The organism is Corynebacterium sp. ACRPH (genome assembly GCF_022347285.1).
Taxonomy (GTDB): Bacteria; Actinomycetota; Actinomycetes; order Mycobacteriales; family Mycobacteriaceae; genus Corynebacterium.
The window spans coordinates 56,739-114,409 of record NZ_JAKRND010000008.1 but is presented as its reverse complement, the minus strand read 5'-3'; the positions used below and the strand labels follow the sequence as shown (position 1 = coordinate 114,409).

Genomic DNA, 57,671 nt, shown 5'->3' with positions numbered 1-57,671 from the left:
AGCTCCTTGGCGGCGGGGTCGTCGCCGGCGGGCTTCTCCGGCGCAGGCACGCTGCCGCCGTAGCCGAGCTTCTCCACGATGGCGATGTAGGCGTCCGCGTTGGCGGCCGCGCCCTCCCCCGTTTCTATGTGCGCCTTCTCGGTGGCGTAGTTGACGGTGGCGGTCACGCCCTCCTGCTTGTTCAGCTTCTTTTCGATGCGGTTCGCGCAGGAGGCGCAGGTCATGCCTGTGATGTCTAGATCTATTACAGCCATACCCCCAGTATACCCCTAGGGGGTATCAGTATCCACGTTCGATGTACTCCTCGATACGCGCAGCCTCAGCACCCACCGTGGTGGTATCACCGTGGCCGGGGTACACCTTCAAATCGTGCGGCAGGATAAACACCTTGGACTGCAGAGACTCAATGATCCTCGGGAAGCTCGAGTACTTCCGCCCCGTCGCACCAGGTCCACCATTGAACAGCGTGTCACCGGACAGCAGCGCATGCTGCCCCGGAACCTCCACCACGATGCAACCCGGCGAGTGGCCCGGCGTGTGGTACAGGCGCACACCCCACTCCGCCCAGAACGGATCCTCCACGTCAATCGGGGTAAACGGCGCGTCGCCGTTGGATTCCTCCCACAGCATCCGATCATCCTCGTGCAGGTAGACCTTCACTCCCCACTTCTCCGCCAGCTCCGGAGCCAGCTCGCAGTGGTCGTTGTGCGCGTGGGTTAGCAGGATGGCCTCTACGGTCCGATCCCCCACGTGGTCGATCACCGTCTGCGCGTCGTGCGCCGGATCCACCACAATGCACTTGTCACCGTCGGCTAGTAGATAGACGTTGTTATCCACGTCCCACTCGCCGCCATCCAGGCGGAACTTGCCGGAGGTCTCGAACTGCTCGATCTGCGGGTTTTCCAACTTGTTCTCGCTCATGCTCCCTCTTCTATCTCTCGGGCCAAACTGTCTTCCGGGTCTACGCCCCGGCCTGCTTACTTGAACTCCACCACGGAGCGCAGAACCTCGCCCTGCTTCATCTTCTCGAACGCCTCTTCCACGCCATCGATGCCGATGCGCTCGTCCACAAAGCGATCCAGCGGGAAGCGGCCCTCCTGGTATAGGTCCACATACATCGGGAAGTCGCGCTCCGGCAGGCAGTCGCCGTACCAGGAGGACTTCAGCGCACCACCGTGGCTGAACACGTCCAGGAATGGCAGCTCCAGAGTCATATCTGGGGTCGGCACGCCCACCAGCACCACGCGGCCGGCCAGGTCGCGCACATAGAAGGCTTGCTTATACGTCTGCGGCAGACCCACGGCGTCCACCGCCACATCCACGCCGAATCCACCGTTGATCTCCCGGACCTTCTCCACCAGCTCGTCATCCGAAAGCCCCGAGCTATTGATCGTGTGGGTAGCGCCGAACTCCTCCTTGGCGCGGGCAAGCTTGGCGTCAGAAATATCGATAGCAATGATCTTCGTCGCACCCGCAACGGCCGCACCTGCGATCGCGGCCATGCCCACGCCACCTACACCGATGACGGCGATGGACTCGCCGCGCTTGACCTCACCGGTGTTCACTGCGGCGCCGAGACCGGCCATGACGCCACATCCCAGCAGACCCGCGACCGCAGGGTCGGCCTCGGAGTTCACCTTGGTGCACTGTCCTTCGTGGACCAGCGTCTTTTCAGCGAAAGCGCCGATGCCCAGGGCGGCCTCCAGCTCCGTGCCGTCGGTGAGGGTCATCTTCTTCGAGGCATTGTGAGTATCGAAGCAGTACTTCGGCTCGCCCTTCTTGCAGGCGCGGCACTGGCCACACACGGCACGCCAGTTCAGCACCACATAGTCGCCGACCTCCACGTGGGTCACGCGATCGCCAACCTGCTCGACCACGCCAGCGGCCTCGTGGCCCAGCAGGAACGGGTAGTCGTCCGTAATGCCGCCATCGCGGTAGGCCAGGTCGGTGTGGCATACGCCGCAGGCCTGGATGCGGACGATCACGTCGTTATCGCCCGGTTCAGGGATCACAATGTCGGTCAGCTCGACGGGTTCGTTCTTCGTTCGGGAAATTACAGCCTTCACAGTGGTAGTCATGTCACCCACTGTACGGGCGGTTCAGAAAAGCGGCAGCCAGCGTCGGGCGGCGCCGGACCACAGCGCAGGGCAGCGCTAGGCGTCGCCGGCCCCAGCGCCCCGTTCGGCGCCGTCGGGGGCTTCGCGTAGGATTGGGGCACTAACGGCATTAATGCAGCAACCGAGGCAACAAACTAAGGCAAGAAACCAAGGAGCCACCATGATTCAGCTCGTCGTCGGAGCCGCCGCGGGTTACCTGATGGGCACAAAGGCCGGCCGCCGCCGCTATGAGCAAATCCGCCGCGGCTACCAGTCCGCAGTGAACTCGGACATCACCAAGGCCGTTGTGCGTTCCGGCCGTAAGGCTCTGGCCAACCGCCTGGATCCGGAGCCACGCATGCACGAGGTGCGCGACCTGAACCGTTCCACCCGCGATTCCCTGGGCGAAGGCCAGACCATCGTGGAGGCCGACGACCAGCACCCGAACGACCAGATCGACCAGCCAAAGAATCCCTTCAAAAAGAAGCGCTAGCGCGTAAAGTCGCCGAAGTCCGAGGCCCGCTCGTGCAGCGAGCGGCGGTACTTCTCCAACGCAATCACATCCGCAAACAGCGCGTTATACTCCTCTTTCTGCAGGTCGGGGCGCATGCGCTGCATCCGGGACTTCATGTCCGCAATCTCGCTGCCCACCCAACGCTCCTGCATCCGCGCCATGATCGCATCCGCGTAGTACGGCAGCCTCTCCGGCAGGCAATGCAGATCCTCCACCGCCAGCTCGGAGACCACCGCGGCCCCCATCGGGTCCTTCATCTGCGCCGCGATCTTTTCGATCCATCCGGCCCCGCCGTCGCTATTCGCCGCCCCTCCTAATGACGCCACAGCCTCAGCCATCGCCACGTATGTCGGATGCACAAAGCTCTCCGGGGGCATGAGGTCAAAGATGGTGGAGGCCAGCTGCGGTTCCTGCAAAGCCAGCTTCATGACCTCGCGGGGGCCTTCCAGGTAGTCGTCGTTCGGGTTGGGGCGTTCCATGCCCTTGACCACGTGCAGGTTCGGGCCACCTGCACTGTCCGCGCCACCAGCACCAGCGCCGCCCGCGCCAGCCGAGCCCACACCGGCCCCAGCGCCGCCAGCACCAGCAGGACCAGCGCCGGTCTTCAACTTCAACTTCGGCCGCTGCCCGCCGGACTTCCGCGCCTCCTTGCGCACCTGATCCAGCACGTCGTTCGGGTTATCCCAGCCGACCCAGCCCGCGGCCTGGCGGGCGTACTCATCCCGCAGCGCGTCGTCCTTAATCCCCGCCAGCACCGGCACGATGCGCCGCAGGGCGTGCACGCGCCCGTCAATGCTGGCCGTATCGTAGTCCGCGATGAGAGTGCGGATCACGAACTCGAACATCGGAATCCGGGAGGCCACCAGCTCGCGCACGGCCGCGTCGCCACGCTTGATGCGCACGTCGCACGGGTCCTGCCCGCCCGGCGCGACGGTCACATAACTGCGCCCAGAGAACTGCTGGTCGCCCTCGAAGGCACGCATGGCCGCCTTCTGCCCGGCCTCGTCGCCGTCGAAGGTGTAGATGATCTCACCCCGGAAGAACTGGTCGTCCAGCATGAACCGCCGCAGCGCGGACAGGTGCTCCGCGCCGAAGGCCGTGCCACACGCGGCCACCGCCGTATCCACCCCGGCGGCGTGCATAGCCATCACGTCCGTGTAGCCCTCCACCACCACGGCCTGGTGCTTGGCCACGATGTTCCGCTTCGCCTGGTCAATGCCGAACAGCACCTTCGACTTCTTGTACAGCATCGTCTCCGGCGTATTCAGGTACTTGCCCAGCTTGTCGTCGTCGAAGAGCTTGCGGGCGCCGAAACCGATCACATCTCCACTGACGGAACGGATCGGCCACAGCAGGCGGCGGTGGAACCGATCGATCGGACCGCGCTTACCCATGCGCCCCAGGCCCGCCGCCTCAATTTCCTTGAACGTAAAGCCCTTCTGCTGCAGGTGCTTAGTCAGCCGATCCCACCCGGCCGGCGCATACCCGCAGCCGAACTGTTCGGCGTGTTCCATGGTGAAGCCGCGCTCGATGAGGAAGTTGCGGGCAACGTCCGCGCCTTCGGCGTCACCAAGAAATTCCTTACGGTAGAAATCAAAGGCCGCCTTGTTCGCGGCGACCAACCTGCGCCGCGTTCCGGGCTCCTCCCGGTTGCCAGGGCGGCCGCCCTCGTAGTTGATGCGGTAGCCGATGCGCTCGGCGCACGCCTCCACGGCCTCGGGGAAGGACATGTGTTCCATCAGCATGAGGAACTTGAAAACGTCGCCGCCCTGATCCGTGGAAAAGCAGTGGAAGTAGCCATGATTCGGGCGGACATGGAACGAGGGAGTCTTTTCGTCCTTAAAGGGGCTCAGGCCCTTCATGGAATCGACGCCACCCGGTTTGAGCTGCACATACTCCCCCACTACTTCTTCGATGGGGGTCTGCTCTCGAATTGCTTCGATGTCCCGCTCCGGAATCCTGCCCTTAGCCATAGCCACATGCTAGTACAACCCCGGACGGCCCCCTTCTTAGTCCCAGATCGGCCGACCGTCACAACCTAAACAACCTATTTTCTACAAACAACACATCTGGTCAGAACCGGGCGCTAACGTGTTCAAAATAGGATCTACGTCACACTGCACTAACACGAAGGATCACTCCCATGACTGACTCACAGGCTAAATCGCAGGCCGGCTCGCAAACTGTCTCGCAGGCCGCCGGCAACTCCTCCACTCACTACGACGTGCTGATCATCGGCTCCGGGTTCGGCGGCTCCACCACCGCCCTACGTCTGGTGGAAAAGGGCTACAAGGTAGGAATCCTCGAAGCCGGTCGCCGTTTCAAGGACGAAGAGTTCGCCAAGAACTCCTGGCACCTCAAGGACTTCCTGTGGATGCCCCAGATCGGCCTGTACGGCATCCAGCGCATCCACCTGCTCAAGGACGTAATGATCCTCGCTGGCGCGGGCGTGGGCGGCGGCTCACTGAACTACGCGAACACGCTCTACCAGCCTGGCGAGGCGTACTTCAACGACAAACAGTGGAACACCATCACCGACTGGGAAGACGAGCTGACCCCCTACTACCAGCAGGCGCAGAAGATGCTCGGCGTGGTGGAGAACCCCACCATGACCCCCGCCGACGTGTACTCCAAGAAGGTTGCCGAGGAGATGGGCGTGGGCGACACGTTCCGCATGGCGCCCGTCGGAGTCTTCTTTGGAGAAAAGGTCGGGCTCGAAGGTAAGCCGTGTGAGACCGTGAAGGATCCATACTTCGGTGGCGTCGGCCCCGACCGCACCGCCTGCCACGAGTGCGGCGAGTGCATGACCGGCTGTCGCCACGGCGCGAAGAACACCCTGCTGAAGAACTACCTGTACCTGGCCGAGAAGGGCGGGGCGAAAGTCCACGACCGCACCACCGTCACCGACATCACCTTCGATGGCACCACCTGGACCGTACAGGCAAAGCAGACCGGGCCGATCACCAAGCGCAACCCCAAGACCAGCACCTTCACCGCAGATAACCTCGTCGTCGCCGCGGGCACCTGGGGCACTCAGAACCTGCTGCACCGCCAGAAGGCCAACGGCAACCTGCCGAAGCTGTCGGACAAACTGGGGCACCTCACCCGCACGAACTCCGAGGCGCTGCTGGGTGCGAACCGTTCGAACTACTCCCCCGACATGGATTTCTCCGAGGGCGTGGCCATCACCTCCTCCTACTTCCCCGCCCCGGATACCCACATCGAGCCGGTGCGTTACGGCAAGGGATCCAACGCGATGGGCCTACTGCAGACGCTCATGACAGACGGCGATAAGCTACAGCCCCGTTTCCTGGAGTTCATCAAGCAAATCTTCCTGCAATACAAGGCGATCCCTCGCCTGGTGAACCTAAACAAGTGGTCGCAGCGCACCGTCATCAACCTGGTGATGCAGACCCGTGATAACTCCCTGCGCACCTTCCTGCGCAAGATCGGCCCGTTCAACATGCTGAGCTCCGAGCAGGGCACCGGCGAGCCCAACCCCACCTGGATCCCCGAGGGCAACGCGGCCACCCGAATCCTGGCGAAGATGTTGCCGAAGGGCGTGGCCGGCGGCGTGTGGTCGGAGGTCTTCAATATCCCTCTGACCGCGCACTTCCTGGGCGGTTGCGTGATCGGCTCCTCACCTGAGCACGGCGTGGTGGATCCCTACCACCGCGCATGGGGCTACCCGAGCCTGTTCATCACCGATGGTTCCGCCATCACCGCGAACCCGGGCGTGAACCCCTCCCTGTCCATCACCGCGAATGCCGAGCGCGCTGCCGCCATGTGGCCGAACAAGGGCGAGGCCGACCCGCGCCCACCGCAGTCCGAGGGCTACCGCCGCATCAACCCGGTGCAGCCGAACAACCCGATCGTTCCGGACGACGCCCCGGCCGCCCTCCGCCTGCCACTGCGCGTGCTCTAAACTCTTCCCTATGTCTCAGGGAAGTCTGCAGAGTCTCGTGCCCAAGAAATGGGCCAAGTACGCCACGCCGATTGTCGGCGCGGCGGTCGTCGCGGCCGGCTGGTTCGGCCTGCAAGGCGGCGATGGAGCCGACGGAAATGACGGCAACGGCGGTGCGGCTTCCGGTGTTTCTAGCAATGACGCCGACATCTGCGCCGTTGACACCCTCCCGCCGGAGGCCAAGAAGCAGATCGACGACATTTTGCAGGGCGCTCCGCCGGACGACGGAGACGCCGACGGCAAGCACTTCGGCAACTACGAAGGCCTGCTGCCGAAGGAAAAGGGCAGCTACTACCGCGAATACACCGTAAAAACCCCGGGGCTTAACCACCGGGGTGAGCGCCGGATCGTCGTCGGCGGCGGCACTGAAACCGACCCGGACGTGTGGTATTACACGTCCGACCACTTCGAGAGCTTCTGCTCTATCCCAGACGCGGAGGATTAACCGGGGGCTCTCGCTAGTTCGCGCCGCCCTGCTCGCAGCTAGGCCCAGGCGGCGCTGATTCCGCTGGCGCGCTTGTCCAGCCGCTCCAACCGGGATTCCGTCAGCGAGGCCACCTGGTCGATGACTACGCGGCGTGCCTCACGGTCGGAGGCTGCGGCGTCAAACCACGAAGAAAACATTGGGTCCAGCGCGCCCGAGCCGCCGCGCCAGAGGTAGTCCGTGACGCGAAAGATGCGCTCGCGCTGACGCTGCTGGTTGGCCAGATGTTGGGCCTCGTCCATGACATACAGGACCGCAACGGACTTCAGCAGTGTGACCTCCGCCTGCACCGGCTCGGGGATCACCAGGTCGGCGGCGTAGCGGCCCAGCGCCCCCTCGCCGAACTGCTGGCGGGTGCCCGTGACGGCGGCGGTGACGAAGCGGGAAACCAACTCCGAGGTCATTGCCTTTAGCGCGGCGAGATCTTGCATCGAGCCGCGGAAATCCGCCGCCCGGGAGATCAAGGTCATCGCGCGCAGGCGGTCGGCAGCCTCCAGCAGCTCCTCCGGGGTGCCGCCGAAAACGCGGGCGCCCTTCTCCGCCAAGGCAGCCAGCTCCACCAAGTCCCACAGCACGCCGAAGTCGATGCGCCCGGAAAGAATGCCATCCTCCACGTCGTGCACCGAGTACGCGACGTCATCGGACCAGTCCATGATCTGCGCCTCCAGGCACTTCCGCCCCTCCGGCGCGCCCTCGCGGATCCACTTGAGAGTCTCCACGTCCTCGGCGTAGGCGGAGTACTTTGCGCGCTTGTTACCGTGCTCGTCGACCGGCCCCCACGGGTATTTGCAGGCTGCATCCAGGCTGGCGCGAGTGAGGTTCAGGCCGTAGGAGACGGGCGCGGCGCCTGCATTAGTGCCCGCACCGACGGCGCCGTCCCCCAGCACCTTCGGCTCCAGCCGGGCGAGAATGCGCAGCGTCTGCGCGTTGCCCTCGAAGCCGCCACAATCGGCGGCGGCTTCATCCAGCGCGCGCTCGCCGTTGTGCCCATAAGGCGGGTGGCCAATGTCGTGGCTCAGGCCTGCCAGCTCCGTCAGATCCGGGTCCGCGCCCAATGTTTTGCCGATCCCGCGGGCGATCTGCGCGACCTCCAGCGAGTGCGTCAGGCGGGTACGCGGCGTATCTCCCGACCCCGGCCCCACGACCTGCGTCTTATCCGCCAGCCGCCGCAGCGCCGCGGAGTGCAGCACGCGCGCCCGGTCGCGGTCGAAGCTATCGCGCCCGTCCACCACCGCCCCGGGCAGCCCCAGGGTCTTCGGCCGATCCGGCAGCCGCCGCTGCTGGTCGTGATCGCTATAGGGGTAACGCATGTCCTCTTTCCACTTCTCTACCGGCGCTTCTCTACTACCTCGTAGTACAGCATGCCCAACGTCTCGTGCAGGATCGAGTTGGCCTGCGACTTTCGGGTAAACACCGACGGCCCCTGGCGCGTGGGGCTCGCCCACGCATCCAATCCCTGATCGCGCACCATCCGGGTAGCTCGCAGCGAGTGCTCCGGATCCGTCACCACCACAGAAGTCCGCCAACCGTTTTCTCTCGCCACCTGCGCGAACGCCTCGGCGGACTTCAGCGTATCCGCGCCTTCTTCTACCGGCACCACCGCCGATTCCGGAATGTCGAAGTTCTCCACCAGGTAGTTCTTGCCCGCGGCCGCCTCGGTGTACAGGTCGCCCTCCGCCTTGCCGCCCACGGTGACGATCGTCGGCGCCACGCCCTGCTTGTACAGCTCCGCTGCGTGGTTCAGCCGCGAAGCAAACCAGTTCGTCGGATTGCCCGCGTACTGCGCCGCCCCCAACACAAAGATCGTGTCCGCCGGCCGCCTATCGTCCGACCGTGCGAAGTGCCACACCTGGAAAGCCGTCACTCCAAACACACCCGCCGCCACCAAGACGATGGTTAACAGCGCGATGAAGACATACTTCACCGCGCGCCTCACCGGATGTCGTGCATTAGCCATGCGCAAAACCATACGCGGTTTCCCCTGTATTTTTCGTTAAGGTGGGCTGTATGAAACCGACTTTTTCCACCACTCGCTTCCTGGCAATCCTAGCCGCCGGCGCCGTACTCGGATTTGGCTCTTTTCTTATTGACGCCCCCTCGGCCCCAGCCGCCACCGCCACCAGCGAGGTACAGCTGACCTCCCAGCTCGTTGACGAGTCCGGGGTGTTGTCTGAACAGGAAAAAGCGGACATTACGGCGTCATTAAAAGAAGCAACCAAAGAATCCGGCAAGAAGCTCTACATCGTCTTCGTCCCGACCGCACCAGGCGACATTACGACCATGGCCGAGCAGCTGCGGGAACAGGACGGCACCGACAACGTGATCGTGCTGGCAGTGGCCACCGAAACGCGGCAGATTGGCTACGCCGCCGGGGACAAGGTAAAGACGAGCGAGGCGGAGAAGCTGCAGGACGCGGCGCAAGACCACTTCGCCGACGACGACTGGGCCGGGGGCGCACAGGCGGCGGCGGACAAGCTGGCGGGCAAGACCTCCACGGCGTCGAAGGTGTGGATGGGCGCCGGAGCCGTCGGAGTGGTCGGCGCGGGGGCCGGTGCCGTTGTGTGGTCCCGCCGCAATAGGAAGAAGACGCACGCGCAGCAGCTGGAGACCGCCCGCGAAATCGACCCGGGCAACATCGACGACCTGTACGAGCAGCCTACTGAGGTGCTGCGCGAGCTGGCGGATGAGGAACTGCACAGTACCGATGAATCCATCCGTAAGGGCGACGAAGAGCTGGCCGTCGCGCGCGGAGAGTTCGGCGAGGAACGCACCCGCGACCTGGCTAAGGCGCTGCAGCACAGCCGCTCGACGCTGAACAAGGCTTATAGCATGAACGAGCGGCTACGCTCCGGGCTGGTGACAACCGAACCGGAGCAGCGCGACCTACTGATCGAGATCGTATCTACCTGCGGACAGGCAGACGACAACCTGGACGGGCAGGCCGCGCGCTTTGCCGAGCTGCGCCAGAAGCTGATGGATGCGCCCCAGCTGGTGGAGAAGCTCCGCCAGACCAGCATCAGCCTGCACAACCGCATTCCGAATGCGCGGGAGATCCTCAGCGACGCCATCACGCGCGTGGACCCGGCGCTGCTGGAATCCGTGCGCCACAACCCGGACGTGGCCGAGGACGAGCTGGCGGAGGCTGAGAAGGCGCTGGACTCCGCTCGTGGGCTGCTGGACAAGCCGGCCGGGCAGCAGGGCGGGCTGATCGACGCACTTGGTGCCGCGCGCATGGCACTCCAGCAGGCGGATTCGCAGCTGCTGGCCGTGGAGCGTGCGGAAGAGCATCTGCGGTCGGCACAATCCAACTTGCCTGCGCTGATCACCGAAGTGGAAGAGGAAATTTCGGAGGCCGGGCAGCTGGATAAGTCCGGCGCAGACCTGGACCGTGCGGCTTTGTACAAGGCCGTGGAGCAGGCCCGCGAGGCGCTGAAGAAGGCACGGGAGGAAGGTTCTTCGGATCCACTGGGTAGCTACTCCCAGCTGCTGGAGGCCGACGGTGTTCTGGATATTCAGCTGGACGAGGCGCGTGGCAAGGCCAGCGACTTTGCCCGCACCGTGGACATGGTGGACCGGACGGCCATGGATGCCGCCCAGCGGTTGGAGGCCGTGGAGGACCTGATCAGGAACCGCCGGCGGATCATCGGCGTGGATACGCGCACGGCGGCGCAGGCGGCGCGGGCTGCGTTGGATGAGACTGCGCAGCTGCGGACGGAGGATCCGAAGCGAGCGCTGCGGGCGGCCCAGCGAGCTAGCCAGCTGGCGCAGCAGGCCACTTCGCAGGCGCGCAAGGACATTGATGACTTCAACCGACGCAACAGCGGCTACGGCGGGTTCGGCGGTAGCGGCGGCAGCGGCAACTTTGTGACGGGCATGGTGCTGGGTTCGCTGCTGAGCGGCAACGGTGGCTTTGGTGGCGGCTTCGGCGGCGGCTTTGGTGGGGGCTTCGGCGGTGGAGGCGGGGGCTTCGGCGGCAGCGGCTCCTCCAGCTTCTAGCTACTGCTGACTACTAGCTAGCTCCAACTTCTAGCTAGGGCCGGGCCGATCGGCTGGCTGGGGCTCCTCCAGCTTCCAGCCGGGGCTTTTGTGCCCTCGGATTCCGCTAAATGTCGTTAAAGTGGGAATCCGTTGCTGGCACCCATTTCCACATATGTAAAACCGCAGGTCAGCGAGTTGCTGAAAAATTATAAGCCGGATTCAATTTTACAGATTCCCACTTTAACGACATTTACGCCTAGCACCACCCTTCAGATCCACCAGGACAGAGGATCCAAACCTCGGATCGACTCGAGCAGGCGCCCCCACATTCTGGCGCCCCCACATTCTCCGGGCAGCAAAAACGCCCGCCCAGAGGGGCGAGCGCCTTAAGTCAGCAATGCCGGGTCAGCCATCCGGGCCTGCAGTAACGCGCCAGCCAGTCGGGACGGGCCAGCAACTTCAGCCAGGCCGAGCCGAGTCAGCCAGCCGGGCTAAGCCAGCGGCAAGCAGTTTGCTTTAGAAGATCACGCGCAGGATAGCGACCGTACCACTGGAGATGATCGCGGCGGCCGGGAGGGTGATAACCCAAGCCAGGGCGATGGGCTTCATCAGACCCCAGTTTGCATCCTTGTTAACCAGGCCAACGCCCAGAACAGCACCGATCAGAATGTGGGTGGAGGAAACCGGCAGACCCAGTACGGACGCTCCCATAACCACGGCAGCTGCGGACAGCTCTGCAGCGAAGCCAGAGGCCGGGTGCATCTTGGTCAGGCCGGAGCCAACGGTGCGGATAACGAAGCGGCCAATGAACCACAGGCCAGCAATCAAGGCAACACCCATGGCAACCATGACCGGCAGGGCCACGGCGGATTCCTCAGAGATGGAGTTCGTCTTCAACACATCCAGCACTGCAACGAACGGTCCAAGCGCGTTAGCGATGTCGTTGGAGCCGTGGCTGAATGCGAAGGCGGATGCCGTGAACACCTGCAGCCAGCTGAACAGCAGGAAGGTCGAACGGCTCAGAGCCTGCTTCTTCAGAGTGCGGGAGAAGATGTAGACAGCCATCCAGACGACAGCTGCAATCATGCCCATGATCAGGAAGTTGCCCAGGCTGGACAGCTCCAGGTTCAAGTTCTTCAGACCCTTGAACAACATCATCGCGGAGATGATGATGGAACCACCAGCAGCCAGCAGCGGCACCCAGGTATCCAGGGCGTGGTGCGCCTCAACCTCGTCGATGGACCTATTGATGCGGTGCAGCTTCTTGTAGTAGTCGGACTCCAGGTCCTCCTCGGTATAGCCGTGCTCGCGCATCGTGGTCGAGTCACGGATCATCGAATCGGTCAGAGCCAGCTGCTCTTCCTCGCTGAGCTTGCCGAAGGCGATCTTGTGCTGAATGTTCAGCTCCTTCTTTTCCTTCTTGATCTCTTCGAGGCGCTGATCCGCCTGCTCGTTGTAGACCAGAATGCCGCGCTTAATCGAGCCATACAGAAGGTAGGCAACTACTCCGCCCAAAGCCGGGGACAGAACCCAGGAGATGGCGATCATGCCAACTTCGCTCCACTGGACCATAGACCAGCCACCGCTGCCGGTAATGAAGCCAACGGTCAGAGCCGCACCGACGATACCGCCAACAATGGAGTGGGTGGTGGACACCGGCCAACCCATGCGGGTCGCCAACAGCAGCCACACAGCCGCACCCAGCAGGGAGGCCATCATGATGTAGGCGAAGTCCATCGGGTCGAGGTGGTCAATAGCGCCCAGGTCAACAATGCCGGAACGTACCGTATCCGTAACCTCACCACCGGCCAGCACAGCACCGGAGACCTCGAAGATGGCGGCCACGACCAGGGCCTGCTTCATGCTCAGCGTGCCCGCACCCACGGAAGTACCGAAGGAGTTCGCGACGTCATTACCACCGATGTTGAACGCCATGAACACGGCGAAGATGATGGTGGTCAGCAGCACGATCAAGCTGGCGTCGTCGCCAACGTAGTCGTGCGCCCACAGGCTGAAGGTCACCAGGGTGATGGCCATAAGGCCACCGAAGAACAGGTGCCACCAGGTATTATTCTCGTTCTCGGGCACTGGGGTGATGCCCGTGGCCGACAATGGCGCGGCCGTTTCGGTTGTCGTCGACAAGATTCCTCCAAAACATCAAGATGTCAGACAGAAACACCTTGTCCGATGGAGGTAAAAAGAACGGGCTTTAATAATAAACAAGAGGTTAACGAGGGTTGAACTCTTGCTACCTATTTAGTTTGGTCAAACCCTCGACAGACGGTTTCGACCGATCCAAACCCAGCTACCTACCAACCCCAATCCGGCGTTTTAGATAAACCCAATCCAGTAGAGCACCACGATCGGGATGCACAGCAGCAGCGCGATGGTGATCGCCCACGAAGAGCTGATCATCCGCGTCTCCATGCACAGCCGCGCCGCCCAGGAAATGAACACGCGCACGTCGATCGGCAGCTTCTCCCCCGCGCCTTCGAACTCGACGTGCAGGTTCCGCAGGCCGCGGTTCTCGCTGGTGAACTGCCCCACCTTCTCGCCGTCGATGTCCAGCACGAAGTTCTTCTTGGTCTCCGCGATGATCGTCACGTGGTGCCGGTCGGCCTGTACCTCGTAACGGTCCGACTTGCCGAAGCTCTTGCCGTTGCCGGTCACCGTCCAGGTGCCCGTCTGGGTCGTCGCCGAGGCAGTGCAGCCATTCTTTGTGACGCCACCGCCGCGCGACTCACCGTCAGCGGCATCGTCGGCAGCCGAGGCGCCACTACTGGCGTTGGTGCCGTCGGGGCCGTGCAGCTGCCACGTGTCGCCGCCGAAGCGGATGTTGGTGACGCCGCGCTCGTCGGCGAACTCCGCCACCTTCACAAGGTCATTGCTGGGACCTTCGTAGATGGGGAACGTGTGCCCGTCACTCGGCAGGCCCCAGCGAATGTCACTCGACATACTTAGCAGCCCGCCAGTCGCTCAGCGAAGTAGCTCTGCAGATCCTCGATCTTGATGCGCTCCTGCTCCATCGTGTCGCGCTCGCGCACAGTCACGGCGTTGTCCTCGAGGGTGTCGAAGTCGACGGTGACGCAGAACGGCGTGCCGATCTCATCCTGGCGACGGTAGCGGCGGCCGATAGCGCCGGAGGTGTCGTAGTCCACGTTCCAGAAGCCGCGCAGCTGGTCGGCGATCTTCTCCGCGGTCGGCGTCAGCGTCTCCTTCTTGGACAGCGGCAGAACTGCGATCTTGACCGGAGACAGACGGCGGTCCAGCTTCAGCACCGTGCGGGTGTCCGTGCCACCCTTCGCATTCGGTACTTCTTCTTCCGTGTAGGCGTCAACAAGGAAGGCCATCATCGCACGACCAAGACCGGCGGCGGGCTCGATGGTGTACGGGATCCAACGCTCGTCCGCAGCCTGGTCGTAGTAGCTGAGGTCCTCGCCCGAGCCCTCGGAGTGAACGCGCAGGTCGTAGTCGGTGCGGTTGGCCACGCCCTCGAGCTCGCCCCATTTGGAGCCGTTGAAGTGGAAGGCGTACTCCACGTCCACGGTGCGCTTGGAGTAGTGGGACAGCTTCTCCTTCGGGTGCTCGTAAAGGCGCAGGTTATCGGGGTTAATACCCAGGTCGATGTACCACTGGTGGCGATCATCGATCCAGTACTGGTGCCACTCTTCGTCCTCGCCCGGCTTGACGAAGAACTCCATCTCCATCTGCTCGAACTCGCGGGTGCGGAAGATGAAGTTACCCGGGGTGATCTCGTTGCGGAAGGACTTACCAACCTGCGCGATACCGAACGGCGGCTTCTGGCGGGAGGTAGTCATCACGTTCTTGAAGTTCGTGAAGATACCCTGCGCGGTCTCCGGGCGCAGGTAGTGCAGACCCTCCTTGTCATCCACCGGACCCAGGAAGGTCTTCAGCAGACCGGAGAAAGCCTTCGGCTCGGTCCAGGCGCCCGGCTGGCCGGTCTCCGGATCGTTGATGTCGGCCAGGCCGTTTGCCGGCGGGTGGCCGTGCTTCTCCTCGTAAGCCTCCAGCAGGTGGTCGGCACGGTAACGCTTGTGAGTGTGCAGGGACTCAACCAGCGGATCCGTGAACACCTCAACGTGGCCGGAGACCTCCCAGACACGCTTCGGCAGGATCACGGAGGAATCCAGGCCGACGACGTCGCGGCGGGAAGTAACCATGTGGCGCCACCACTGGCGCTTGATGTTCTCCTTCAGCTCCACACCCAGCGGGCCGTAATCCCAGGCAGAGCGGGTGCCACCGTAGATCTCGCCGCAGGGATACACCAGCCCCCTGCGCTTGGCTAGGTTGACGACGGAATCAATGGTGCTTGCCATGGTTGGCGTGTCTCCTTGGTCGAGGTGTTCGTGCAAGAAATGCAGGTTTCGCTTTCCAGCTATTGTGCCCAACATTCTAACCCGTTCAAGGTGAAAGCCCACTGTCGGGGTGGGGCGCCTGGCATGTCGCTGCGATCACCGCTGCGGGCGGCCGAAGGGGCGTCATTAAAAATGGGTGAAGATAAAAAAGAACCCGCGGTTAGGGGGGGGTAAATACCGCGGGTTCCGGCCGCGCTTTCCTCATAAAGAGAATGGGGCCTGTTCCCTTTAGCTGGAAGCTGCGAAGGGGGGGATTACGCACGCTCCCAAGGGAACTGCCTTAAATCTAGCCCGGGGGTTTCTAGAAAGTCAAGCGTCCGGAGCACATTAGTTTGGGCAAATTTTCTGGCCCGCCAGCGTTGCGCTTGAGGCTTGGGTCGGGTGGCCTCCACACCGCTTGCATAGCGTTCTGAACCGACTTATCGAAAGCTTATTGAAAATTGGCGGCAAGATCCCTAATGTGAGTAGTTACCGCAGGTTGACTGCTGCAGAAGCAATATTAGTTAGCCACACAGCGCACGTTTGAAGCACATTCAAAGCACTTTTAGAGCACAAGGAGCAAGCTCACCGTGAGCACCCCAGCTACCAACAAAATTCCCAAGATCGGCCAGCGCAACACCCGCCAACGACGCGCTGTGGCGGAGCTACTGGAAGGGCTCACCACGTTTTGCAGTGCCCAGGACATCCACCAGAAGCTCGTAGCTCAGGACCACAAGGTCGGCCTGACCACCGTGTACCGAACGCTGCAGCAGATGGCGGAAGCCGGCGCGATCGATACGCTCTACGACGATACCGGCGAGACCCTCTACCGTGCCTGTGCCACCGACGATCACCACCATCACCTTGTGTGCACCTCCTGTCGCCGGACCGTGGAGATCGACGGCGGCCCCGTCGAAGACTGGGCCGCAGAGACCGCCAAGAAGTTCGGCTACGAAAAGTCCGGCCACACCGCCGAGATCTTCGGCCTGTGCGGGGACTGCCAGAAGAAGTCCGCTAGCTAGCCAGCAGCCAGCTAGCCGCGGGCTCAGATCTAGAACTAAACGTTGAACAACGAGCCGAGCAGGTACGTCGCCCCGGCGGCGCCGAAACCAATGAGCAATTGACGCAAGGCGCGTCGCCCCGGCTCCACGCCAGACAACAAGCCCACCACAGAGCCGGTAAACATCAAGGCCAACCCCACCATCACGCATGAGACAATCGCCGCGGTGGAACCGGAGAGGCCGAAGATATACGGCAGCACCGGGATCAGAGCGCCGACCGCGAAGCAGAAGAAGCTGGAGACCGCAGCGGACAAGCCGGAGCCGCCATCCTCGTGTTCGGGAGCCGCGTGCTCCACCATGCTCTCCCCGGCGCCCTGCGCGGAAACGGTACCGACCTTCTCTGCATCGAAGGCCTGCTCCCCCACCGGCTGGTTCGTCTCGATGATCGAATCGAAAACGCGGCGGGCACGGTCGGCGGCCTCCTGTTCGCTCATGCCGCGGGCGCGGTACACCAGCGCCAGCTCGTTCTGGTTCACGTCCAGGTTCGGCAGCGAACGGCTGGCGTTCGGGTCCGGGGCGTTCGCGCCCAGCAGCTCCTTCTGCGAGGTCACGGACACGTACTCGCCCGCGGCCATCGACAGCGCGCCGGCCAGTAGGCCAGCGATACCGGTGACCAACACCAGGTGCGAGGATCCACCCGTGCCGACCATGCCCAGCACCAGCGCCAGGTTTGAAACCAGGCCATCGTTCGCGCCGAAGATCGCCGCGCGGAAATCCCCAGACATGCGGGCGCGCCCGCGTGCGGCCAAGCCACGGACGACCTCGGCGTGAATCGCCTCGTCCGCCGCAAGCTGGTCGTCAGCGTCATCATCAGAAATGTATTCGTTGCGCTGCTCCGAGGATTGCATCAGAGCCAGCACGAATACCGAACCGAAGCGCCGTGCCATCCACGCCTTCATGCGGGTATCCAGGCTTGCCTTGCGCGGCAGGCCCACGTATTCGCCGAGGCGGTTCTTCCAATAGGCCTCGTGGCGCGCTTCTGCCTCCGCAAGCCCCAGCAGGATGGCGCGCTCCTCGCCGGTCTTCTTGCGCGCCAGCTCGCGGTACACGGCTCCCTCAGCGCGCTCGTTGGCCAGGTACTGCTGCCAGCGTGCGATCTGACGCTTCGTCGGCTGTGGCTGCTCGGCCTGTTCGGCCTGGCTTATCTGCCCGGCCTGCTCCTCGGGCTGCTCGGCGGCATCCGCCCCGTTTGCACCGGTCACGTCGCTCACTTCACACCTCCAAAGCGCCTATCGCGCTTCGCAAACTCTAGCACCGCCGCGCGCAGGTGATTCGGCGTGTAATCCGGGAACAGCACATCCTGGTACACCATCTCCGCATAGGTGGACTGCCAGGGCAAGAAGTTTGAGGTTCGTTTCTCGCCCGACGGCCGCAGAAACAGATCCACGTCCGGCATGTCGGGTTCGTCCAGGTAGCGGGCGAACGTCTTCTCGTTCACCTGCCGGGGCTTCAACTTCCCAGCCTTCACGTCCTCGGCGATCCAGCGCGCCGCATCCGCGATCTCCGCTCGGCCACCGTAATTCACGCACATGCCCAAGGTCATGGTCGTGTTGTTTTTTGTCAGCTCCTCGGCTGCCTCCAGCTCTGAGATCACTGTGCGCCACAGGCGCGGGCGGCGGCCCACCCAGCGGATCCGCACCCCGAGGCTGTTCAGGTAGTCGCGCTGGCGACGCAGCACGTCGCGGTTGAAGCCCATCAAAAAGCGCACCTCATCAGCCGAACGGCGCCAGTTTTCGGTGGAGAACGCATAGGCGGAGAGGTAATCCACCCCAAGCTCGATGCATTCCTCTACCAAAGACATCAGCACAGCCTCGCCGCGGCGGTGCCCCTCAGTGCGGACCATGCCGCGTTCCTCAGCCCAGCGCCCGTTGCCGTCCATTACCAGCGCGATGTGCTTCGGACGGAGCTCCGGCGGAATCTCGGAACGGTCCACGTGCGGATATTCAGTGCTACTCACCCGTACTATCTTGCCACACGCGCACCATTGCCCCTATAGCGCTGCGTAAGCCGGGCAGCCTACTTCCAGCTGCTGCCGCACGTGGGCCAGCAGCAGGCGGTGCGATTGTGCCGCGATGTCTTGCCCCTGCTCGTCGCGCAGTATTTGGGCTGCTTGTTCGTGACGCCCCTTCTTCAGCAGCCACAGGGCATGTACCGCCGCCGACGGCGGCGTGAACGCGCCCGGGGGCCTGCACGTCACGCACACCGCACCCCCGGCGCCTGGGTGAAACGCCCGGTGGGGGCCGCGCTTGCCGCACTGCGCACAGTCGACCAGGCTGGGCTCCCAGCCGGCGACCTCCAGGCCATGAAGCACGAACTCGTCGGCCACGCTGACCGGAGGGAGGGCTGAGGTGGTTAATTGCTGGAGTGCGGCGTCCAGAAGAAAAAAGATCGAGTGCGCCGACGACGGCTCAGCGGCAAAGACCTGGGCCATCTCCAACATCGCCGCCCCCGCGTAGAAGCGATCGACATCCGCGACGATGGGCGAGGCATAGGTGGCGACGGTGGCGGCATCGGTGACGTTGGCCAACGAACGGCCGGGGTAAATCTGCACGTCAACGCGGGAGAAGCGGTCCAGGCGGGCGCCAAAGCGCGAACGGGTCTTGCGGATTCCCTTGGCTACGGCGCGGATCAGGCCATTGTCCTTGGTGAGCAGGACGAGGATCAGGTCGGCCTCACCCAACTTGTAGGTGCGAAGCACAAAGGCCTCGTCCCGAAAGCTGGGACGAGACCTTCTACTCATAGGCAGCAAGTATAGCGCTTGCCCGAAAGTGCTCGAGCTAAGCCAAAGCTAAACGGACATACCCCGCTGCTTGATGCGACTCCACGCGGCCGCAGTGTTGGTCAGTGCCGCGAAGACCTCCAGGGAAATGCGGATAACCGCCAAGTTAGCGATCGACTGAACGATCGTAATCAAGGTGGAGATCAGCTTGCCAGGAACGGAATCGCCAGTACTGAAAGAGTATTCCACGTTGTTCGCTCCTTGGCTGGAGCCCTGACTGTAAGCAGAGAATTCGAAAATGCTAAGGCTAGTCCATGTACTGATCAGTGAAAACACCATGTACAGACCGATCACGATCATGGCGATGATGTACAGCACTCGCAGAAACGACCGAGTCGTGTACTTCTGAAAGTTAACGTCGAAGAGCCCGGAAAGAAAGGATTCGTTTCCCATTGGCTAGCTCCCGTTGGTCGAAGTACGCGCCTGTCGCTCGTCGATGGACTGCACCGACTGCGCAGTGCGGATGATGGACACAGCGACCTCCAGACCAACGCGGTAAAACGCCAGCCACGCAACAGCACCGAGGAGCACCAGCGGGATACCGATGAGCACCAGGACAATTGCGGAAGCGTCCTGCGCCATCGCAGCCAAGAAGCCGATGACAGCCAGCAGCACGAATAGGCCGACGACGATCATCAACAGGATGTACAGCACCTTCACCACCGACGGGGTGGCGTAACGGGTGAAGCTGAAGTCGAACAGAGCAGAGAAGAAACCGTCGTTTTCGGTACCCGTCGAGTTCGCCATCTGCTGGTTCGGGTAGGCCTGGAAGCCGGCCGCGCCCTGCGGCTGGTTCTGCTGACCCCAGGGTTCCTGCTGGCCGAACTGATTCTGGCCGAACTGATTCGTGTCGTACTGGTTCGTATCGTACTGACTCGGCTGGCCGTAGGAGCTCGGCTGAGAGTACTGATCCTGCTGGCCAAACTGATCCTGGCCGAACTGGTCCTGGCCATAGGAACCGTACTGGCCCTGGCCGTACTGGCCGAAGCCCTGGGAGTAGTCCTGCGTCTGGTCCTGTCCGGAACCGTTGTTCAGGCCGCCGTTGTCGGCTGCACCGTTGTTTGCAGTGCCGTTGTCGCCAGCACCATTGCTGCCAGCGCCGTCCGCCGAGTGCTTGCCGGAATCATCGGAACCATAGGGGTTAGACGGGGTTGTCACTAGTAGCCCTTCCTAGCGGCGCAGAACGTGCGCCTGGTTAGGGGCGCACCATGCGCCACGAATGTACAAGATCAAGGTCTAGACCAACCTATCGCACTTCGCCTCCGCGCACCGGCTCAGCACCAAGAAAATCGGTCAAGCCCAGTTCAGGCCCAGGTCAAGACCAAACCGCTAGAACCCCATCCGCCCAAGCTGCTTCGGGTCCGACTGCCAGTTCTTCGCCACCTTAATGTGCACGTCTAGGTAGATGTTTTGATCCAGCATCTTCACGATTTCCAGCCGCGAGCGGTGGACGATGCGCGACAGGCGCCGCCCGTCTTTGCCCCGCAGAATCGCCTTCTGGCCTTCGCGCTCCACGTAAATCACCGCGTGCACGTCCAGCACGCCCTCGCGCTGCGGGTTCGGCACAACCTCCTCGATCTGCACGGCCACGGAGTGCGGCAGCTCGTCGTGCAGCCCCTCCAGCGCGGCCTCGCGGATCAGCTCGGCCATGCGGGTATCGCGGTCGTCGTCGGTCACGTGGTCGTCCGGGTAGAACTTCGGCCCTTCCGGAAGCTGGTCGCGCAGCACGTCCAGCAGCACGTCCAGCTGCACCTGCTTGGTGGAGGAAACCGGCACCACGTCCGCCCCATCCAGCAGTTCGTGTAGCGCCAGCAGCTGCGCGCCGACCTGGTCCTTGGAGACCTTGTCTAGCTTCGTCACCACACCGATCAGCGGGGTTTTCGGCGCGACGGAACGCACGGCGTCCACAATCCAGCGATCCCCCGGGCCGATCTTCTCGTCCGCGGGCACGCACATGGCGATGACGTCCACATCCGAGTACGTCTCTTTAACTACCTCGTTCAGCCGCTCGCCAAGCAGCGTGCGGGGGCGGTGCAGGCCGGGGGTGTCCACCAAAATGATCTGGGCGTCCTCGCGGTGGACAATGCCACGGATCGGGTGGCGCGTGGTTTCCGGCTGGTCGGCGGTGATGGCGATCTTCTCCCCCACCAGCGCGTTCGTCAGGGTGGACTTGCCGGTGTTTGGGCGACCGACGAAGCTGACAAACCCGGAGCGGAAGCCCTCGGGCGCACGGTATTCCTCCGGCACTTCCATCTCTTCGGGTGCCACGCCCGCCCCTTCGGGCATTCCCGCGCCCGGGTCGAAGGGATCTTCGGGGATGTAAGGATCGTTCATGGTCATCAAGTATCCCTTATTGCTGTGCTTTATCGCTAACGCTCTTATCTTGGGGTTTATCTTGGCCACTGTTTCTTGTGGACGCCGCCACGGCCGTCCCTTCCGCAGCCCCACCATCGCGACCAGCATCACCAGTGCCTTCCACCTGCTGCTCGCGGGCCACCACGGCGGTACGGATCTTCACGCGCCCACGGCGGTCGCGCCCTCCCTCGTAGCGGACATGCAGACCGGCGGTGGAAATCTCCGCCCCCGGAATCGGCACCCTGCCCAGCTCGAAGGCCCCCAGCCCATAGACGGTATCCACTTCCTCGTGCTGCTCCTCGCTGAACTCCACATCCTCGAATAACCCCTCGAGTTCCCCCAGCGACAGGCGCGCCTGCACTCGGTAGCTGCCGTCCTCCAGCGGCTCTATCGGCGCCTGCTCCGACGTGTCGTATTCGTCGGTGATCTCGCCGACGATTTCCTCCAGGATGTCCTCAATCGAGATCAGCCCCGCCACTGCACCGTATTCGTCGATGAGCATGGCGATGTGGATTTGGTCGCGCTGCATGTCCTCCAGCAGGTCGTCCAGCTTCTTCGAGTCCGGCACGAACACGGCAGGCCGCATGCAGTCCCGCACGCGGATGGAGCTGCCGCCGTCGGTCATGTGATAGGTCTCCGCGATGAGGTCTTTGAGGTAAATGACGCCCACAATGTCGTCCACGTCATCGCCCACCACAGGCAGGCGGGAAAGACCGGTGCGCACACACAGGCTGGTGGCTTGGCCGGCGGTCTTGTCGGCCTCAATCCACACCATCTCGGGACGCGGCACCATCACGGAGCGTGCCGAGGTGTCGGCAAGGTCGAAGACGGATTGGATCATCCGCCGCTCGTCCATCTCCACCACACCTCGTTCGGAGGCGATGTCCACCATCTCGCGCAGCTCGATTTCGGAGGCGAAGGGGCCGTTGCGGAAACCCCGGCCGGGTGTGAGCACGTTTCCGGCGCCGACCAACAGCTTGGCGATGGGGCCCAGTAGCTTGGATAGGCCCAGCAGGATCGGGGCGGTCGCCAGGCTAATGGTGTACGGGTTCTGCCGGCCGAGCGTGCGGGAGAGCACGCCGATCAGGATGAACGTCAGCAGCGTGACGATCACGATGGCGGTGGCGAAAGCCCAGCCGCGCGAGCCCATCAGCTCCACACACGCGGCGGCGGCCAGCACCGCGCCGGAGACCTCGCAGATGGTGCGGAGCAGCACCAGCAGGTTGATGTGGCCAGCCCGCCCCTCGAGCACCCGCTCCAGCCGGGCCGCGCCCGGGCGATCCTCCTTTACCAGGTTCTCCACCCGCGCCGCGGAGAGCGAGGACACTGCCGTTTCCACCAGCGACAGCACACCTCCGAGGAAGAGCGCAAGGATCGCGAACGGGATGGATAAGGGGATGTCGATCGTCATCTTTCGAAGCTTCTAGGTCTTCCTGGGTTTGGGTGGGTGCTAGTTCTGGGTATCGTCGCGGTCCGCGGCGCTGGGGAAGGCCCCGGCGCCGGTTGGCTTCGGGGCGAAGCTCACGCCGCGCTCCTCCTGGGAGTCGTACCAGTTCGCCAGGATCTCATTCTGCAGGGCGAACATCTTCTGCTCGTCCTCCGGGGTGACGTGGTCGAAGCCCAGCAGGTGCAGCACCCCGTGGACGGTCAGCAGGTCGAGCTCGTGAGCCAGGGAGTGGCCCGCACGGGTCGCCTGCCCTTCGGCAAAGTCTGGGCACAGCATGATGTCGCCCAGCATCGCCGGCGAGGGTTCCGCAGCATCCTTGCGGCCCCAACCTGGCGTCAATTCGTCCATAGGAAAGCTCATCACATCGGTAGGGCCGGGCAGATCCATCCACCTGACGTGCAGGTCCTCGATGGTTTCCAGGTCCACGATGTGGATAGATAGCTCGGCGGCCGGGTGGACGTCGAGGGTCCACAGGGCGTAGCGGGCGACGTCGATCAGCTCTTCCTCGTTGACCTCGCCGCGGCCGGATTCGTTAAAAACTTCGATGCTCATTGGGTGCTTGCCTTTGGTAGTTCGTGCTTGCCGCTAGATTTCCGTTAAATTTCATTGTCCAGCTCGTAGGTGCCATAGGCCTCCACGATCTTGGAGACCAGCCGGTGGCGCACCACGTCGTCGGAATCCAAGTTGATGATCGAAACGCCATCCACGCCCTGCAGAACCTGGCGGGCAACCTTCAGGCCGGATTCCTGGCGGTTCGGTAGGTCCACCTGGCTCAGGTCGCCGGTGACCACCATCTTGGAGCCAAAGCCCAGGCGGGTGAGGAACATCTTCATCTGCGCCGGGGTGGTGTTCTGCGCCTCGTCCAGAACCACAAAGGAATCGTTGAGGGTGCGGCCGCGCATGTAGGCCAGGGGCGCAACTTCGATCACACCGGTATCCATCAGCCGGGGAATCGTCTCCGGATCCACCATTTCCCGCAGCGCATCGTGTAGCGGGCGCAAGTAGGGGTCGATCTTGTCGCTCAGCGTGCCGGGCAGAAAGCCCAGCTTCTCCCCCGCCTCCACTGCCGGGCGGGTCAGGATGATGCGATTAACGTCCTTGGCCTGCAGTGCCTGCACAGCCTTGGCCATCGCCAGATACGTCTTACCGGTACCGGCCGGGCCGATGCCGAACACGATCGCGTCCTCGTCGATGGCGTCCACGTATTCCTGCTGGCCGGGAGTCTTCGGGCGGACCGTCTTGCCACGATAGGAGACGATGGGTGCGGAATCGCTGCTGGAAACCAGCGCGGGGGCTTGCTCCTCCACCAGGGTGATCGCGCGCTTCGTGGCGGCCGGATCCACCGCATGGCCGCGGCTAACCAGGTTGATCATCTCCTGCAACACCCGGCGCGCCTGGGAGACCTCGGAGGCCTCGCCGCGGATCGTCACGCGGTTGCCACGGGTCAGGATGTCCGCGTCGAAGGCGTGCTCCAGCACCCGCAGGTTCTCATCTGCCGGTCCGGCGACGGCCAGAACCGATTCCGGGTCGAGCTCCACGGTAGAGCTGGCTACGCGGGGGCGCGGCGACCTAGCGGAGTTGGGTGACGTCATGTGTATCGATCCTACCGCCAACGGTCCGTAACAGCGCCGATGGCTCCCAGCGCGACGGCGGCTGCGGTGGCGGTACGCAAAACCTCCGGCCCCAGGCGAACCGGGGTGGCCCCCAGCTGCTCGAACTCGGCGAGTTCCTCCGGGCTGATGCCGCCCTCGGGGCCGACGACGAGGGCAATCTCGGTTGCGGCAGCTTCGCTGCCGTTAGCGCTGGCGGTATTCACCGCCGCGGTGACGGCCGCGGGCAGCGGCTCGGTGGCTTCCTCGTGCAGCACCAGCACGCGGACGGTGCTGGTGCCGCTGCCGCTGCCACCGCCGACGCCGCTCGCAGCGGTGCCGGCCTCCCCCAGCCCCAGCACCCGCGCCAGCTCCTGCGGGCTGCGCACCAGCTGGGTAACCTCCGGGATCTGCAGGCGCCGGGACTGCTTGGCGGCCGCGCGGGCCGCGTTCTCCCACTTCGCGTGCGCCTTGGCCTCCTTGCCGTCCCACTTGGCGATAGCCCTGCGGGCGGCCCACGGCACAATCCGATTCGCGCCCGCCTGCACCGCCAGATCCACGGCCAGCTCCGCCCTATCGGACTTTGGGATCGCCTGCACCACCGTCACCCGCGGGTGCGGGGTGGGCAGCTCAAGAATGTCGGCGACCTCCACGGTGGCGTCACCAAGAAAAGAACCTTGCACGGCGCGCGCAGCGCCATCGGTGACGACCAACCCCTCTCCCACCTCGAGGCGCTTGACGGAAGCGTGCTTGGCCTCCGCGCCGGTCAGGCGGAAACGATCCCCGACCGCGACCGGCTCAGGGATGGGGTGGATGAACACCGGATCCGTCATGGGTTAGCGGCCAAACTTCGAGCGCAGGCGGGAGAAGAAGCCGCTGTGGGACTCGTCCTTCGAGGCCACGCCAGCGTTCTGGGAGCTGGCCTCGCGCAGCTTCTCCAGCAGGTCGCGCTGCTTGTGGTTGAGGTCGGTGGGGATCAGGACCTCCACGTGGGCGATCAGGGAACCGTGGCCCTCGCGGCGCAGGTGCGGCATGCCCTTTTCGGACAGGCGGATGGTGGCATCCGGCTGGGTTCCCGGCGCGATGTCGACGGTTGCGATGGAATCGTCCAGCAGCTTGACCTCCACGGAGGTACCCAGGGCGGCGTCCACCGCCGGCACCTGCAGGTTCACGTGCAGGTCGTCGGATTCGCGGATGAAGTACGGGTGCTCGGTGGTGTGCACCTCCACGTACAGGTCGCCTGCCGGGCCGCCGCCCGGGCCGACCTCACCCTTGCCGCTCATGCGCAGGCGCATGCCGTCGGAAATGCCGGCGGGGATGGAAACCTTGAGGGTCTGGCGGTCGCGCACACGCCCGTCGCCTGCGCAGTTTTCACAGGGATCCTGGATAACCTCGCCCGTGCCCGCACAGCGGTGGCAGGCGCGGCGCACCTGCACGCGGCCCAGCATGGAATTCTGCAGCTCCATAACCTCGCCTGCGCCCTGACAGGTCGGACAGGTCACCGGCGCGGCCTTGGAGGCCGAGCCCGAGCCGTCGCACACGTCGCACAGCACGGCGGTTTCCACGGTGATCTCGCGGTCGATGCCCGCGTAGATCTCCTCCAGCGTGGCCTCCAGGTGCACCAGCGCATCGTTGCCGCGGCGCACGCGGGACTCGCGCGGGCCACGTGCGCCGCCGCCACCGCCGAAGAATGCGTCGAAGATGTCGCCCAGGCCGCCGCCGGAGAAGCCCCCGAATCCACCGGCACCCGGCTGGCCGAAGCCCTGCTCCTCCGGGTCGCCACCAGCGTCCACGATCTGGCGCTTCTGCGGGTCCGTCAGTACCTCCTGGGCCAGGGAGGCCTCGCGGAACTTCTCCGCAGCCTCCTCGGAGGGGTTGACGTCCGGGTGGTACTTGCGCGCCAGGCGGCGGTACGCCTTCTTAATTTCGGCGTCCGTAGCGTCGCGATCCACACCGAGGATTCCGTAATAGTCTCGAGCCACGTTCAGCGGGTCCTTTTCACGTCTATCTTGAAGCTGCTTGCAGTCTTTAGTGCTTAACCAACTGCACTATCCTACTATTCCTACTCCTCGCTCAAAATCCGCGAGACGTAGTGCGCCACGGCGGTCACAGAAGAAATGGTGCCGGAGTAGTCCAGGTGGGTTGGCCCCACCACTCCCATTCCGCCGAGCACCGCGTTGGCGTTGCCGTAGCCTGTGGATACAACGGAGGCGCCGCGCAGCTCCTCGTCCTCGTTCTCCTCGCCGATGCTCACCTGCACCTGCAGGTCGCGCACGCTATTGAGCAGCTTCAGCACCACCACCTGCTCTTCCAGCGCCTCCACCACGGGGTTGAGCTCGCTGGTACGCATCAGGTTGGGCGTGCCCGCCAGGATCAGCCGGTCGTTTGGGCGCTCCAGCAGGGTCTCCACCAATACGGTCGTCACCACGAGTGCCACGTCGCGCAGCTCCTCGGGCATGCTGTTGCCCTTGGCCTCGTTGGCCAGGGCGGCGATGTTCGTGCATGCGTCGTCCAGGGTGCGCCCCACCATCGCGGAGTTCACCAGGTCGCGCAGCCGCGGCAGGTCGTCGTCGCTGATCGGCTGGCCTAGATCCACGTTGCGCTGATCCACGCGCCCGGTGTCGGTGATCAACACCAGCAAGATGCGGTGGCTGCCCAGCTTCACCAGCTCGCAGTGCTTAACCCGCCCGCGCCGCAGGTCCGGCATCTGCACCACGGCCACCTGGCGGGTCAGCTGGGATAGCAGCTGCACGCTGCGGCGCAGCACGTCCTCTAGGTCCACGCCGTGTTCCAGGAAGTCCAGAATCGCGCGGCGCTCCGGGGCGCTCAGCGGCTTGACCTCGTTGATGCCGTCCACGAAGCGACGGTAGCCCTTCACCGTGGGGATGCGTCCGGAGGAGGCGTGCTGCTGGGTGATGTAGCCCTCGGCCTCCAGCACCGCCATGTCGTTGCGGATCGTCGCGGAGGAAACACCCAGCTGGTGCTTATCCACCAGCATCTTCGAGCCCACCGGTTCGTGCGAGGCGATGAAGTCGCTGACGATCGCCCGCAGCACCTGGTTCCTTCTGTGTTCAGTTCCGCTCGACAAATCCTTCACTCCTCGCGTGAGTCCGATTAGCCTCTAATAGCCCTTAAAGCCCGAGCGCCAACACGATGTCCGTGACGATCCCGTCGGCCAGGTAGCGCCCTTTATCCGTCAATCTTAGGCGCTCACCGTGTTTATCCAGCAGCCCCAGTCCCGTGTAGCGCTCGATCACCTGTCCCAGCTCGGCGTTCCGGGCGGGGTTAGCATTCTGAGCGCTGCGAGCACTGCGAGCACCGTCGGTTCCGTCCACCAGCTCTTCCAGATCCAGCCCCTCGGCCAGCCGCAGCCGCAGCATCACCTGTTCTGTGCGCAGGTCGTCGTCGCTGAGGCGCTCGGTCGTCACCACCGCCCCTGGCACGGGTAGGCCGTCCTTTCCTATTGACGCCCCTTCGGCCTCACCCAGCAGCCCATTCCAATAGGTCGCCGGACGCTTCGCATTCACCAACCTCACCAGCCCTGACTCGCTGTGCCCTTCCCCGCGCAGCCGCACACATCCGTGGGCGCCGGGGCCTGCTCCCCACCACTGCCCGGAGCGCCAATAGATCAGGTTGTGCTGGCATTCGCCGCCGGGTTTGGCCCAGTTAGAGACCTCGTACCAGTTAAATCCGGCATCCCGCAGGCGGGCGTCGATGGCGTCATAACGATCCGCCAGGGTGTCCTCATCCGGGGCGGGCAGCTCGCCGCGCCGCACCTTGCGCGCCATGGCCGTGCCGTCCTCCACGATCAGGGAGTAGGCGGAGACGTGGTCGACGTCTGCCTCCAGTACCGCGTCGAGGGTGCGCTGCAGGTCGTCGTCGGTCTCGGTGGGGGTGCCGTAGATGACGTCGAGGTTGATGTGCTCGAAACCGGCCCGCTTGGCCTCGCGGGTGGCCTCAATCGGGCGGCCTGGGGTGTGCTGGCGCTCCAGCACCTTCAGCACGTGCCCCATCGCGGACTGCATGCCCAAGGAGATACGGTTGAAGCCGGCCTCGCGCAGGCCTGTGAAGAACTCCGGGCTGGTGGATTCCGGGTTGGCCTCAGTAGTGACCTCCGCGTCCGCCGCCAACCCCACCGTGCGACGGGCGGCGTTCAGCGCCCGGGCCAGCCCCTCGTGCCCCAGCATGGAAGGCGTGCCGCCACCGAAGAAGACAGTCTGCACCTCGCCGGGGTAATCCCACACCTCGGCGGCAATCTCTAGCTCGCGTTCCAGGGCATCCAGGTAGCCGGGGATGGTGTTGCCCTCTACAGCGCCGCCGTCGGCCGCGCTGAGCTCCTGCGGGGTGTAGGTGTTGAAATCGCAGTAACCACAGCGGGTGGAGCAAAAGGGAACGTGGATATAAAGGCCATGCATACTACGTGCATAATACTAGCAGTGCTGGCGGTCCTGGCGCTAGACCGCAGTGCCGCGCTTGCGCCGCTGCAGGCGGCCGACGATCTCCTCGACCCGGGCGCGCTCTGCCAGGAACTCCGGCGGCGCCTCGCCGCGCATACCCGCGGCCAACTCCGGCTGGCGGGCGATAACCTCCCGCCAGTGGCCCACCAGCTCGATGGTGCGCTGCTCGGCCTTCACGTATGCCTGCGGCAGCAGCACGGACTGGGATTCCAGGGCGCACTGCGTCTGGTTGATCACCCAGTCCTCCACCTCGCGCAGGTCCGCGCGGATACGCTCGGCCTGCTCGCGCAGCCACATGCGCCAGGAGGCCGTGGAGGCCATCGTCGCCGGCGCCTGCTCGGTGGAAGTATCAGCGAACTCCGCGCCACGGGCACTGCGAGGGTCGCTGGCGTCGGCGGCGGCTGGGGTGGTGGCGTCAGAAAGAGAACGGCGGGCGGACGCGCCGGGCTTCTTGTGCATAAAACTCAAGGTGCGGCCGGGGTGCGGGTAGTCGCTGCCGTGCGCAACGCTGCCGCCGAGGGCGCGAGGGGTGCGTGACGGGGTCACGCCGGACATGCTGCCGGCGCGCACGCCGGAGACGAAAGCCTGGCGCAGGCCGTTGAGCTCGGACAGGCCGGGGCGCACTTCGGCGCGCCCCTCCGCGACGATCTCTTCCAGCTCCAGCAGGCAGTCTTCTGCAAGGTCGGCATCCCAATCGGCAATAGCCTGGGAGACGTGGTTGATGTAATCGGCGATCTCGTCGCCGATATCGTAGATATTTTGGGTGAGCTCGCGAACGCGCAGGGCAGCATCGTAGTGCACGCGTTCTCCTCTCCCCTGGGCCCGTCACGCCCATGTGTTGGTTGATACCGCAGACAACTCTAAAACAAGAACACCGGCCACGCGCGGAGGCGTGGCCGGTGTCGGGGAGCGGATTTCTTAACTTACTTTGAGTTGTAGATCCAGGCGATATCGTCGGCGAAGTTCTTCGCCACGACGAAGCGCTTCAGCTTCAGCGACGGGGTAACCTCGTCGTTCTCCTCAGTGAAGTCGCGGTGGACGATACGGAACTTCTTGATGCCCTCAGCGTGGGAGACCGTGGCGTTGGCCTCGTTGATCGCATCCTGAATCTCGGAGCGCAGGACCGGGTTTTTCGCCAGCTCGCGGATGGAAACATTCTCGGCGATGCCGTTGTTTTCCTTCCACTTCTTGGCAGCCTCCTCGTCCAGGGAGATCAGGGCGCCGACGAACTTCTGATCGTCGCCGACAACCATGGCCTGGGAGATCAGAGGAGCGGAGCGCAGGATGTCCTCCATCGGGCCGGGCGAGACGTTCTTGCCGCCGGCGGTGACGATGATTTCCTTCTTGCGTCCGGTGATCTTCAGGTGGCCAGCGGGAAGCAACTTACCCAGGTCGCCCGTGCGGTAGAAGCCGTCCTCATTGAAGGCTTCCGCAGTAGCTTCCTCGTTCTCCCAGTAGCCGGCGAAAACCATGTCGCCCTTCAGTAGGATCTCGCCGTCGTCGTCAATCTTGACGGTGATGCCACCCAACGGACGGCCGACGGTGCCGATGATGTTATCCGGGGCGAAGTTGGTGCAGGCTGCGGCGGTGCACTCGGTCAGGCCATAGCCCTCGTACAGATTCACGCCCACGCCACGGAAGAAGTGCATGAGCTCCGGGTTCAGTGCGGAGCCACCAGAGATGGCGTAATCCAGCTCACCGCCCATGGCCTCACGGACCTTGGAATAGACCAGCTTGTCGCCGATAGCGCGGTTGATTTTCTGCTTCAGCGTCGGCCCCTCGTCGGTATCGAGCGCCTTCGAGTAGTCGACTGCGGCGCGCTCTGCGAAGTTGAAGATCTTAGCCTTGACGCCGCCGCCCTCCGTGGCCTTGGACTTCACGCCCGCGTGAACCTTTTCAAAGATGCGCGGAACAGAGCAGATCAGGTTCGGCTTGGTGCGCTGGAACTCGGCAACCAGGGTGCTCATGTCGCTCCAGTGGGTCTGGGTAGCGCCGCCGACGGTGGCAGCGTGTGCCATTGCGCGGGAGAACACGTGAGCCAGCGGCAGGAACGTCAGCTTGCGGTAACCGAATGAAGCAGCACGGCCGACTGGGTGGGTCAGGATGGCGCGAGCCTCAGCCAGCCAGTTGTGGTGGGTCAGCTTGCAGCCCTTCGGGCGGCCGGTGGTGCCGGAGGTGTAAACGATGGAGGCGACGTCATCGTGGCGGGTGTTGGCGATGCGCTCTTCCAAGACGTCCTGCTCGATGCCGGCTTCCTTGCCGTCGTTAACCAGGATGTCGATGGCGCCGCTGTTGATCTCCAGCACGCGGTTGAGGTGCGCGGACTTGTCGCCCTCCGGGCGGTCGCCTTCCTTCACGAAGGTCTTCAGGCGGGTGGTGTGGCCGGACTTTTCAGCGATGGCCAGCTTCGCGCCGGAGTTGCCCACGATCCACTCGCACTGGGAGGTGGAGGAGGACGGGTAGATCGGCACGGTGATGCCGCCGGCAGCCCAGATGCCGTAGTCGAGCACGGTCCACTCGTAGCGAGTGTCGGACATGATGACCACGCGGTCGCCCTGCTCGATGCCGTTGGCAACCAGGCCCTTGGCCACTGCGTAAACGTCGTCCAGGAACTGGGAGACGGTGACGTCCACCCAATCGAAGTTCTTCGGACGCTTAAACAGCACCCCGTCCGGGGACTCGGCGCCAAGGTCACGGACTGCCGTTAGGCAGGTCTCGTGCTCGTCGATCGTGTACAGGGCTTCAGAGGTGTACTCCGTCATGCTGCTCCCTTTGCTCATGTCCTGACAGTTGCCTGACCTGGGTTTTTACGTGAATAACGGGCGCAATTTCGGTCGCTGCGCCCGTAGCCTCAACGTGACTTATACTTCTACAACCATATATGAGTGGTGTGCATCACGCCGAACCTTCGGGAAAAATCCCCACACCAGTTGCCCCACCCATCTCCTCACTGGCTCACCACTGGCTCCCCGCTGTCTCCCCACAGGCCTGCCCGCCCCTTCTTTCGCAAAAGGCTGAAAAGTGGAAGATGCGCCCGGTGCCCTGCACAATGGCAGTTGTGACTAGCTCTGTGGAACCCGGCGGACAGATCGCCCCCGATGTCAACGCAATCCTCAACGAACTGGCTGCCGAATGCGGCGTGGCCACCTGGTACACCGGCCAGAACGGTCAAAGGGTAGAGGTCCAAAGCAGCACCGTGCTCTTCGCACTCCGCGAGCTGGGTCTGGATCTGCCCGAAGATCCCGGCGCCCTCACCGAAGAGATTGCGCAGGCGGCCATCGAGGACCTGCTGCGCGCCCGCTACAGCCGCATGCTTCCTCCCACCGTCACCGCCATCGCCGACCGGCCGCGCACCCTGCGCGTCCACTGCATCGACGGCGAATCGCTGCAGGTGCTAGTCCGCACCGAGGACGGCGAGACCATTCCCCTCGAGCAGCTCAACGAGTGGGTAGACCCCATCACCGTCGGCGCCGAAGCTGCCGCCACCACTTTCGGCACCGCCACATTCCAGCTACCCGCCCTGCCCGCGGGCTGGCACCAGCTAGAGGCCCGCGCCGACTCCACGGAAGCTACTTCTACCCTGCTGGTTTCCCCCCAATCCCTGGAGCTGCCGGATGCTCCGCGCACCGGAGTGATGGCACAGCTGTACTCCCTGCGCGACCGCGGTGCCTGGGGCATCGGCGACTACGGCACTCTCGAGGTTCTGAGCGATTCCCTGCAGAAGCTCGGCGGGGCGGACTTCGTACTGGTGAACCCCATGCACGCGGCGGAGGCTGCTCCCCCGGTGGAGGATTCCCCCTACCTGCCCACCACCCGCCGCTACACCAACCCCATTTACATCCGGGTAGAGAACACACCCGAGTACGCGGCGCACCCCGAGCTGCACGCGGAAATCGAGCAGCTCGCCGCCCCGCTGAAGAAGCGCAACCACACGGCTGATTTGTTGGATCGGGACCCCGTGGTGGCGTCCAAAATCAAGGCCCTTCACCTGTTGTATTCCGCAGGGATCGGCGACGTGCGTGCGGAACAGCTGCGTGCATTCCGCGAGCGCGAGGGCGAGGGGCTGGTGGGCTTCACCGAATGGTGCGAGCGCGCAGCCGACGATCCGGCGCTGACCAGCGACTTTTACGCGTGGATGCAGATGCTCTGCCAGGAGCAGGAACTGCACGCGCAGAACACGCTGACCGAACACATGAGTATCGGACTGATGGCCGACCTGGCCGTGGGCGTGCACCCCGGTGGCGCAGATGCGCAGACTCTGGCCGACGTACTGGCTCCCGGAGCCAGCGTGGGCGCCCCGCCGGATGGCTACAACCAGCAGGGCCAGGACTGGTCGCAGCCGCCGTGGCACCCCTGGAAGCTGGCCGAAGAGGGCTATCGCCCGTGGCGCGACATGCTACGTACGATCCTGCGCACCGCCGGTGGCATCCGCATCGATCACGTGCTGGGGCTGTTCCGCCTGTGGTGGATACCGCGCATGGAATCCCCCACCCTGGGCACCTACGTCACCTACGACCACGAGGCGCTGGTCGGCGCGCTAGTGCTGGAGGCTCACCGCGCCGGTGCCGTAGTGGTCGGCGAGGACCTGGGCACCTTCGAGCCGTGGGTACAGGATTACCTGGCCAGCCGCGGCGTGATGGGGACCTCGATCGTGTGGTTTGAGGGCGACGGCAACGGGGCGAAGCCGCCGGAGGCCTACCGCCGTACCTGCCTGACCTCCGTGACCACACACGACCTGCCCCCGACCGCCAGCTACCTGCGCGGCGGGCACATCGACCTGCGCGAGGAGCTGGGGGTGCTGACCCGCAGCGCGGACGACGAGTTCGCCGAGGATGCCAATTGGCAGGTCGACGTGCTGGGCACCATCGCCCACCACGGCGGATTCCGCGGAATGGACTGCGAGGGCTACTTCCTCAACGACCTGCGCCAAGAGCTGGACGATCCGCGGCATGGGCGTGAGCGCCGCCCGGATGTCTCGTACATCCTGCGCGCCATGCACCGCTACATTGCGCAGACCCCTTCGCTGCTGCGCTGCGCCGCGCTGGTGGATCTGGTGGTCGACCTGCGGGCGCAGAACCAGCCGGGCACCACGCAGGATCTGTACCCAAACTGGCGTGTGCCGCTGTGCGACGGCGAGGGCAACCCGGTGTTGGTGGAGGATCTGGCGGATATGCCGCTGGCCCGCGACGTGCTGGCTGCCACTCGCGGCGAGGGCTAGAAGCGCGCTCGCGGGAAGCCCGCTGGGCTAGAAAACGCTGGTGGCCAGCCAGGCCACAAGCAGCAGAACCAACAGCAGGGCCAACGCCTGGCGCACCTTGGAGTGGTGTTTCATCGGCTGCTAGTCCTCTCCGTCTCTACTGTCTCTGTTTCTGTTTCTGACTACTTCTGGTCCGTCTTAGCGCTTCTGGTCGTCTCCGGCGCTGCGCTTAGCGCCGTCGTCCAGCGGCACCGAGCTGCGGCTCGCCCACATCTCGCGTAGCGAAAGCGCCCCGTGCACGCGCTCTTCCTCCGCGCTGGCGGGGAAAATTCGCAGCGCAATCACCTGCCATACTAAGGCCAACACCATGCAAACCACGAATAAGGCGAGGAACACCAGCGGGGTTTGGATCCACACCGGCGCGTTGATCAGCCATTCCATCATTGGTGGCGCTCGCCCTTTCTGATTCCCTGTTTCTCTGTTGGTCTTCTGTATTTTTCTTGACGCCTACCCCTGGCTCAGCCCGCGGCGGTCAAGTAGCGGCTGCACGCGGCGCTGCTGGCCGCGGAACATCCAGAATGCGTCTTCGAAGTCGATGCTAGCGCCGCGGGAGAGGATGATGCGGCGGAAACGCTCGCCCGCGAAGCGGACATCATCGTCGTCGAGGTCGGCGGCGTCATTAGACTCCCCCACTGCAGCTCCGGTATCGACGAAGGCCTGGAAACCGTCGGCGTCCAGCACCTCCGCCCACAGGTAGCTCCAGTAGTCGGCAGAGTAGCCGCCGGCGAAGATGTGGTTGAAGTAAGCCGAGCGGTAGCGCGGGGCGAGGGCTCCGTTGACGTCCACACCGGCGCGCTCCAGGGCTTCGGCCTCGAAGGATTCCACCTGGGCGGCGGCATCGTCGGTGGCCGCGAGCTTCTCCGCCTCCACGGCGGAGAGCTTGTGCCAGGCCAGGTCCAGCCAACAGGCGGCCAGGAACTCGGTGGTGGCCAGCCCCTGGCCCCACTTCGCCTGGGCGCGGATCGCGTCGACGAACTCGCCGCTGATGACTTCCCCGGTTTCCACGTGGCGGGCGTAGTTGCGCAGCACGGCGGGCTCCAGAGCCCAGTTTTCGTTGATCTGGCTGGGGAATTCCACGAAGTCGCGGGGCACGTTAGTGCCCGACAACGTGGGATAACGCACGTCGGAGAGCAGGCCGTGCAGGGCGTGGCCGAACTCGTGGAAGACGGTCTGCACCTCGTCGAGGGTCAGCAGCGCCTGCTCGCCTTCGGCGGGTTCGGCGATGTTCATGACGTTCACCACCACCGGCGCCTTGCCCAGCAGGTTGGATTGCTCGACGAAGGAGTTCATCCACGCGCCGCCGCGCTTGGTGGGGCGGGCGTACATGTCGGTCAGCAGCAGGCCGATGCCGACGGGCGCGCTGTCTTCGGCTCCATCGGCGCTATCGGCGCCCTCGGTAACCTCCCACACCCGCACGCCCGGCGCGTAGCCGACCAGGTCGGTGCGTTCCCGCACGTCGATGCCGTAGAGGCGCTTGGCGGCGAAGAAGGCGCCGTCGACCATCACCTGCTCTAGCGGGAAGTACTTCTTCAGCTCGGCTTCGTCGACGTCCAGCTCTTCTGCGCGCAGCTTGGCATCCCAGTAGAGCCAGTCGGCGCCGCTGAGCCCGGTTGTGACCACGGTGCCCTCTGTGCCCTCCGTGCCCGCTGTGCTCCCGGCTCCACTCACAGCCATCTTGTCCAGCGCCCGCTTGTACTCTCCGTGTGCGTTCGCCACGGCGGCGGGCGTCACCTGATCCAGCAGATCTTCGACCGCCGCGAGGCTACCGGCGGTCTCGGCGGCGGCGACGAACTCAGCGTGGTTGGCAAAGCCCAGCAGCTCGGCACGTTGGGCGCGCAGGCGCACGATCTGCAGCAGCGTGGCCTCGTTGCTGCCGGTGGCGCGGTTCAGCGATGCCTCGTGCACCTTCGCACGCGCGGCCGGGTTCTCCAGGGACTCCAGCACCGGCTGGATGCTCGGCAGACCCAGGCGGATCAACCAGCCTTCCTCCCCGCGTTCGGCGGCGGCCTTGGCGAAGTACTCCTTATCCGCCGCGCTCAGCCCTGCGACCTCGGCCTCGTCGGTCAGCAGCACCGCCTCGTCCTCAGTGGCGGTCTGCAGCTGCGCGCCGAAGGCAGTGGTCAGCTCGGCCAGCTGGGCGTCGATGTCGCGCAGGTTTTCCCGCTGCGTGTCGTCCAGCTCCGCGCCGCAGCGGATGAAGCTCTTCTTCAGCTCCCGCAGCAGGGCTTCCTCTTCGCTACCTTCCGGTTGCTCGGGCAGGGCGCAGATGCGCTCCCACAGCTTCCGGTTCAGCCAGATTTCGCTGAAGTGCCGCGCCAGCTCCGGGCTGATGGTCGCCTCGATCTCACGCACCTCGTCGGTGGCGTTCGTGCCCGCGTAGTTGAAGACAATGGCCAGTACGCGCTGCAGCATCTGGCCAGATTCTTCCCACGCCTCAGCAGTGTTTTCCCAGGTGGGCGGCTCGGGGTTGTCCGCGATTGCCGCGATCTGTGCGGTATGGTCCACCAGGGCGGTACGGAAGGCGGGCACCAGCTCGGCAAGGTCGACGGCCGCGAAGTCCGGCAGTTCGTAGGGCAGTTCGGAAGCGTTCTGGAGGTAATCCATGGTCACCCACTCTAACCTTGAGGCCATGGATTACGTTGATGTGGTCACCGATCAGGGCACCGTCCGTGGCTACCTCCGCGATTACGGCGCTGGCCCCCTCCTGCGCTTCCAGGCCATCCCTTACGCAGCGAGCGGCCCCTTTGCCCCTCCGGGCGCTGCCCCTTCTTTTTCTTTTTATGATGCCCACCCCTCCGCCGCCTCAACTCGCCAATCCCTTTCCATCACCTGCCCGGCCGGCGCCACTGAGGATTCCACCGAGGCTTCCACTGGCGCGCCTGTGATCGTGTTTATCCACGGCGGCCGCTACGAGGAGGGGCACGCTGATGATCCCTGGTACCGGGGCATTCGTTTTGCCGAGGACGGCTGCTTGTTCGTGGCCGTGAACTACCGCTACCGCCTGGAGGGCTTCCTGCCCCTGCTAGACGAGGCTCACCCCGCCGACGTGGACGCTTCGGCGGATCCGAACACCGAGCCGGAGTACTTCCGCGGCGCCGAGGACATTGTGGCCGCCTTGCGCTGGGTGCGGGACAACATCGCGGCCTTTGGCGGGGACCCCGAGCAGGTCACGCTGATGGGCCAGTCGGCCGGCGGCGCACTTACGGCCTGGACGCTGTGCAACCCGCGCACCGAAGGCTTGGTGCACCGCGCCGTGATTCTCAGCCCCGGGTTCCCGCGCGAGGGCTGGCCGAGCCGCGAGCATGTTGCCCGCGCGGTCCTCGGTGGCCCGCTGACCAGCAAGCACCTGGCCAGCCTCTCGCCTGAACAATTGGAGCGCGCCTATCGACGCTACGCCCGCTTCTACGGTTCGGACTGTGCCGTGGGGCCGTATCCTTTCCGGCCCAGCGAGATGCGCGACGTGCCGCTGTTGATCGGCACCCTGCGCGAGGAGTTCACGAAAATGCCTTTCGCCCGCGCCATCGACAAGCGCTTGAGTTCCAAGAACCCGCTGGTTCGGCAAGCGGCCAAGGCGCTGGGGTGGTACGCGGAACGGAAGCTGGGGGCGCGGGTGCGGTGGGCGTCACCACATCCGGTGGGAATGGCCATCGGGGATTCGGTCATCAAGCGCTGGGCCGTGGCGATCATGGAGGAGAAACGCGATACGAGCTGGGCCTATGAGTTTCACGGGAGCCAATCGGCCTGGCACTGCGCGGATCTGCCTTTGGTGTTTGACGCCCTCATGGTCGCGCCGGAGGCAGTGCGATTCTTCTGCGGCGAGTCCGCGGCGGAGCGCTTGCAGCCGTTGGCGACGGAGTTTCACGGGATCGTCTCACGCTTCGCCCGCGGGGAGGATCCGGAGTGGCCACACTATGGTTCGCGGCGTATGGTGCGGCGTTTCGATACGGATGCATCCGCGCGGGGTGAGGTGACCCGCGAGGTGGCGGAGGATGCCTACCAGCAGATTCGTAAGGATTATCCGGAGCTGTACCCGAGCCGTTAGGGCTCAATCTGGGCTAATTCAGCGCCCGCAATAGGCCGTTTCTAGACGGCTACTAGACAGCTCGGTCTAGAGTGCTAGGGTGGGAGGCTATGAACACAACCACCCAGAACAACAACCCCGAGAACCTCCAGAACACCCAGAACACCCGCCCGCAGGATTCCGCCGTATCCGTCCCCGACCTCGCCACGCTGCGCGCCCGCGGGACGATGAAGTGGACCGTCTACGACGAAGACGTACTTCCCCTGTGGGTCGCCGAAACCGACTTCGACACCTGCCCCGCCGTCAAGCAGGCCATCCAGACAGGCGTGGACCGAGAGTACTTCGGTTACGAGCGCCGCAATGGCTCGGTGGAGAAGGCCCTTGCCGGTTTCCTGGACCGCCGTTTCGGCTGGCAGATCGACCCGACGTGGGTGCGGCTCGTGCCGGACGTAGTTAAGGGCGTGGCCGCGGCCATCGACGAATTGACGCCCCAGGGCTCCGACGTGATCGTCCCCGTGCCGAGCTACCACCCGTTCTTCGACGTGCCGAGCGCGGTGAAGCGCCCGAAGGTCGAGGTGGAGATGACCAAGGTGGAAAAGGATGGCGCCGAGGAGTGGGCTTTCGACTACGCGGCCCTGGAGGCCGCCTTCGCCAACACCGACAACCCGGCGGGCGTGGGCGCGATGATCGTCTGCAACCCGTACAACCCACTGGGTCGCGCATGGCGCCCGGAGGAGCTGGCCAAGCTGGTGGAGCTGGCCGACAACTACAACGTGCGCCTGATCTCCGACGAGATCCACGCGCCGGTGGTCTACGCGCCGCACAAACACACTCCCCTGGCCACGCTTAGTGAGAGCGCCGCGCGGGTGACCGTGACCGTACTGGCCACATCCAAGGGGTGGAACACCGCCGGCCTGCACTGCGCGCAGATGGTCTTCACCAACGCGGACGACCGCGCGGCCATGGCGAAGGTCAGCCCGCTGCGCACCGGATCTGCCTCCACGCTGGGGCAGGTCGCCGCCGAGGCCGCCTACACGGACGGCGAGGCCTGGCTAGACAGCGAGCTGGAGTACCTGGAAGGCAACCTGGATCTGCTCGAACGTCGCCTGCCGGAGGTGCTGCCCGGCGCGAAGTTCATCCGCCCCGAGGCCAGCTTCCTGCTGTGGGTAGACCTTAGTGAGGTCCCGGGGCTGGAAGAGAAGCCGGGCCAGAAACTACTGGAAGGCGCCCGCGTGGCCTTCAACGAGGGCACCATGTTCGGCGCCCAGGGCGCGGGGCATGTGCGCATCAACTTCGGAACTTCCCGAGAGATCCTCAACGAGGCCCTGGACCGCATCGCGGAATTCGCTAAGGCGCATGTAAACAATTAACTTGGCTAGGTGTGATTAATGCCTTTAGCCGAATCCTGCGTTCCACCAAGGAACTGTGGCCGTTCTACATCATTGTGATGATCACCAGCCTCGTCACCGCGGGGCTGGCGCTGGCCACACCCTTCCTGGTGAAGTTGGCCACCGACACGATCGTGGACACCGTCGGCGGTGGAGGGGTCTCCGACGCCGCCATTGAAAACGCGACGAAGACCGTCATCTGGCTCGCGGTCGGGCTACTAGCGGTGGAGCTGGCGAACACCATCATCCGCAACATCGGCGGTTGGTTCGGCGACGTGATGGCGATGCGGATGCGCCAGATCCTCTCCAACCGCTATTACGCCAAACTTCTGGCCCTCCCGCAGGGCTACTACGACAAGCAGGTCACCGGCACCATCATTTCCCGGCTGGACCGCTCCATCCTGGGGCTAACGGACTTTATCAAGTCTTTCGCCAACAACTTCTTCTCCATGCTGATCACCGTGGTGATGATCCTGGTCATCACGGCGATCTATTACTGGCCGTTGGCACTGCTGCTGGCCATCATCTTCCCGATGTATCTGTACCTGACCATGCTGACCTCCAAGAAGTGGATGGTGTGGGAGAAGGAAAAGAACGAGCACATCGACGTCGCCCAGGGGCGCTTCGCGGAGGTCATCGGCCAGGTGAAGGTAGTGAAGTCCTTCGTCTCGGAGCTGCGCGAGCTGCGGCTGTTCCAGAAGCACTTCGCCGACACGATCCAACTGACGCGCGAGCAATCCCGCTGGTGGCACTTCATGGACGTCCTGCGCATGGGCGGGATGAACATCATCTTCTTCGCCATCTACCTGATGCTGTTCTGGCGCACCCTGCACGGCGACTTCACGCTCGGCGACATGGTGCTTCTGCTGCAGTACGTGGTGATGGCCCGCCAGCCGGCCGGCATGATGAGCTGGATGGTGGATACCGCGCAGCGCGCCGCCGCGGGCTCCCGCGAGTACTTCGAGACCATGGAGGAGCTGGAGGAGCCATCGGCCACCGCTCCCCTGCTGGAGGCCGCCCGCCCAGGTGGGCCGATGCTGGTCTCCCAGGAGGATGTGGACCAGGCCGTGCGCCCGCAACTGTCCGCCCCGGAAACCGGGCCGGTGATCGACTTCGACCACGTGAGCTTCGAGTACCTCAAGGGTGAGCCCGTCATCCACGAAGTCACCTTCCAGGCGGCCAAGGGCGACCAGGTGGCACTGGTCGGCGAATCCGGTGGCGGCAAGTCCACCCTGGTGAACCTGCTGCTGGGCTTGTACCGGCCCACCGAGGGGCAGCTAAAGGTCTGTGGCAAGGACGTGGCGGACATGACGGCTGCGGAGCTGCGCAGCTCCGTCGGCGTGGTGTTCCAGGAACCCGCCCTGTTCTCCGGCACAGTGCGGGAGAACATCGCCTACGCCAAGCCCGACGCGACCGACGAGGAGATCGTGGCGGTGGCCAAACGCGCCTTCGCCCACGACTTCATCATGCACTTCAAGGACGGCTACGACACGCTGATCGGCGAACGCGGACTGCGCCTTTCCGGCGGGCAGAAGCAGCGCATTGCCGTGGCCCGCGCGATGCTGAAGGACGCGCCCGTGCTGATCTTGGACGAAGCCACCTCCGCGCTGGATACCAAGGCCGAGCGCGTGGTGCAGGCCGGCCTAAACGAGCTGATGGTGGGCCGCACCACCATCGTCATCGCCCACCGCCTGTCCACCATCGCCGACGTGGACAAGATCGTCACCCTGGACAAGGGGCACGTCTGCGAGGTCGGATCCCCGGCGGAGCTGGCGACCAGCGGCGGCATCTACAACGAGCTGCTGCAGCTGACCAGCTCCTCCTCCGCCGCCGACCGGGCACGCCTGAAACGCTTCGGCTTCGCCGAACCAGGCGCCGAAGACGACGAAGACTACGGCGAGGATTACAGCGAGGATTACGACGAGAGCTTTACGGAGCAGGCCACCCGGGAACAGTCTTAGGCAACTCCTCCGCTGCCGATGCCAATACACAGGAGTAGCCTGGGGGAATGACTGAATTACCCCCTAACATCACCGAGTTCACTACCTTCGACGGCGCGAAAGTTGGCGTCGGTACCGAAAAAGCAAAGACCGCAGAGCAGCAGGTACGCGACAACGACGGCAACTATGTATTCCACAGCTGGTCGGCGCAAGAGAAGATCAACCCGCAGCCGCTCAGCCACGCGGAGGGCGTGTGGATCTACGACTACCAGGGCAACGGCTACCTGGACCTGGGCAGCCAGCTGGTCAGCGCCAACCTGGGCCACGCCCACCCGAAGCTGGTAGAGGCAATCCAGCAGCAGGCAACGCGCATCACCAACCAGAACCCCGCGTTCTCCAACGATGTGCGCAGCGAACTGGCCAAGGAAATCGTGGAGCAAGCGCAGGGCGACTTCTCCCACATCTTTTTCACCAACGGTGGCGCGGACGCCATCGAGCACGCCATTCGCATGGCGCGCCTGACCACCGGCAAGTCCAAGATCCTGACGGCCTACCGCAGCTACCACGGCGCTACCGGCTCCGCGATCATGGCCACCGGTGAGGCTCGCCGCCACGGCAACCCCACCACCGACGGCGACGTGAAGCACTTCTGGGGTCCGTTCCTGTACCGCAGCGCCTTCTACTCCTCCACGCAGGAGGAAGAGTGCGCCCGCGCTCTGCAGTCGCTGGAGGAAACCCTGGTCTACGAGGACAACGTGGCTGCCGTGCTGATCGAGTCCGTCGTGGGCTCCAGCGGCATCATCGTCCCGCCGGAGGGCTTCCTGCAGGGCGTGCGCGAGATCTGCGACCGCCACGGCGCGCTGTACATCGCCGATGAGGTCATGGTCGGCTTCGGCCGTACCGGCAAGATGTTCGCCTACGAGCACGGCGGCAAGGATCTGCAGCCGGACCTGGTTACCTTCGCCAAGGGCGTGAACTCCGGCATGGCGCCGCTGGGTGGCGTGATGATGAACGAGGCCGTCTACCAGCGCTTCGCCGACAAGCCCTACCCGGGCGGCCTGACCTACTCCGGCCACCCGCTGGCATGTGCCCCCGGCCTGGCTGCGCAGAAGGTCTACCGCGAGGAGAACACCTTCGAGAAGGTTGCCGAGCTGGGCGAGCGCGTGATCGCCCCGGCGATGGAGAAGATCGCGGAGAACCACCCAAGCGTGGGTAACGTCCGCGGCAAGGGCTTCTTCTGGGCCATCGAGTTCGTCAGCGACCAGGAGGCCAAGACTCCGATGGGTGGCGAGGCCATGGGTGCGTTCGGCGCCGAGCTGAAGAAGGCTGGCATTTGGCCGATGGTTTCGGGCCACCGCCTGCACTTCGCCCCGCCGCTGATCACCACCGAGGAGCAGCTGAACTGGGCACTGGAGATCGTCGACCGCGCGGCAGCGGTCGTTGACCAGGCGCTGTAAGGCTCCGGCACGCGCCAGCGCGCCGGGAGCTCCCCCGGGCAATAGCAAAATTCCCGGCTGATTTTTCAGCCGGGAATTTGTCGTTTTAAGTTTTACTTCTGAGCGTCGCCCAGAACCTTGTTTACAGCGTCGGAAGCCTTGTCCTTCAGCTCGTTGGCCTTGTCCTTGATGTCGGACTTGGTCTGGTCTGCGCGACCTTCGTTAGCCAGGTCCTGGTTATTGGTGGCCTCGCCGGCGGCTTCCTTGGCCTGACCTGCGGCGCCCTCTGCCTTGTTCTTCAGATCGTCGATGGACATATGTTGGCCTTCCTTTCGTTGGGGTCAACCCGCCAGGCAGATCCACGGTTGCGAACCCTTAATTTACCTAGCGAGTGTCGTGGGTTTAATTGTACTCGTAAAATCCCTTGCCGGACTTGCGCCCGGTGTGACCTGCGGTAACCATGCGGCGCAGCAGCGGCGGGCAGGCGTAGCTCGGGTCGCCGAACTCCTTGTACATGACGTCTGCGATGAAGGCGCAGGTATCCAGGCCAACCATGTCTGCCAGGGTCAGCGGACCCATCGGGTGGTTAGCGCCCAGCTTCATGCCAGTATCGATATCCTCCGGGGTTGCCACGCCGTTTTCCACCATGCGCACTGCGGAGAGCATGTACGGCACCAGCAGGAAGTTCACGATGAAGCCGGAGCGGTCCTTCGCGCGGATGGCTTGCTTGCCCAGCTTCTCGGTGGCGTAGGTCTGAGCCACCTCAACGACGTCCTCGTCGGTGGTCAGCGCCGGGATGACCTCCACCAGCGGCAGAACCGGAACGGGGTTGAAGAAGTGCAGACCCAGCACACGGCCCGGGTTCTTGGTGGCGCTGGCGATGGTCTGGATCGGCAGGGAGGACGTGTTGGAGCACAGCGGCGCCTTCTTGTCCTCGACGATCTCATCCAGCTTGGCGAAGACGTCCTTCTTGATGTCCTCGTTCTCGATGATGGCCTCCATGACCAGCTCGCGGTCAGCGAAGTCCTCGAGCTTGGTGGTGAAGGTCAGACGGCCCAGAGCTGCGTCGCGGTCCTCCTCGGACAGCTTGCCGCGGCTGACGGCCTTGTCCAGGGACTTCTCGATGCGAGCCTTACCCGCATCGGCGAACTCCTGCTTGGCCTCCCAAACCAGCACGTCGCTGCCAGCCTTGGCGGCGACCTCTGCGATGCCAGATCCCATCAGACCTGCACCGATAACACCTACACGCTGAACCATGGTCACTCCTTTTTTATAGGTTTATTCGTACTAGATCCAGCCTACCGATGTTGTAGGTGCGATTGTGCTTAACGCTTTTCCTGATCTATTCCTTATTGACGCCCTCATCCTCCGCCGAGCCTTCGGGCTCAGTCGGCTCGTCCGTAATCAGTTCGCCCTCCTGGTCGTACATCGGGCGCGCGGGGGCGACTTCCGCCTCATTGTCCACGTCGCCAACGATTCCCAGGTCGCCCTCGATGCGCACGTTGCCAGGGATGACGAGGTTTCCTTCCGCGTCGTACTCGAAGCGGGCGTGCTCGTTACCCTCGTTGTCATAGCCAGGGGCCGGGCGAGCTTCGTGCTCGGCCAGCTTCTCCGCAGAGTCGGTCTTGCCCCACTGGCGGCTCGGCGGCTCGGGGCGTGCCGCAGAGTCGTCGTTCATTCCCTTCACGAGAGAGAACATCATGACGAAGTTGAACAGCACGAATGGGAAGCCAATGATAATCACGGTTTGCTGCAGCGCATCGATTCCGGAATCCGGAGCCATGATCAGGATGGAACCTGCGACGGCACCGATCATGATGCACCACAGCAGGCGGTAGATCAGCGGGGTCTTGCCCTCTTCACCGGCGGCGAACATGTCGTTGATCAGCGCCGCAGAGTCGATGGAGGTGACGAAGAAGATGGCGATAACGAACAGCGCCAGGATGCTGATGGCAAGGGTCCACGGGAAGTGCTCCAAGAAGGTGAACAGCGCGGTGGCGGGATCGCCCTCTTCCACGATCGGCTGGGTCAGCACGCCCGGCTCCTTCTTCTCGATGTCCAGGCCGGCGTAGCCAAAGACGGAGAACCAAACGATGGTGAACGCAGTCGGCAGCAGCAGCACGCCACCGATGAACTCACGGACGGTACGGCCACGGGAAATGCGGGCGACGAACATGCCCACGAAAGGCGACCAGCAGATCGTCCACGCCCAGTAGAAGACCGTCCACTTACCCTGCCAGCCGGGGTTTACCTGCTGCGAGTCGGACCAGAACATGATCTTCGGCAGGTACTCCGCGTACAAGCTGGTGGCATCCATCGTGCCGCGCAGCAGTAGAAGCGTGGGGCCGGTCAACAGTACAAACACCATCAGCAAAGTTGCGGCGAGGATGTTGATGTTGGACAGCCACTTGATGCCCTTCGACAGCCCCGTGGATACCGAGATGGACGACGCCACCACGATGACGACAAGGATGCTGATCTGCACCCATGCGACGGTGTCCGCGCCGAACACCTTGGCCAGGCCAGAGTTGATCTGTAGCGTACCGAGGCCGACCGAAACCGCGATGCCGAAAACGGTGCCGATGATGGACAGGGCGTCAATAAGCTTTCCGGGCCACCCGTAGATACTGGCGCCAAGAATGGGCGCGAAGATACTAGATACGCGCGGCGGGAGGTGACGCTTGTAGATGAAGTAGCCCAGAGCAAGGCCCGGCAGGGCGAAGATAACCCACATGTGCAGGCCGAAGTGATACAGGGTAAAGCCCATGGCCTCGCCGATCGCTTCGGTGCTCATCGGTTCTGCGTCCTGCATGGGCACGTTGACGACGTGGTTCATCGGCTCGGCCACACCGTAGAACATCAGCACGGAGCCGAGGCCGCCGGCGAAGAGCATCGCGAACCAAGACATAGTTCGGAATGCAGGCTCCTCACCTTCTACGCCCAGGCGCATGCGGCCGAAGCGGGAGACAAAGAGAACGATGAGGAACAGGAAGGCCAAGGAGATGCTGCCAATGTACAGCCAGTTGAAGTTCTCCAGCAGCCAGTTTGCGCCGGTCTGCAGGCTTTCTGCGGCCCTGTCCTTGAAGATGATCGCGTAGCCGACAAAGGCAACGATGAAGCCGAAGGCAACCCAGAAAATTAGCGGGTCGACCTTTACTTTTTCCGCGTTTGCCGCGGCTGTAGATTTTTCGCCTTCCATGGCGGGATCACTCCCCAATTTCGTACTCGAACGTGTGTAGGTCTTGCAATACCCTATCCCCTCGCCCGGACAATCATGTCCTCAGAGTGAGAATTCCTGGTTGCAGCGAGCCCGTTTTCGGTTCTTGAACAGGGGTTTTATCGTTTGCGGGAAAAGCCTATCTAACGCGTAGCGACCTTGCAGACCGTACACAGGGTTTTTCCAGGAAGGCACTTTAGATTAGTGCTCAGTGGTCGACAGAAAGGATCCACATACGAACGGTCATTCTCCTCTTGAAACGTCAGCAAGAAACCCCCAGGTTTTAAGTCCGCCTGGGGGTTTCTTGTTTTTGCTTGGAGTTTGGCGCCCTTAAGTTCTGGGCACCGTTGCAGCTTGCACCGTTGCAGCTTAACTAGTTGTAGCTGGGCCTACCGGTGGGCACGGCGGGGCTTTCGGTCATGCTGCTCAGCATCTCTTCCAAATCTTTCAGGCTGTCGTCGAGCTGATCCTGGTAATCAGACATGTCCGGGAAGTCCGAGGGCAGAGTGATGCCAGAGGGGGTGGGGATCGAGGTCAGCGGGTTGTCTTCGTTCTGGTTCCCCGAAGTCTCTTCGTTGTTCTCCCCCGTCGTATCCGTGGTCTCGGATGTAGAGGAGGTGGGCTTTTCGTCGCCGTCGTCGTCGCTGGAGACCAGGTTGTAAATCAGCACACCGCCAACTACCAGCGCGATAAGCACCAGTAGGCCGACGACGATCTTGGTTACTTTGCCGTTGCCACCTTGTCCGTTGGAGCCGTTAGGGCCGGGCTGGCCGTATGCCTGACCATATGCCTGGCCGGGCTGGCCGTATGCCTGACCATATGCCTGGCCGGGCTGGCCGTAACCCTGCTGGCCGGCCTGACCGTATCCTTGCTGGCCATAACCCTGCTGGCCGTAGCCCTGTTGACCGTAGCCCTGTTGACCGTAGGCAGCTTGGCCATAGCCCTGCTGACCGGCCTGACCGTATCCTTGCTGGCCATAGCCCTGCTGGTCTGCCTGGCCGTAGCCACCCTGAGGGTTAAAACCAGGCGCACCGTACCCCTGATTGCCCGTGTTCTGGTAGCCCTGCGAGTTTCCAGTACCGGAGGCTCCGAATACCTGTGTGCTCTGATCATCCTGGCGGCGGTACTGCGGGGGCTCCGCACCTGCCCCTTCCGACTTGGCTTGCCCCAAATATTCGGTCGGATTGTCGGCGTTCTGCCCGTCCGCGCCGTTGCCTCCGCTGTTGAAAGGGTTCTTGTTCTGTGGTGCCATTACCTAAAAACTTTCCGTACCAGGAGCCGAGCTCAATCCTTCATGTGCCTTAGTTGCTTATGTGCCACTGCACTTCGAGACTTAAGACTATCGCAGGTATCCTGCTGCCGCTCGAGTATCTGCGTTCTGCACCGCACGGCCGCCCCAGGAGAAGGAGGCCACGGTGTATCCGTTGCCGAAGGAGGCCGAAGCCAAAGTCTGGCGACCGTAATCGGACCAGCCCCACTTCGTGCCGTTGACGCCCGGCAGGTGCACCGTTCCCCAGTTCTGGCGGGTGCCGTCAGCCGCCACGGGGCTGGCGGTGCGCATCCAGTGCAGCACCAGGGAGCGCGGGTGGCGGATACGCAGCTTGTGCAGGAATAGAGCGGTATCCGTCGCGGATGTATAGGAGTTACCCCAGTGGACGGCTGCACGGGTGTTGCGTAGGCCATACTCGCGGGCGATGGTACTGATAGATCGCGGGTACTTGCGGTAGACCTTGGAGGCTGCACCGTCGTCGGAGAAGCGGATCATGCGCTCTGCCAGGTAACGATCGGAGTTACTGCGATCGCCGTAGCGCAGCACGTAGTCCGCCATGTACAGCTTCACGATGGAAAGCCCCGGGCGAGACTCATCCGCGTTCGGGGTCTTGGCGATGCCGTTATTGGTCACCACTGCCATGGATGTGCGCGCGGGCACGTTGTGGATCGTGCGTACCTTGTAGCCATTGTTCGGTGCCGACCGGTGCGGCGCCGGGCGCTGCGGGGCGGAGGAACCCGGGATCTGGTTGGCGGACATTCCCAACTGGTTCAGCGCATCCTCCACAGCCTGCGGAACCGGAGGCAACGGTGGGAGCTGTGGGAGCTGCGGCGGCGGGGGCAGCTGAACCTGCGGCATGGGCGGAAGCTGCGATCCGGCGGGCGGACCCGCAGGCGCAGCATTCGCCGGGACGGCGAACCCTGCCACACCAATGGAGGCGGTCAGAGCGGCGGTGGCGATGCCCTTTGCAGCGGAGCGTGAGCTCTTCGCCGCATGCCGCGGACGGTAGGTGTACTGGGAAAAGTCGAACGTCATAACCTCAAGTCCCGTTTATTCATGTTGTTGCGCGCCGAGAAGTTAGCGTCACCTAGAAAAAGGGTCAACAAAGTGCCCCGAGCGATAAACGCACAGCATAAATATACATAAATAGATACTTACGCGCCGGCTTTGGGCGCTATGCATCGCGGTAAAGCAACTCCATGACCTCTTCATATGGGGCGGGGCGCAGATCCCAAGCATCCACTCCCACGTCGACCTGACCCGGCCCAGTGATGGGCGCCGCGGAATGCAGGTGGCCGTGAATGACGTATGGCACGTCCAGGCGCAGAGAGTCGTAGCGAGACTCCATGCCCTCGTGATCCTGACCAGGGCGCGGGAAGTGGCACAGCCAGGCGACCTCGGTATCGGCCTTCTTAGCTAGGTCCTCGTTATCGGCCACCCCGTCGCCGTCCAGATCCCACGGGACGACACACTGGTAGGGCTGCACGGAATCAAAAACCTCCAGGAAGCGGCGCTGCCGCTCGGCGCTGTTGGCATGCAGCGGATGGCAGGAGTCGTGGTTGCCGGCGATCAGGTGAACGGTGACGTCCAGACCGGAAAAGGCCTGGGCCAGCAGGTCCAGCGCTCGCTCTTCCTGCGGACCCCACCCAGAGGAAATGTCGCCGAGAACCCACAACGTATCGCCCGGGGCCAGGGCGCTGGTGAGGTTATTCAGGATCGTTTCGTCGTGCCGCTCGACATCCGCATCGATCTCCCCGCTGTTGCCGTAGCCGCGCAGTTCGGCGACGAAGGGGTGGCCAAGGTGCAGGTCGCTGGTGAACCAGGTGCGGGGTTGGTTCATTGGTCACTCCTTCTCTTGGGCGCGGGGCTGCTAGAACCACTCTAAACCAATCCCCCACCCCCGTTCACGGCAGGCTTTTCCGGAGAATTTCATACTTTGAGACTCCTATCTCATATACTGGTCACATGACGACCAAAGAGAAGAACACCGAAGCGCCCAAAACCGGCGCGGAAAACACCAATGCCACCAATGCCTCTGAGGAACGCTCCGCCACCATTGCCGTGTGGGCCTTCCCCGCATTCATCCTGATCGGTGCTGGCCTGGCACTGGCCAGCCCGGACACCTTCACTCCCCTGGCGGCGCACATCTCCACGATGATCGCCATCATCATGCTGTGCATGGGCCTCACGCTGACGCTGCCGGACTTCGCACTGGTCATCAAGCGCCCCATGCCGATCTTCATCGGCGTGCTGGCACAGTTCGTCATCATGCCGCTGGGTGCAATGGCCGTTGCCAAGCTGCTGGGACTGAACCCCATGCTGGCGGTCGGCCTGCTGATGCTGGGCTCTGTCCCGGGCGGCACCACCTCTAACGTGGTTTCCTACCTGGCCAAGGGCGACGTTGCCCTGTCCGTGACCATGACCTCCGTCTCCACGATCCTCTCCCCGATCGTCACCCCGGTGATCATGCTGCTGCTCGCGGGCGAGGAAACCCCGGTGGATGGCAAGTCCATGGCGTGGAGCCTGGTCCAGACCGTGCTGCTGCCCGTCATCGGCGGCCTGGTCATCCGTGTGATCTTCGACCGCATCGTCCAGTTCCTGCTGCCGGTCCTGCCGTGGCTGTCCATCATCGCCATCGGTGGCGTGGTCTTTCCCGCAGTGGCTAAGTCTTCGGAGACCCTGATGAACGTCGGCGTAACCGTCCTGGTTGCCGTCATCATCCACAACCTCATCGGCTACGTCCTGGGTTACTTCGCCGCCCGCGCTACCGGCGAATCCGCTGCCGTGTGCCGCACCACCGCCATCGAGGTCGCCACGCAGTCCGCTGGCCTGGCCTCTGGCATGTCGGGCAAGTACTGGGCTCCGGAGGCTGCCATCCCTGGTGCGGTCGCCGCCGTGTGGCACAACATCTCCGGCGCTCTGTTCGCTTTCCTCATGCGCCGCTTCGCCAAGAACTAGCGGACCCCTACCATGGGATTCATGCGTATCTTCGGCTTTGAATCCTTCGGCGGCCCCGAGGTCACCGGCTTCCTCGACGTCGCCGACCTCACCTGGCAGCCCGGCAGCGTGCTGATCCGCCCCACGGCGATCAGCCTGAACCCCGGTGACATTAAAGTGCGGAACGGCCAGCGCCAGGGCTCCTTCCCGGTCTCTTTCCCCATGGCCATGGGTCGCGAGGCCGCTGGCATCGTCGTCGAGGCCGCCCCTTCCACCGGGTTTTCGCCAGGTGATCACGTCTTTGGTTCGGCTTTCTCCGGCACTGGTGCTGCGAGTGATTCCTTTGTTCTTTTGGACGCCACCTCGACCGCAGCTATCCCCAGCGGTGTAGAGGCCACGGATGCCGCCTGCCTACCCGCGGCCGCCGGGACCGCCTACGACGCTTTGGCAGAACTGCACGACCTGGAAACTTGGCCGGATGAGGGCGCCCGCCTGCTAGTGATCGGCGCGGGCGGTGGCGTGGGCACGCATGCCCTGCAACTGGCGCGGCATTTCGACATTGAGGTCATCGGCATCGCCAGTGCTCGCAAGAAGGTCCTGGTAGAGCGCCTGGGCGCGCGGTTTATGGATACCGCGGAGCTGGGCAAGACTGGCTCCCACGTTACTGTTCCGCCGATGGACGGCATCCTGGACCTCGTCGGTGGCGAGGTCTTGGAGGGGCTTGCGCATCTTGCACCAGAGGGCGCGATCCGCAGCGCTGCCGACAAACAGCTGGCCACCCGCCTGGGTGGCAGTGGTATCACTCGAGTCCGCACCCAGGAGCGCTTCGCAGAGCTCGCTCGCTTGGTGGCGGAGGGTGCGATGCGCCCGGTAATCGGCAGGGAGCTGCCCTTCAGCGCCGCCGCCGAGGGCTACGAGGAGGTCGAGTCGGGCCACGCGCTGGGAAAGGTCGTTCTCACTGTGAATGACTAGCGGAAGCGCTAAGCTTCTTCATTAATACGACTCTTCTCTTAACTTAAGGACAGCTTCATGAAGCGCACGTCTGCCCTTGCCTTGCTCACCGTCGCCGCGATGGGTTTAAGCGCCTGCGGTTCTGAAGATTCCAACGATGCCGCCGACTCCAGCAGCTCCGCCAGCGCCTCTGCACAGCAGTATTTCGCCGCCAAGGATGAAAGCTCTAAGAAGGGCGACTCGAAGAAGGGTGACAAGGCAGACGAAACCACGCGCGCAAAGTCCACCAAGAAGTCCGGCCCCAACCCCACCCCACCGGCTTCAAACCACGGTTCCGGTCACAGCTCTGCCGCAGAAAGCAACAACCGCGCAGCTGAGCTGACGCGAGGCCAACGCAAACCTTCCTCTTCCAACGGGGGACCTGCTTACCCGCGAAATGACTGCGGGGTCACCGCAAATGGCGCTGAGATCAGCGTTCCGCTGCGTACGTCATGCGAATTCGCCGATGTAATTTATGCGGCGGCATTGAAGCCCACCTACGTCTATAGGGCCAGCGCCCCTAACGTTACGGCTTTGCCCCGTGCAAGCATCACGGTCACTGACCCCGATTCCGGTGATACTCATGGGATGGACTGCCGCGTGGGCTCGGACGGCAGCACTCTAACTTGTCAGGTAGGCAAGTCGAACGATTACGACTTTGGGGCAGACTTCGCCTTGAAACAAAAGAAGTGGTTCGACTACCTCACAATCGCCACTCCCCAGTAGGGCTCCCTGCGCCCTGCGCGGATCAGGCGAACGCTAGGCAGGCGTCAGCGCGCCGGCAGTGGCGATCACCGCGAACTCCGCGATCCAGATCCACAGCCAAGGGCGCTTCGGTAGCAATGGCAGCTCGTCTGCCAGTGAAGGCCGGGCGAAGATGGACTGTGTCGCCGAGTCGAAGGATTCCCACACTTCCCGGTAGCCGGACTCCGTGGCAGCCCACTGCCGAACCGCCTTGGTATCGCGGTTGTTCGCATACATCCAGAACAGTGCCGGTCCGGCAAACATGAGGAAGTAAAGTACAGCCAGGAGGATCTTCAGGCCTCCATCGACGTCCTCCATCGAGCCGGATAGGATCCCGAACAGCATCATCGCACCCAGGATCAATGCCAGCCAGGCCGCGATCTTCTTCGCGGTGCTCGGGCGGTACTTCGACAACCGAATGCGACGAGCTTCCAGATCCTGCTCATCGGAAGTGCGCACGACCTGCCCATCATGTGGATCCTCGTCGGGCATCCAGCCAGCCAGATAATCCTTATCCTGCGGGCGCTGCGGGTCCTTGTAACTCATGGATCTCAGTGTAGGCACTGCGCCGGACAACCCACAGTTCATTGTTCGATTTCGAGGGCTACACTGTGAATGTCCCTATGACTGTCCCAATGGACGTCCTATTTCGCCGACGCATAAGAGGAAACATACAGACGCAGTGAGCCAAACCAGCCCCGACCATCAGCCCTCCCCACTATTCCCGAAGCCCCCGCGCAACCCCGCGGAGTTCCCCATCCCCCAACGCCCGAGCGCTTGGGAACTGTTCAGTACCTTCAACTCAAAGGCCTCGGGCTGGGCTGGTGGACTGCGAGCCGCACTGTCGTTGCTGATCCCCGGCACTATCGCATGGTCACTGGGCCACACCGATGCGATGTTGCTAGTCGCCGGCGGCGCTTTCACCGTCATTTACGGCGGTAACCTGCCGTACCGCACCCGCCTGAAGGTGATGGCGTTCTCCGCCATTCTGCTGGCCGCCTGCCCCACTATCGCCGCCTGGCTGGGCAAGATGATGTGGGAGCACATGGATTCCGGCGGCTCGCACTGGTGGCTACTCATCGCCGGCGTGTACTGCACCTTCCTCTCCGGCGTGTTCACCTACGCCCAGAATGCACTGCGCCTGCCGCCACCGGGCGGCTTCTTCATCGTCATGGTCTCCGGCGGTGCCACCATGATCGCCCGCAACGACCTCAACCCGCTAGCCATCGGCGGCTGGGCCCTGTTCGGCGCGTTCGTCGCCATCATCGTGGGCATGTTCCCCGCCCTGTTTAACCCGCGCGGCCCGGAGCAACAGGCCATCCGCACCCTTAACAACGCAGTAGCAGACTTCGCTGAGGATCCAAGCCCCGGCAACTACTACCTGGCCCGCACATCCCTCTCCGAGGCATGGGCCACGCTCATGGGCGCGGGCATCGTCTCCGGCGGCAGGGTCGTCCGCGAATCACAACGCGGCCTGGTGGTGCAGGTGCAGCAGGCCCGCCAGAAACTCATGGCCGCCAGTGCGCACTCGGGCTACGTAGATACGGACGAGGACTTCTCCGATACCAACGGCATGGTCGACCCCACCCGCACCGCAATCCCACACCACAAGCCATCAGTGAAGTACCGCTTCGGCCGTTCCCTCAATATCCACAGCCATGCAGAGCTCAGCATGGAAAAAGTGGTGCTGGCCAGCCTGGTCTCTTGCGCCCTCACGATCTGGCTGGGCCTGGACCGCCCCGACTGGGGCGTGATCACCGCCCTGCTGATCCTGCAGTGGGGTCCGGAGAAAGTCCCCGGCACCATCCGTGGCGTCCACCGTCTCTTGGGCTCCATCCTGGGCATCGGCCTGTTCGCCATCGCCCATGCTTTCCAAATCGGTGGCCTCCCCCTGCTGTTCCTGCTGGCTGCCTGCCAATTCGCCGCGGAGTTCTTCATCGTCAAGAACTATGCGTTCACCGTCATCTTCACCACACCCATGGCGCTGATGATGGGCAACTCTCTGGACCGTCCGCTCGGCGACGTGGTGATCGATCGCCTCGCCGAGGTGTGTATTGCGGTTATCTGCTCGTTTATCTTCTTGTGGCTGTGGCGCACTACGTCGGACGCCCACTACCACCGCCGCCTGGTAGGCCACTGCGAAGCGGCAATGGGTGCATTGCTGGGCGCCTTGCTGATCAACCCGCCGGACCGCGCGCTCTACGCGCGCCGCGATCTGCAGTTCGAGCTGCTCAGCGAGCGCAAGCACATGATGAAGATGATCAACAACAACTCGCCCTATGCACGCAGCGTGTGGGCCAAGCACAACCAGCTGCAGCTCACCGGATATACCCTGCTGGATTACTGCAACGCCCACGCGAACGAGGAGCTCTCCTTAAGCGAGATCAACCGCCTGGCCGCGGCAGTGCGCCAGCTCGGCTGAGCCTAGTGGGCGTCAAAAGATCTAGTCGGCAGATCTAGTCGGCGTCAGTAGACAGAGCCGCGACGAAGGCCTCCTGCGGAACAGAAACCGAACCGATGGCCTTCATGCGCTTCTTGCCTTCCTTCTGCTTCTCCAGCAGCTTGCGCTTACGTGACACGTCGCCGCCGTAGCACTTGGAAAGAACGTCCTTGCGCAGGGCGCGGATGTTCTCGCGGGCAATGATCTTGGAGCCGATGGCGGCCTGCACCGGCACTTCGAACTGCTGGCGCGGGATGAGCTCCTTGAGCTTCACCGTCATCTTGTTGCCGTACCAGTGGGCATTCTCGCGGTGGACAATAGCGCTGAACGCATCCACCGGGTCGCCCTGCAGCAGGATGTCCACCTTCACCAGGTCGGCCAGCTGCTCGCCGGCTTCCTCGTAGTTCAGCGAAGCGTAGCCCTTGGTGCGGGACTTCAGCTGATCGAAGAAGTCGAAGATGATCTCGCCCAGCGGCATGGTGTAGCGCAGCTCCACACGATCCTCGGAAAGGTAGTCCATGCCGCCCATCTGGCCACGCTTGGACTGGCACAGCTCCATCGTCGCGCCCAGGAACTCCGCCGGCACGATCACGGTCATCTTCACAATCGGCTCGTAGATCTCGCGCATCTTGCCACCCGGCCAGTCCGAAGGGTTGCGCACCAGCACCTCGCTGCCGTCCTCCTTGACCACGCGGTACACCACGGAAGGAGCGGTGGAGATCAGGTCCAGGTCGAACTCGCGCTCCAGGCGGGCGCGGGTGATCTCCATGTGCAGCAGACCCAGGAAGCCACAGCGGAAGCCGAAGCCCAGGGCCACGGACGTCTCGGGCTCGAAAGTCAGGGAAGCATCGTTGAGCTGCAGCTTCTCGATGGCCTCGCGCAGATCCGGGTACTGGTCGGCGCTGATCGGGAACAGGCCGGAGTACACCATCGGGGTCGGCTCCTGGTAGCCCTTCAGCGGGGTTTCCGCACCGTTGACGGCCCAGGTGATCGTGTCGCCCACCTTGGACTGGCGGACGTCCTTCGCGCCGGTGATGATGTAGCCAACCTCGCCCACGCCCAGGCCCTTGGTCTTCGTCGGCTCCGGGGAGACCACGCCGATCTCTTGGGTCTCGTGGGTCGCGCCGGTGCTCATCATCTCGATCTTCTGGCGGGATTCCAGCCTGCCGTCCATCATGCGCACGTAGGTCACCACGCCGCGGTAGATGTCGTACACGCTGTCGAAGATCATGGCGCGGGCGGGGGCATCGGCATCGCCGACGGGCGCGGGCACCAGCTCGCAGACCTTATCCAGCAGCTCGGATACGCCCTCGCCGGTCTTGCCGGATACCCGCAGCACGTCCTCCGGCTCGCAGCCGATGATGTGCGCGATCTCCAGGGCGTACTTTTCCGGGTCCGCCGCGGGCAGGTCGATCTTGTTCAGCACCGGGATGATTTCCAGGTCGTTTTCCATCGCCAGGTACAGGTTCGCCAGCGTCTGCGCCTCGATGCCCTGTGCTGCGTCGACCAGCAGGATGCAACCCTCACACGCCTCGAGGGCGCGGGAGACCTCGTAGGTGAAGTCCACGTGGCCAGGCGTATCGATCAGGTGCATCACCAGCTCTTCGCCCGCGTGCGCGCCGGTCTTCGGCACCCAGGGCAGGCGCACGTTCTGCGCCTTAATGGTGATGCCGCGTTCGCGCTCGATGTCCATGTTGTCGAGGTACTGGTCGCGCATGTTGCGGTCCTCGACCACGCCCGACATCTGCAGGATACGGTCCGCCAGGGTGGACTTGCCGTGGTCGATGTGGGCAATGATGCAGAAGTTGCGGATCCTCTCTGGGTCCGTAAACGTCTCTGTGGCGTAATTCTTCTGCTTGGCTGCCATTTGCCCTCCTCTTTCGCTTATGCGTAACCCTACTATGCATCGCCCCGGAAGTAGCAGACGGGGTTTAGCTGCGAACCTTATTACTGTGCGCACGTGGTTCGGGTAATCTGTCACCTATGGCTGGTTCCGAAGGAAGTGTTGTGGATGTGACGCCCCCACGGGGGAAATCCCGCAATCCCATTGGGGCCATCAAGGGGTTCTTCCAGCGGTTTTATATCCGTCATTTCACGCGCCGGCAGGCTCTGAAGCGCGGCATCGCTGAACTTAATGCACACCTGGGAATGGGGGCGGAGTACGCCGGTTTGGCGGGCGACCGGGACGAAACCATCAAAACTCCCAGCCGGGAGCTCGCCCGCCCCGTCACCTACATCCCGGACATGGACGGGCAAGCGGATGCTGGTGAGGTCGTGTGGGCAGACATCCGCCCGAAGAAGGGAGTGCCCCCTGAGCGGCGCGCGGTGCTTGTGGTCGGGCGCAAGAGCCACCGGCTTCTTACTCTGCTGATTTCCTCCCGCGAGGAGTACGCTGATCAGCCGATCTGGGTTCCCATAGGAACCGGCCCGTGGAGCTCCGGCGCGGACCGCGATAGCTGGGTGCGTATAGATAAGGTGCTGCAGGTGCCGGAATCTCACATCCAGCGCCGCGGCATCCCGCTGCCCTCCCGCCGTTTCGATCGAGTAGCCAACGTGCTGCGCCAGGAGTACGGCTGGGGCTAGATGTGGGGCTAAAAGCCCCGCCCGGAGCTTTTTGCCTTTTCTGCTCCCCTGCTGCTAACATTTCCCGAGTTCACAGTGCTGCTCGTAGCAGCCACTAGCGCTAACCCCTAGCGCCAGCGCCGTTGTTGAGACGCACTGCGAGGCCACGCCGCATCCCACAGGACCTTGGGTGGGGTGTTAGAGACCGCGCGGCCGCGGCGGGAGCCCGCTCCCCTGAACAGGTTTTTTCCGAAGACTTATTGAAAGAAGAGGTACGCCACCATGGCAAACATCAAGCAGCAGAAGAAGCGCGTTCTCACCAACGAGATCGCTCGCAAGCGCAACCAGGCTATTCGTTCCCGCCTGCGCACCGAGACCCGCAAGTTCAAC

Annotated in this window: 50 protein-coding genes (2 of these 50 cut by a window edge); 16 read left to right on the top strand and 34 right to left on the bottom strand. The window is 63.7% G+C overall.

Features of this window, described 5'->3' with window-relative positions:
- The 3 genes in view from MHX66_RS06060 to MHX66_RS06050 are tightly spaced (at most 56 nt apart) and all read right to left on the bottom strand, a layout consistent with a single transcriptional unit that may run on beyond the window.
- Window positions 1-254, bottom strand: the 5' portion of a protein-coding gene (locus MHX66_RS06060; protein WP_239201188.1) for a cation-translocating P-type ATPase. The gene continues 1,912 nt to the left of window position 1, outside the view; only the first 254 of its 2,166 coding nucleotides appear in the window; its start codon is at window positions 252-254; the stop codon falls past the left edge of the window.
- 25 nt (window positions 255-279) lie between these two features.
- Complete coding sequence (locus tag MHX66_RS06055; RefSeq protein WP_239201186.1) at window positions 280-921, bottom strand: MBL fold metallo-hydrolase; 642 nt, start codon at window positions 919-921, stop codon at window positions 280-282.
- A gap of 56 nt (window positions 922-977) precedes the next feature.
- On the bottom strand, window positions 978-2,078 hold the full coding sequence (locus tag MHX66_RS06050; RefSeq protein ID WP_239201184.1) for an S-(hydroxymethyl)mycothiol dehydrogenase: 1,101 nt from the start codon (window positions 2,076-2,078) through the stop codon (window positions 978-980).
- Between the two features lie 199 nt (window positions 2,079-2,277).
- Here MHX66_RS06050 and MHX66_RS06045 point away from each other — a divergent pair, with 199 nt between their 5' ends.
- Window positions 2,278-2,589, top strand: coding sequence for a hypothetical protein (locus tag MHX66_RS06045; protein WP_239201181.1), 312 nt, complete (start codon window positions 2,278-2,280; stop codon window positions 2,587-2,589).
- Here MHX66_RS06045 and dnaG read toward each other — a convergent pair.
- Window positions 2,586-4,583 (bottom strand): DNA primase, encoded by a 1,998-nt coding sequence (gene dnaG, locus MHX66_RS06040; protein ID WP_239201180.1) that lies wholly within the window; start codon window positions 4,581-4,583, stop codon window positions 2,586-2,588. The genes MHX66_RS06045 and dnaG overlap by 4 nt on opposite strands.
- A gap of 170 nt (window positions 4,584-4,753) precedes the next feature.
- Between dnaG and MHX66_RS06035 the strand changes: the two genes are divergently transcribed.
- Together MHX66_RS06035 and MHX66_RS06030 are read left to right on the top strand one after the other, a co-directional pair.
- A complete protein-coding gene (locus MHX66_RS06035) occupies window positions 4,754-6,535 on the top strand; it encodes a GMC oxidoreductase (RefSeq protein WP_239201177.1) in 1,782 nt (593 codons plus the stop codon).
- A 10-nt stretch (window positions 6,536-6,545) separates the two neighbouring features.
- A complete protein-coding gene (locus tag MHX66_RS06030) occupies window positions 6,546-7,019 on the top strand; it encodes a ribonuclease domain-containing protein (RefSeq protein ID WP_239201176.1) in 474 nt (157 codons plus the stop codon).
- 38 nt (window positions 7,020-7,057) lie between these two features.
- Here MHX66_RS06030 and MHX66_RS06025 read toward each other — a convergent pair whose 3' ends face one another.
- Both MHX66_RS06025 and MHX66_RS06020 read right to left on the bottom strand, forming a co-directional pair.
- Window positions 7,058-8,368, bottom strand: coding sequence for a deoxyguanosinetriphosphate triphosphohydrolase (locus MHX66_RS06025; RefSeq protein ID WP_239201175.1), 1,311 nt, complete (start codon window positions 8,366-8,368; stop codon window positions 7,058-7,060).
- Between the two features lie 17 nt (window positions 8,369-8,385).
- Window positions 8,386-9,027 (bottom strand): YdcF family protein, encoded by a 642-nt coding sequence (locus MHX66_RS06020; RefSeq protein ID WP_239201172.1) that lies wholly within the window; start codon window positions 9,025-9,027, stop codon window positions 8,386-8,388.
- A gap of 38 nt (window positions 9,028-9,065) precedes the next feature.
- Here MHX66_RS06020 and MHX66_RS06015 point away from each other — a divergent pair, with 38 nt between their 5' ends.
- Window positions 9,066-11,054: a TPM domain-containing protein gene (locus tag MHX66_RS06015; RefSeq protein WP_239201171.1), complete on the top strand. Its 1,989-nt coding sequence runs from the start codon at window positions 9,066-9,068 to the stop codon at window positions 11,052-11,054.
- Window positions 11,055-11,552: 498 nt separating this feature from the next.
- On the opposite strand, the gene MHX66_RS06010 is transcribed toward MHX66_RS06015, so the two are convergent.
- The 3 genes from MHX66_RS06010 to MHX66_RS06000 all read right to left on the bottom strand — a co-directional run bounded on the left by MHX66_RS06010 (window position 11,553) and on the right by MHX66_RS06000 (window position 15,373).
- Entirely contained in the window at window positions 11,553-13,178 is a 1,626-nt protein-coding gene (locus MHX66_RS06010) for an inorganic phosphate transporter (RefSeq protein ID WP_370646279.1), read from the bottom strand.
- A 189-nt stretch (window positions 13,179-13,367) separates the two neighbouring features.
- On the bottom strand, window positions 13,368-13,991 hold the full coding sequence (locus tag MHX66_RS06005; RefSeq protein WP_239201170.1) for a hypothetical protein: 624 nt from the start codon (window positions 13,989-13,991) through the stop codon (window positions 13,368-13,370).
- 2 nt (window positions 13,992-13,993) lie between these two features.
- Window positions 13,994-15,373 carry a glycine--tRNA ligase gene (locus MHX66_RS06000; protein WP_239201169.1) on the bottom strand — a complete coding sequence of 460 codons (1,380 nt, stop codon included), beginning with the start codon at window positions 15,371-15,373 and terminating at the stop codon, window positions 13,994-13,996.
- Between the two features lie 608 nt (window positions 15,374-15,981).
- Between MHX66_RS06000 and MHX66_RS05995 the strand changes: the two genes are divergently transcribed.
- Complete coding sequence (locus MHX66_RS05995; RefSeq protein ID WP_297666311.1) at window positions 15,982-16,413, top strand: Fur family transcriptional regulator; 432 nt, start codon at window positions 15,982-15,984, stop codon at window positions 16,411-16,413.
- Between the two features lie 35 nt (window positions 16,414-16,448).
- Here the strand turns inward: MHX66_RS05995 and MHX66_RS05990 are convergent, their stop codons facing one another.
- The 15 genes from MHX66_RS05990 to MHX66_RS05920 form a co-directional block, all read right to left on the bottom strand.
- Window positions 16,449-17,663, bottom strand: a complete 1,215-nt coding sequence (locus tag MHX66_RS05990) for a VIT1/CCC1 transporter family protein (protein ID WP_370646278.1) — start codon at window positions 17,661-17,663, stop codon at window positions 16,449-16,451.
- Window positions 17,660-18,385 (bottom strand): isoprenyl transferase, encoded by a 726-nt coding sequence (locus MHX66_RS05985; RefSeq protein WP_347934687.1) that lies wholly within the window; start codon window positions 18,383-18,385, stop codon window positions 17,660-17,662. Before MHX66_RS05985 ends, MHX66_RS05990 begins: the two co-directional genes overlap by 4 nt.
- A 57-nt stretch (window positions 18,386-18,442) precedes the next feature.
- Window positions 18,443-19,192, bottom strand: a complete 750-nt coding sequence (recO, locus tag MHX66_RS05980) for a DNA repair protein RecO (RefSeq protein WP_239201167.1) — start codon at window positions 19,190-19,192, stop codon at window positions 18,443-18,445.
- 48 nt (window positions 19,193-19,240) lie between these two features.
- Window positions 19,241-19,624: a DUF4282 domain-containing protein gene (locus MHX66_RS05975; RefSeq protein WP_239201164.1), complete on the bottom strand. Its 384-nt coding sequence runs from the start codon at window positions 19,622-19,624 to the stop codon at window positions 19,241-19,243.
- 3 nt (window positions 19,625-19,627) lie between these two features.
- Entirely contained in the window at window positions 19,628-20,389 is a 762-nt protein-coding gene (locus tag MHX66_RS10630; protein WP_239201161.1) for a DUF4282 domain-containing protein, read from the bottom strand.
- Window positions 20,390-20,560: 171 nt separating this feature from the next.
- Complete coding sequence (gene era, locus MHX66_RS05965) at window positions 20,561-21,517, bottom strand: GTPase Era (RefSeq protein WP_173362254.1); 957 nt, start codon at window positions 21,515-21,517, stop codon at window positions 20,561-20,563.
- 64 nt (window positions 21,518-21,581) lie between these two features.
- Window positions 21,582-22,997 (bottom strand): hemolysin family protein, encoded by a 1,416-nt coding sequence (locus MHX66_RS05960; protein ID WP_239201159.1) that lies wholly within the window; start codon window positions 22,995-22,997, stop codon window positions 21,582-21,584.
- A 39-nt stretch (window positions 22,998-23,036) separates the two neighbouring features.
- Window positions 23,037-23,585, bottom strand: coding sequence for an rRNA maturation RNase YbeY (gene ybeY, locus MHX66_RS05955; protein WP_005296353.1), 549 nt, complete (start codon window positions 23,583-23,585; stop codon window positions 23,037-23,039).
- Between the two features lie 44 nt (window positions 23,586-23,629).
- Window positions 23,630-24,625 (bottom strand): PhoH family protein, encoded by a 996-nt coding sequence (locus tag MHX66_RS05950; protein WP_239201155.1) that lies wholly within the window; start codon window positions 24,623-24,625, stop codon window positions 23,630-23,632.
- An 11-nt stretch (window positions 24,626-24,636) separates the two neighbouring features.
- Window positions 24,637-25,455, bottom strand: coding sequence for a 16S rRNA (uracil(1498)-N(3))-methyltransferase (locus MHX66_RS05945; RefSeq protein WP_239201153.1), 819 nt, complete (start codon window positions 25,453-25,455; stop codon window positions 24,637-24,639).
- Window positions 25,456-25,458: 3 nt separating this feature from the next.
- The gene (dnaJ, locus tag MHX66_RS05940; RefSeq protein WP_239201151.1) at window positions 25,459-26,604 is read right to left on the bottom strand and encodes a molecular chaperone DnaJ; all 1,146 of its coding nucleotides are present in this window, start codon (window positions 26,602-26,604) and stop codon (window positions 25,459-25,461) included.
- 80 nt (window positions 26,605-26,684) lie between these two features.
- Window positions 26,685-27,710, bottom strand: a complete 1,026-nt coding sequence (hrcA, locus tag MHX66_RS05935) for a heat-inducible transcriptional repressor HrcA (RefSeq protein ID WP_239201150.1) — start codon at window positions 27,708-27,710, stop codon at window positions 26,685-26,687.
- A gap of 43 nt (window positions 27,711-27,753) precedes the next feature.
- The gene (gene hemW / locus MHX66_RS05930) at window positions 27,754-29,037 is read right to left on the bottom strand and encodes a radical SAM family heme chaperone HemW (RefSeq protein WP_239201149.1); all 1,284 of its coding nucleotides are present in this window, start codon (window positions 29,035-29,037) and stop codon (window positions 27,754-27,756) included.
- Between the two features lie 39 nt (window positions 29,038-29,076).
- Entirely contained in the window at window positions 29,077-29,880 is an 804-nt protein-coding gene (locus MHX66_RS05925; protein WP_239201144.1) for a hypothetical protein, read from the bottom strand.
- Window positions 29,881-30,002: 122 nt separating this feature from the next.
- On the bottom strand, window positions 30,003-31,841 hold the full coding sequence (locus MHX66_RS05920) for a long-chain fatty acid--CoA ligase (protein WP_239201200.1): 1,839 nt from the start codon (window positions 31,839-31,841) through the stop codon (window positions 30,003-30,005).
- 287 nt (window positions 31,842-32,128) lie between these two features.
- Here MHX66_RS05920 and MHX66_RS05915 point away from each other — a divergent pair, with 287 nt between their 5' ends.
- Window positions 32,129-34,297 (top strand): 4-alpha-glucanotransferase, encoded by a 2,169-nt coding sequence (locus MHX66_RS05915; RefSeq protein WP_239201143.1) that lies wholly within the window; start codon window positions 32,129-32,131, stop codon window positions 34,295-34,297.
- Between the two features lie 177 nt (window positions 34,298-34,474).
- On the opposite strand, the gene MHX66_RS05910 is transcribed toward MHX66_RS05915, so the two are convergent.
- Together MHX66_RS05910 and MHX66_RS05905 are read right to left on the bottom strand one after the other, a co-directional pair.
- A complete protein-coding gene (locus tag MHX66_RS05910) occupies window positions 34,475-34,720 on the bottom strand; it encodes a hypothetical protein (RefSeq protein WP_239201142.1) in 246 nt (81 codons plus the stop codon).
- Window positions 34,721-34,783: 63 nt separating this feature from the next.
- The gene (locus MHX66_RS05905) at window positions 34,784-36,940 is read right to left on the bottom strand and encodes a M3 family metallopeptidase (RefSeq protein WP_239201141.1); all 2,157 of its coding nucleotides are present in this window, start codon (window positions 36,938-36,940) and stop codon (window positions 34,784-34,786) included.
- Between the two features lie 25 nt (window positions 36,941-36,965).
- Between MHX66_RS05905 and MHX66_RS05900 the strand changes: the two genes are divergently transcribed.
- The 4 genes from MHX66_RS05900 (at window position 36,966) to MHX66_RS05885 (ending at window position 43,142) form a co-directional block, all read left to right on the top strand.
- Window positions 36,966-38,378 (top strand): carboxylesterase family protein, encoded by a 1,413-nt coding sequence (locus MHX66_RS05900; protein ID WP_239201140.1) that lies wholly within the window; start codon window positions 36,966-36,968, stop codon window positions 38,376-38,378.
- Between the two features lie 89 nt (window positions 38,379-38,467).
- Window positions 38,468-39,727 carry a MalY/PatB family protein gene (locus tag MHX66_RS05895; RefSeq protein WP_239201139.1) on the top strand — a complete coding sequence of 420 codons (1,260 nt, stop codon included), beginning with the start codon at window positions 38,468-38,470 and terminating at the stop codon, window positions 39,725-39,727.
- Window positions 39,728-39,738: 11 nt separating this feature from the next.
- Window positions 39,739-41,706: an ABC transporter ATP-binding protein gene (locus tag MHX66_RS05890; protein ID WP_239201138.1), complete on the top strand. Its 1,968-nt coding sequence runs from the start codon at window positions 39,739-39,741 to the stop codon at window positions 41,704-41,706.
- Between the two features lie 47 nt (window positions 41,707-41,753).
- The gene (locus tag MHX66_RS05885) at window positions 41,754-43,142 is read left to right on the top strand and encodes an aspartate aminotransferase family protein (protein WP_239201136.1); all 1,389 of its coding nucleotides are present in this window, start codon (window positions 41,754-41,756) and stop codon (window positions 43,140-43,142) included.
- A gap of 92 nt (window positions 43,143-43,234) precedes the next feature.
- Here MHX66_RS05885 and MHX66_RS05880 read toward each other — a convergent pair whose 3' ends face one another.
- From MHX66_RS05880 to MHX66_RS05855, 6 genes are all read right to left on the bottom strand, one after another.
- Complete coding sequence (locus tag MHX66_RS05880; RefSeq protein WP_192816666.1) at window positions 43,235-43,432, bottom strand: CsbD family protein; 198 nt, start codon at window positions 43,430-43,432, stop codon at window positions 43,235-43,237.
- A 91-nt stretch (window positions 43,433-43,523) separates the two neighbouring features.
- Window positions 43,524-44,378, bottom strand: coding sequence for a 3-hydroxybutyryl-CoA dehydrogenase (locus tag MHX66_RS05875; protein ID WP_239201133.1), 855 nt, complete (start codon window positions 44,376-44,378; stop codon window positions 43,524-43,526).
- Between the two features lie 85 nt (window positions 44,379-44,463).
- The gene (locus MHX66_RS05870) at window positions 44,464-46,320 is read right to left on the bottom strand and encodes a BCCT family transporter (RefSeq protein WP_239201132.1); all 1,857 of its coding nucleotides are present in this window, start codon (window positions 46,318-46,320) and stop codon (window positions 44,464-44,466) included.
- Window positions 46,321-46,711: 391 nt separating this feature from the next.
- Window positions 46,712-47,590: a hypothetical protein gene (locus MHX66_RS05865; RefSeq protein ID WP_239201131.1), complete on the bottom strand. Its 879-nt coding sequence runs from the start codon at window positions 47,588-47,590 to the stop codon at window positions 46,712-46,714.
- An 87-nt stretch (window positions 47,591-47,677) separates the two neighbouring features.
- Window positions 47,678-48,643, bottom strand: a complete 966-nt coding sequence (locus tag MHX66_RS05860) for a class A beta-lactamase-related serine hydrolase (protein ID WP_239201130.1) — start codon at window positions 48,641-48,643, stop codon at window positions 47,678-47,680.
- A gap of 139 nt (window positions 48,644-48,782) precedes the next feature.
- Complete coding sequence (locus MHX66_RS05855) at window positions 48,783-49,448, bottom strand: metallophosphoesterase (protein ID WP_239201129.1); 666 nt, start codon at window positions 49,446-49,448, stop codon at window positions 48,783-48,785.
- Window positions 49,449-49,573: 125 nt separating this feature from the next.
- Here MHX66_RS05855 and MHX66_RS05850 point away from each other — a divergent pair, with 125 nt between their 5' ends.
- Genes MHX66_RS05850 through MHX66_RS05840 form a run of 3 tightly spaced genes read left to right on the top strand, consistent with a single transcriptional unit; the run spans window position 49,574 to window position 52,261 of the window.
- Window positions 49,574-50,566 carry a bile acid:sodium symporter family protein gene (locus MHX66_RS05850; protein WP_239201126.1) on the top strand — a complete coding sequence of 331 codons (993 nt, stop codon included), beginning with the start codon at window positions 49,574-49,576 and terminating at the stop codon, window positions 50,564-50,566.
- Window positions 50,567-50,587: 21 nt separating this feature from the next.
- Complete coding sequence (locus tag MHX66_RS05845; RefSeq protein ID WP_239201124.1) at window positions 50,588-51,517, top strand: NADP-dependent oxidoreductase; 930 nt, start codon at window positions 50,588-50,590, stop codon at window positions 51,515-51,517.
- A 57-nt stretch (window positions 51,518-51,574) separates the two neighbouring features.
- Window positions 51,575-52,261: a hypothetical protein gene (locus MHX66_RS05840; RefSeq protein WP_239201122.1), complete on the top strand. Its 687-nt coding sequence runs from the start codon at window positions 51,575-51,577 to the stop codon at window positions 52,259-52,261.
- A 33-nt stretch (window positions 52,262-52,294) separates the two neighbouring features.
- On the opposite strand, the gene MHX66_RS05835 is transcribed toward MHX66_RS05840, so the two are convergent.
- Window positions 52,295-52,825: a hypothetical protein gene (locus MHX66_RS05835; RefSeq protein WP_239201120.1), complete on the bottom strand. Its 531-nt coding sequence runs from the start codon at window positions 52,823-52,825 to the stop codon at window positions 52,295-52,297.
- A 136-nt stretch (window positions 52,826-52,961) separates the two neighbouring features.
- Between MHX66_RS05835 and MHX66_RS05830 the strand changes: the two genes are divergently transcribed.
- Entirely contained in the window at window positions 52,962-54,701 is a 1,740-nt protein-coding gene (locus MHX66_RS05830) for an FUSC family protein (protein WP_239201118.1), read from the top strand.
- Window positions 54,702-54,735: 34 nt separating this feature from the next.
- Here the strand turns inward: MHX66_RS05830 and lepA are convergent, their stop codons facing one another.
- Window positions 54,736-56,586, bottom strand: a complete 1,851-nt coding sequence (lepA, locus tag MHX66_RS05825; protein WP_239201113.1) for a translation elongation factor 4 — start codon at window positions 56,584-56,586, stop codon at window positions 54,736-54,738.
- Between the two features lie 116 nt (window positions 56,587-56,702).
- On the opposite strand from lepA, the gene MHX66_RS05820 reads away from it, so the two are divergent.
- Window positions 56,703-57,302: a type II toxin-antitoxin system PemK/MazF family toxin gene (locus MHX66_RS05820; protein WP_035005334.1), complete on the top strand. Its 600-nt coding sequence runs from the start codon at window positions 56,703-56,705 to the stop codon at window positions 57,300-57,302.
- A 261-nt stretch (window positions 57,303-57,563) separates the two neighbouring features.
- Window positions 57,564-57,671: the 5' portion of a 30S ribosomal protein S20 gene (gene rpsT / locus MHX66_RS05815; RefSeq protein WP_005296442.1), read on the top strand. The gene runs 156 nt beyond the window's last position; only the first 108 of its 264 coding nucleotides appear in the window; it begins with the start codon at window positions 57,564-57,566; its stop codon lies off the right edge, out of view.

Coding starts and splice junctions, on each gene's coding strand:
- MHX66_RS05920 (WP_239201200.1), bottom strand. CDS start 31,841: ATGACGGAGTACACCTCTGAAGCCCTGTACACGATCGACGAGCACGAG.
- MHX66_RS05950 (WP_239201155.1), bottom strand. CDS start 24,625: ATGACGTCACCCAACTCCGCTAGGTCGCCGCGCCCCCGCGTAGCCAGC.
- MHX66_RS06030 (WP_239201176.1), top strand. CDS start 6,546: ATGTCTCAGGGAAGTCTGCAGAGTCTCGTGCCCAAGAAATGGGCCAAG.
- MHX66_RS05840 (WP_239201122.1), top strand. CDS start 51,575: ATGAAGCGCACGTCTGCCCTTGCCTTGCTCACCGTCGCCGCGATGGGT.
- MHX66_RS05960 (WP_239201159.1), bottom strand. CDS start 22,997: ATGACGATCGACATCCCCTTATCCATCCCGTTCGCGATCCTTGCGCTC.
- MHX66_RS06055 (WP_239201186.1), bottom strand. CDS start 921: ATGAGCGAGAACAAGTTGGAAAACCCGCAGATCGAGCAGTTCGAGACC.
- MHX66_RS06000 (WP_239201169.1), bottom strand. CDS start 15,373: ATGGCAAGCACCATTGATTCCGTCGTCAACCTAGCCAAGCGCAGGGGG.
- lepA (WP_239201113.1), bottom strand. CDS start 56,586: ATGGCAGCCAAGCAGAAGAATTACGCCACAGAGACGTTTACGGACCCA.
- MHX66_RS05910 (WP_239201142.1), bottom strand. CDS start 34,720: ATGATGGAATGGCTGATCAACGCGCCGGTGTGGATCCAAACCCCGCTG.
- MHX66_RS05900 (WP_239201140.1), top strand. CDS start 36,966: ATGGATTACGTTGATGTGGTCACCGATCAGGGCACCGTCCGTGGCTAC.
- MHX66_RS06045 (WP_239201181.1), top strand. CDS start 2,278: ATGATTCAGCTCGTCGTCGGAGCCGCCGCGGGTTACCTGATGGGCACA.
- MHX66_RS05850 (WP_239201126.1), top strand. CDS start 49,574: ATGACGACCAAAGAGAAGAACACCGAAGCGCCCAAAACCGGCGCGGAA.
- MHX66_RS05905 (WP_239201141.1), bottom strand. CDS start 36,940: ATGGATTACCTCCAGAACGCTTCCGAACTGCCCTACGAACTGCCGGAC.
- MHX66_RS06005 (WP_239201170.1), bottom strand. CDS start 13,991: ATGTCGAGTGACATTCGCTGGGGCCTGCCGAGTGACGGGCACACGTTC.
- MHX66_RS05835 (WP_239201120.1), bottom strand. CDS start 52,825: ATGAGTTACAAGGACCCGCAGCGCCCGCAGGATAAGGATTATCTGGCT.
- MHX66_RS06015 (WP_239201171.1), top strand. CDS start 9,066: ATGAAACCGACTTTTTCCACCACTCGCTTCCTGGCAATCCTAGCCGCC.
- MHX66_RS05915 (WP_239201143.1), top strand. CDS start 32,129: ATGGCAGTTGTGACTAGCTCTGTGGAACCCGGCGGACAGATCGCCCCC.
- hemW (WP_239201149.1), bottom strand. CDS start 29,037: ATGCATGGCCTTTATATCCACGTTCCCTTTTGCTCCACCCGCTGTGGT.
- ybeY (WP_005296353.1), bottom strand. CDS start 23,585: ATGAGCATCGAAGTTTTTAACGAATCCGGCCGCGGCGAGGTCAACGAG.
- MHX66_RS05865 (WP_239201131.1), bottom strand. CDS start 47,590: ATGGCACCACAGAACAAGAACCCTTTCAACAGCGGAGGCAACGGCGCG.
- MHX66_RS05875 (WP_239201133.1), bottom strand. CDS start 44,378: ATGGTTCAGCGTGTAGGTGTTATCGGTGCAGGTCTGATGGGATCTGGC.
- MHX66_RS05855 (WP_239201129.1), bottom strand. CDS start 49,448: ATGAACCAACCCCGCACCTGGTTCACCAGCGACCTGCACCTTGGCCAC.
- MHX66_RS06025 (WP_239201175.1), bottom strand. CDS start 8,368: ATGCGTTACCCCTATAGCGATCACGACCAGCAGCGGCGGCTGCCGGAT.
- MHX66_RS05870 (WP_239201132.1), bottom strand. CDS start 46,320: ATGGAAGGCGAAAAATCTACAGCCGCGGCAAACGCGGAAAAAGTAAAG.
- MHX66_RS05885 (WP_239201136.1), top strand. CDS start 41,754: ATGACTGAATTACCCCCTAACATCACCGAGTTCACTACCTTCGACGGC.
- MHX66_RS05895 (WP_239201139.1), top strand. CDS start 38,468: ATGAACACAACCACCCAGAACAACAACCCCGAGAACCTCCAGAACACC.
- MHX66_RS06035 (WP_239201177.1), top strand. CDS start 4,754: ATGACTGACTCACAGGCTAAATCGCAGGCCGGCTCGCAAACTGTCTCG.
- era (WP_173362254.1), bottom strand. CDS start 21,517: ATGCCCGAAGGGGCGGGCGTGGCACCCGAAGAGATGGAAGTGCCGGAG.
- dnaG (WP_239201180.1), bottom strand. CDS start 4,583: ATGGCTAAGGGCAGGATTCCGGAGCGGGACATCGAAGCAATTCGAGAG.
- MHX66_RS05945 (WP_239201153.1), bottom strand. CDS start 25,455: ATGACGGATCCGGTGTTCATCCACCCCATCCCTGAGCCGGTCGCGGTC.
- MHX66_RS05860 (WP_239201130.1), bottom strand. CDS start 48,643: ATGACGTTCGACTTTTCCCAGTACACCTACCGTCCGCGGCATGCGGCG.
- recO (WP_239201167.1), bottom strand. CDS start 19,192: ATGAGTAGAAGGTCTCGTCCCAGCTTTCGGGACGAGGCCTTTGTGCTT.
- MHX66_RS05975 (WP_239201164.1), bottom strand. CDS start 19,624: ATGGGAAACGAATCCTTTCTTTCCGGGCTCTTCGACGTTAACTTTCAG.
- MHX66_RS05820 (WP_035005334.1), top strand. CDS start 56,703: ATGGCTGGTTCCGAAGGAAGTGTTGTGGATGTGACGCCCCCACGGGGG.
- MHX66_RS06020 (WP_239201172.1), bottom strand. CDS start 9,027: ATGGTTTTGCGCATGGCTAATGCACGACATCCGGTGAGGCGCGCGGTG.
- MHX66_RS06050 (WP_239201184.1), bottom strand. CDS start 2,078: ATGACTACCACTGTGAAGGCTGTAATTTCCCGAACGAAGAACGAACCC.
- MHX66_RS05845 (WP_239201124.1), top strand. CDS start 50,588: ATGCGTATCTTCGGCTTTGAATCCTTCGGCGGCCCCGAGGTCACCGGC.